Genomic DNA, 57,671 nt, shown 5'->3' with positions numbered 1-57,671 from the left:
ATGGCACCGAGCATCAGCATGGCCTGGCGACTATCAGTGGCCATGGCTCGTTCTTCCTCAACCTTGGCTTCATCCACCAGGGCCAGCACCGCCTGGGCACGCTCAACCATGGCGGCTTCGCTTTGCTGGCTCTGTCCGCGCACCTGTTGGTAGTTGGTGAAGGCCTGCTGATACAGGGTCAGTGCCTTCAAGGCGGTTTCGATGGCGCCTTTCTGATCCTCATCCAGCCAGACCATCAGGCTGCGCGCCACGGTTTGCAGGTCGTCGTTGACATAGGCCCACTCTTCCAGCGCTTCGGCCGAGCCATCGATGATGTACTGGCTTTCATGGCCACGCAGGTCGAGCATGCGCTTGCTCAGGCCCGAGGCGGTTTCCGCCAGGGTCAGCGGGTCGCTGCCGCGCAGCTTGTCACCTGCCAAGCGCAACTCACGCACGGCGTCGTACATGTCCAGCTCGATCACATCGAACTGATCACGTGCCTCACCGGCCGCTTCACGCATCTGCGTGCGCGCCGCACGGGCATTGTTCTGCTGCTCGACAAAGCTGTCGAACTGGCGGCGATAGTCAGCGATGGCTTGCTGCATGCTTTGCAGACGCACCTGATCGGCGCTGGACGCAGCGGCCAGCTGCAGGGCAACTGCGGAACTGACCCGGTCCAACTGCTCATTCACCTGGGCGGCTGCCTCACTGGTCTGCCGCAGAGCAAAATCACGCTCGGCGCGGCGCGCCTGCAGCACCTGGGCATCGATTACCGATAGGCCGCTGGTGCTGGCATGCCCGTCCAGCACGGCTTGCACCGCCAGAAAGCCACTGCCAGTGACGGCAACCGTGAGCAACAGCACCAGGCCGAAGCCACACATAAGCTTTTTACCGACAGACAGGTCGGCGAACAGGCGAGCGACAGAAGAGGACATAACAACGACTCCATTTTTATTATCGAGTGCTGCGAGGCGCGCGATGGCAATCCAGGCACGCACATGAACGACTGATGGCAGTTTAGCTCCGCTTTACTGCAACCCTTGCGCCAGAGGCCTTGCCTGGGTTCAGGCAACAGCGCCAAGGCCCGGACCAGAGGCGTTGATGGCGGATCAGGGCGATAACGCCAAAAGCCGAATGCTGCGGATAACCCGGTTTATCGGCAGGTTTCCGCTGATTCTTTATCGCGAATGGCGAGTTATCGCCAGAAAGTCCGCGCCAAGGATATGACGACCATAAGAAAGGCTATGAACCCATTACGTGTTGCGAAACTACAAATCGTAGATTGGCGTTGAGCGCAGCGAAGCCCAACAGGCAGCGGCATGTCTTGTTGGGCTTCGTCGCGTTGCTCCTCAACCCAACCTACCCGCATCGTAGGTGGATTCCGGACAGTGGTCTGCACCGCTACCCCGCGCATAGGCAACGTGCATTCAGACATCGCCAATAAAAAGGGCGCACGGCTTTGGCCCGTGCGCCCTTCTCTACTGTAGCTCAGCTTGGCTGAATTAACGCCCGGCGAGCGCCGGTACGACCCGTGGCCTGAGCACTTCACCGAGCACTGCGAGCAGGCCAATGGCGCCGGCAATCCAGTACCACTGAGCAACCGGATCAAACATCAACCAACCCAGGGCGTGCAGGAACACCACCATGATCAGCACCGGGCTGACGTAGCGCACCATAAACAGCCAGAGGGCATAGCCCAGCGGCGGCAGGTTCAGCTCATCACGCATGATCTCGCTGCGCAGCGCATAACCGGCCAGCAGCACCATAAAGATCCCACCCAGCGGCATCATCCAGCGTGAAGTCAGGTAATCCAGCCAGTCGAAGAAGTTCTTGCCCAGTGGCGTCCAGCCGGCCAGCAGGTTGAACGAGAGCATCGCCAATAGGCTGATCAGCAACAACACGCTGCCCGCCAGAGCGGCAGACTTGATGCGGCTGATGCCGTGCTTTTCATTCAGGTAGGCCACCGTGGCTTCGATCATGGAAATGGCCGACGTCAGCGCGGCAATCGACACCATGGCAAAGAACAGCACGCCAAATGCAGTGCCGAACGGCATCTGCTGGAAGGCCAGCGGCAGGCTCATAAAGATCAGCCCTGGCCCGGCGCCCGGGTTCATGCCATTGGCGAAGATGATCGGGAAGATCGCCAGCCCCGCCAGCAGCGCCACACAGGTGTCGCAGATGGCCACCATAAAGGTGGTGCGGGCAATCGACTGGCCGTCTGGAATGTAGGAGCCATAGGTGAGAATCGCCCCGGAGGCCAGGCTCAGGGTGAAGAATGCATGACCCAGTGCGGCCAGCAACGCTTCGCCGGTGATTTTCGAGGCATCGAAGCTGAACAGGAAATCGAAGCCGGCGCTGAAACCGCCACTGGTAAAGGCGTAACCCACCAGGATCAGCAGCATCACGGCCAAGCCCGGCATCATCCAGCGCACGGCATTCTCGATGCCCTTCTGCACGCCCTTGGCGACGATCCACAGGGTCAGCAGCGCCACCAGTACGCTCCAGCCGCCGAGCTGCCAGGGATTGGCGTTATGCGCTTCGAATACCCCGCCGAGCGCCTCGACACTGGTGGCAGCCAGGGAGCCATCGAGCATTTTCACCGTGTAGGCAAAGGCCCAGCCGGCCACTACCACGTAGAAACACAGGATCATAAAACCGGCCAGCATGGCCATACCGCCGACCGTCTTCCACAGCGGGTTGCCGCCGTTTTCCTTGACCACCCGACCGATCGCATCGATGGGGCTGCCACGGCCACGGCGGCCAATGGCGATCTCGGTCATCATCACCGGAATACCGATGGCCAGGATGCAGGCCAGGTACATCAGTACAAACGCACCACCGCCGTATTCGCCGGTGATATAGGGGAATTTCCAGATATTGCCCAGGCCCACAGCGGAGCCGGTTGCAGCAAGGATAAAGCCCCAGCGCGAGAGCCAGAGGTTCTTGGGTTTTTCACGGGTCATGCGTCACCTGTTTGTTTTTATCTGTGACGAAATAGAACCCGCAGCGCTTGTGGCGCGGCGGAGTGGCAAGGCATCCAGAGTTTGAAGGCAGCCGATCTGGCCACCAGGCACGCTCTGCAAAACCGGATTCGCCAGACCCTAGCGGCGGCGAAGCCGGCAGGATCACTGGGCGTCGGGTTGCACCTCCGGCGCCGCCTGCTTAAAGGCATCCAGAGATTCACAACGCGCCGCCATGGCGAGGATGCGCGGGTACGCATCAAGGTCACAGTTAAAACGGCGCGCATTATACAGCTGTGGAACCAGACAGGCTTCCAGATATCCGGGGCGCTCGCCGAGCGACAGGCGGTCATTGAACACCACCAGCCCAGCCTCGACTGCAGCCAGACCCTTGTGCAGCCAATGGCGGTACCAAGCATCCTTGGCTGTCTCACCAACCCCCAGTTCACCGCTCAGGTACTGCAGCACCCGCAGGTTGTTCAGCGGGTGCAGGTCGCAGGCGATATGCAACGCCAGAGCACGCACCTGAGCGCGCTGCGCCGGATCGCTGGGCAGCAGCGCAGGCGTCGGAAACACCTCATCGAGGTATTCGAGAATCGCCAGCGACTGGGCAATGCGCACCCCGCCGTTGCCCTTATCCACCAGCAAGGGCAGCAGCTCTTGCGGATTTAGCGCCTGATACTCGGCGCTGTGCTGCTGACCGCCGTCCTTGACCAGGTGCACCGGTACTTGCTGGTACGCCAGGCCCTTGAGGTTCAGCGCAATCCGCACTCGGTAGGCAGCACTGGAGCGCCAGTAGCCGTAGAGCGTCAACTCAGTGTTCATAGCGCTCCACCGCCTGATCGATAGCGCCGAACATGCTATGGCCGGCGGCGTCGAACATCTCGATGCGCACGCGGTCACCAAACTTGAGGAACGGGGTTTTCGCCTCGCCGCTCTCGATGATTTCCAGCATGCGCTTTTCCGCCAGGCAGGAAGAACCCGCGCTGCGGTCGTAGTTCGACACGGTGCCGGAACCGATGATGGTGCCGCAGCCCAGCGGGCGGGTCTTGGCGGCGTGGGCGACCAGGGTCGGGAAGTTGAAGGTCATGTCCACCCCGGCATCCGGCTGGCCGAACAACGCGCCGTTGATATGCGAGACCAGCGGCCGATGCACCTTGCCACCCTCCCAGCTATCGCCCAGCTCATCCGGGGTGATCGCCACGGGCGAGAAGCTCGACGACGGCTTGCTCTGATAGAAGCCGAAGCCCTTGGCCAGCTCGCCAGGAATCAGGTTACGCAGCGATACATCGTTGACCAACATCAGCAGCTGGATATGCCCGGCAGCCTCGGCAGCGCTGGCGCCCATCGGCACGTCATCGGTGATCACCGCAATTTCAGCTTCCAGATCGATACCCCAGGCCTCGTCGGCCATCTGGATCGGGCTGTGCGGCGGGATAAAGCAGTCGGCGCCGCCCTGATACATCAGCGGGTCATGCCAGAAGCTTTCCGGAATCTCAGCGCCGCGCGCCTTGCGCACCAACTCCACATGGTTGACGTAGGCACTGCCATCGGCCCAGTGATAGGCGCGCGGCAACGGGCTGTGACAAGCCGCCTGATCGAAGGCAAACGCACCCTCTTCCAGGCCATCATTGAGGCGCTGATACACCGCCTCCAGCTTGGGCTTGGCCACCGCCCAGTTATCCAGCGCGGCCTGCAGGGTGACGGCAATTGCCGGGACTTCAGTCGCGCGGCTGAGGTCGCGCGATACCACGACGAGTACACCATCGCGGCCTTGATTGAGTGATGCGAGTTTCATGGTTCAACCTTCAATGTATGTGTAGGAGCGGGCCATGCCCGCGATGCCTGATACCGCATATACGCGGGCATGGCCCGCTCCTAGGTTGCTCAACCGTCTTTCCCCGGCGCACGCCAGGAGTTCACATATTCGGGAACGTCTACACCGGCGGCGGCTTCGCCGACCTCCAGGGCGCGGCGGGTGTCGATCATCACCGCCACTTCATCGATAAAGGTCGCCGGATCGGTCTGGGCCTTTTTTAGCGCCTTGGGATGCGGGCCGTGGGGGAAGCCGCAGGGGTGCAGGGTGACCATGCCCTGCTCGATATTGTCGCGGCTGAAGAAGTTGCCACGGTGGTAGAACAGCACTTCGTCGTAGTCGTCGTTGTTGTGATAGAACGGCACCTTGAGCGCGCCGGGGTCGCTTTCCACCGGGCGCGGAGTAAAGGTGCAGATGACAAAACCATTGGCGACAAAGGTGGTGTGCGCCGACGGCGGCAGGTGATAGCGGTGGCTCATCAGCGGGCGGATATCGCGCCAGTTGAGCCGTACCACGGTGTTGTCGCCATGCCAGCCAACCACATCCAGCGGGTTGTACGGGTAGGTCACGGTGCTGATCTGGCCACGGCGCTTGATGCGGATCTGCCAGGTGTTTTCGTCCTGCTGCGCCTTGAAGGCCTCATCGATACGTGGATGATCGAGCACCGCCGGGTCGAAGATCGCCTGCGGGCCAACCAGGCCTTTGTCCGGCAGCTGATAGGCGCCGTCGGTGCTTTCAATCAGTAGCATAAAGGTCGGTTCGCTGGCCTCGATACGCCAGGCGGTGCCGCGCGGAATCAGCAAGTAATCGCCGTCGCGGTAGGTCAAATGACCGAAATCGCAGTAGAAGTGCCCTGCTCCCTCATGGATAAACAGCAGGTCATCGCCATCGGCGTTGCGCACCAGATGGCCCATGGCGCCATGGGTTTTCCATACGCGCAGCTTCACATCGCTGTTATGCAGCGTCAGTGGCGCGGCCAGCGGGCAATCACGCTCACTGGAAATATCGTTGAAGTTGAACGCATGCGGACGCAGCGGCCCCTGCCAGTCGATCCAGCCAGTGGGTGGATGCTTATGGTGCAGGTGCGCGGTGGGACCGAAGAAGCCTTCGCGGCCCATCTCACGCTCATAGGTGCCTTCGGGAAAGTCGCAGTGCGCCTGACGCGAACACTCGCCTTCGCGCAGGGGAAAACTGATCCAGTTACGGCTCATGGCCGGTGTCTCCTCAACTCGACAGCTGTGGCGTAGGGTGGGTTAGGCGCCAACACGGTGAAGCAGAATTGCCCCTGGTACCGGTGCGCCGTAACCCACCATTGCGGTGCCGGATTAATCAGCCTTGATCACGCCGCGCTTGATCTGGTCTTCCTCGATGGACTCGAACAGCGCCTTGAAGTTGCCCTCGCCAAAGCCCTGATTGCCCTTGCGCTGGATGATCTCGAAGAAGATCGGGCCAATCACAGTATTGGTGAAAATCTGCAGCAGGATGCCGTCATCGCCCGAGGTACCGACGCCCGGAGCTCCGTCGATCAGGATGCTCAGATCACGCAGCACATCGGTCGGCTCGCCATGCCCGGCAACGCGGGTGTCGACCTTGTCGTAATAAGTGCCGGGGGTGACCATGAACTGCACGCCATTGGCGCGCAGCTGGCGCACGGTGGCGTAGATGTCTTCGCTGCTCAGGGCGATGTGCTGGATGCCTTCGCCCTGGTATTCACGGATAAATTCCTCGATCTGCGACTTGTCGTCGGCCGATTCGTTGATCGGGATACGGATCTTGCCGCACGGCGCGGTCATGGCGCGCGACAACAGGCCGGTGAGCTTGCCTTCGATATCGAAGTAGCGGATCTCGCGGAAATTGGCGATGCGCTCGTAAAAGCCCGACCACACATCCATCTGCCCGCGTTTGACGTTGTGGGTCAGGTGGTCCAGCTCTTTCAGGCCAACCGCGTTGTCGTTCGGCGTGCGCCCTTCGATGTACTCGAAGTCGACGTCATAGATGCTCTTGTCGCCGTAGCGGTCCACCAGATACAGCAGCGAGCCACCGATACCCTCAACGCAGGGGATATTCAGCTCGCCGAAGTTGGCGTGGCTGCCCACCAGCTTGGCGCCCTGGGATTCGACATAAGCAGCAGCCTGAGCCGCGTTCTGCACGCGGAAGGCCATAGCGCAGGCGCTCGGGCCGTGCTTCAAACCGAACTCGCGCACATGCCCGGTGGGACTGCCATTGAGCACGAAATTGATGTCGTGCTGCTGGAACAGCCAGACCTCTTTCGAGCGGTGCTTGGCGGTTTCGGTAAAGCCCATGGCAGTGAACAGCTCACGCAGCTGCTGGATGCCTTCCGGGGTCGGCGCGGTGTACTCGACGAACTCGAAGCCGTCGGTGCCGATAGGGTTGTGCTGTTCGATCTTGTTCACGGCGTTCATTGCGCCTCCTCGTTGTTGTTTTGGTCAGCCGCTGCCTCAGCGGGATTGACCTCATAACAACCGAGCGCAGCCCTGCTCACAAGCCGGCCCAGAGCGCCCTGCCCCAGGCTTGGCCATGGCTTTCGGCAAGTTTTTAATACAGCTAGAGAAACAGCGGGAATGCTGACCGAAAGCACCCGCCCTGCGTAACGAAAGATTTACAAAGCGGTCGATTTAGCTGCCAGGTGCAAGACCGCATTGCCCCAGGCCTGATTGAAATCCACAACAAATTGCGGGCATGGCCCGCTCCTACGGCTCGTGCTGTCCCGCAGGAGCGGCGGGGACGCCTAGTTCATGCCCGCGAGAAAGTGTTGCTTTCGCCAGGAGCCGTAGGGTGGATGACGCTTTTTTCATCCACCGCAAGACTGCGCTGGTGGATGGGTGAAGCGTCATCCACCCTACTTTTGCCACAGAAGATCTCAGTGCTGCAGATGGCCGTAGAGCTTGGCGTAGAGCCCACCGTCGGCGATCAGCTGCTGATGGCCGCCGTCTTCAGCAATGCTGCCGCCATCGAATACCAGCACCCGGTCGGCCTGTTTCACCGCGCTCAGGCGGTGGGCGATGATCAGTGTGGTGCGGCCGCGCAGGAACTGGTTGAGTGCCTGGTGCAGGGCGTATTCGGTTGCGGCGTCCAGGGCCGAGGTGGCTTCATCCAGAATCACCACTTTCGGCTCAGCCAGCACCATCCGAGCAATTGCCAGACGCTGACGCTGACCGCCCGACAGGCGTACGCCGGAGCGGCCGACGATGCTGTCCAGCCCCTGCGGCAAGCCGCGAATGGTGTCGGCCAGCTGAGCGATTTCCAGGGCACGCCAGCAGAACTCGTCCGTGCGCTCACGGCCCATACATAGGTTGGCGCGTACCGTGTCGTTAAACAGTGCGGGATGTTGCAACACCACGGCGACATTCTCGCGCACCGCTTCCAGACCAATCTCTTCCTGGCTACTGCCACCAAAGCTGATGGTTCCGGCCTGCGGCGTATACAGCCCAAGCAGCAGCTGTACCAGGGTGCTCTTGCCGCCGCCGCTGGCGCCGACGATGGCGACCTTCTCGCCTGGCGCGATGCTCAGGTTGAGTTGATTCAGCACTGGCTCATCGTTATAGGCAAAGGTCAAACCACTGACTTCGATGCCCACGGTGTCGCGGCCTTTGAACGGATCGACGCGACCGGGGTATTGCGGCTCATCCTTGCGCGCCAGTAGCTCGTTGATCCGCGTCAGCGCACCGCCTGCGGCGTAAAAGGCGTATTGCAGACTGAGCAGCTGCTCGACCGGGCCGATCATAAACCAGAGGTAGCTGAACACTGCGAGCATCTGGCCGATCGACAGGTCGGAGAACAGCACGGTAAGCATGGCCGCAGCGCGAAACACGTCGATGCCGAACTGGAACAGCAGGCCGCTGGCGCGATTGGAAGCGTCAGTCTTCCACTGCGAGGCGACGGCGTAGTCGCGCACTTCCTTAGCGCGGCCACCGAGGCGACCGAGGAAGAAGCCCTGACGGTTGCCGGCGCGAATTTCCTGAATCGCTTCGAGGGTTTCGGTCAACGCCTGGGTAAAGCGCGAGGTGCTGTCGTTTTCCAGCTTCTTCAGGTGCTTGACCCGCTTGCCCAGCTGCACCGTGGCGTAGATCACCAGCGGGTTGAACAACAGGATCAGCAGCGCCAGCTGCCAGTGCATCCAGATCAGAATCGCCGAGGTGCCGGCCAGGGTCAGCACCGCCACCAGAAAGCGGCTGAGGGTTTCGCCAACAAATTTATCCAGCGTGTCCAGATCGGTGACCAGATGGGTGGTCACCGTGCCGCCGCCGAGGCTTTCGTACTCGCCGAGGGAAATGCGCTTGAGCCGTTCAATCAAACGAATACGGATGCGGTAGACGATGTCCTTCGACAGCCGGGCAAACAGCCGCGCCTGCAGCACATTGAAGATCAGTGCGCCACCGCGCAGAAAAAACGTCAGCACCAGCATCAGGCCGATATAGCCAGCGGCGGTTTCCCAATGGGCCGGCAGGAAGTTGTCCATTACCTTGAGCGCGGCGTCACCGTCGTTGAGCAGTACTTCATCGACCAGCAGCGGCAGTAACAGCGGGATCGGCACGCTGCACAGGGTGGCAAATACCGCCACCAGGTTAGCCAGGATCAGGGCTTTTTTGTGGTGAAGGGCCAGCCGACGAACTTCCGCCCAACTCAAACGATCAGGCATGGGCAACCCGCTCCAGCCAGCGCGCAAGTAAGGGCTGCAGCACATCTAAAGGTTGATAGCCGTTAGTCAACAGCGCCACTTGGCCGTTGCGCTCTGCCAGCAGAGTGGGAAAGCCGGCAATACCTAAATCCTGGGTCCAGCTGAAATCGGCGGCGGTGGCGGCGCGTTGCACGGCGCTGTCGAAGGCTTCGGCAAACACGATGCGCGGTATCCCCGCGCGCTCGGCCAACTCCACCAGCACACTGGCGCGGGTGACATCCACCCCTTCGGTATAGAACGCGCGCTGGATCAACTGAGTCAGCGGCCAGACCAGCTCGGGGGCCAGGCTGCGCGCCGTGACCAATGCGCGGCAGGCCGGCTCGGTGTCGTAGACCAAGCCTTCTGGCAAACCGGCATTGAAGTTGAACAGTTGACCAGTGCTGGCATTGACCGCCTGCCAGTAACCCAGGTAACGCACCCGCGCCGCGGCATCGATAGCCACGCCATCACGGCGCAAGCCGCCCAGCACGAGCTGCAGGCCGACGCCTGCCGCAGCGGCCTGCTCAGCGAGGGACTCCAGCACCGGGGCAAAGCCCCAGCACCATGAACACATCGGGTCCATCACATAGAGCAGGCGTGCTTGCATGCTTAAGCCTCGCGGTTTTGTCGGGGGTTGTAGCCCAGCGGGTGTGGCTGATTACGTTCTTTGGCCAGCTCAATCTGCCGCTGACGCTCGCGGGCACCGGCGCGGGTTTTCTCCGGCAGCGAGTCCCAGCAATGCGGGCAACTGACGCCTGGGGTATAGAGTTCGGACTGACGATCTTCCACCGACACCGGCGTGCGACAGGCGTGGCACTGGTCGTAATCGCCTTCGCTGAGGTCGTGACGCACGGTCACCCGATTATCGAAGACAAAGCAGTCGCCCTGCCATTTAGTCTGTTCCTGCGGCACCTCTTCGAGGTACTTGAGAATGCCGCCCTTGAGGTGGAAAACCTCCTCAAACCCTTCACCGAGCATATAGCTGGAGGCCTTCTCGCAGCGGATACCGCCGGTGCAGAACATTGCGACTTTTTTGTGCTTGGCCGGGTCGAAGTGCGCCTTGATGTACTCGGGAAACTCGCGGAACGACTTGGTTTTCGGGTCGACCGCGCCCTCGAAGGTGCCGATCGCCACTTCATAATCGTTGCGCGTATCGATCAGCAGCACTTCCGGGTCCGAGATCAGCGCATTCCAGTCCTTGGGCTCAACATAGGTGCCGACCTTCTGGTTCGGATCAACACCCGGCACGCCCAGGGTGACGATTTCCTTCTTCAGCTTGACCTTGGTGCGATAGAACGGCTGCTCATCGCAGTAGGACTCTTTATGGTCGATATCGGCCAGGCGCGCATCCAGGGCAAACCAGGCGAGCAGCCCGTCGACTCCAGCACGACTGCCAGACACGGTGCCGTTGATGCCCTCTTCAGCAATCAGCAACGTGCCCTTGATGCCGTTATCCAGCATGGCTTGCAGCAGAGGTTCGCGCAGCTCATGGAAGTCGGGCAGGGAAACGAATTTATACAGCGCGGCGACAACGATCTTGTCAGTCATGTGCACGTCCTTCAGTAGTCGCCCACGTAAAGGGCGGACCGGGATATAAAAGTGGCCGGCTGCGAGTTGATAGGCTGACCACCTGCAAACAAAACCGCCGGCGCTAGGCCGGCGGGGTGCGCAGTTTACTGCCCTTGAGAAGCGCCGTGTAGAGGCGAATTGCCTCAGAACCTGTTTACGATCTGCTGCGCGTCGGCCCTGATGCGTTAAAAGCAGGGCTCTAGCTCGCGAGATCGTAAGCAGGTTCTCAGTGGCCGCCCTTGCAGGTCGGCGACGCCGGCGCCACACCCTGCTGCGACCACTCATCGGAGGTATACGTGTGCAGCGCCAGGGCATGGATCTGCCCCATCAGTTCACCTACGCAGGCATAGACTTTCTGGTGACGTTTGACCGCATTCAGGCCAGCAAACTGCTCGCTGACGATCACTGCCTTGTAATGGGTTTCCAGGCCACGGCTGTGCATATGGCTTTCATCCAGCACCTCAAGGTGCTGGGGTTGCAGGCTCGCCAGAGCGGCTTGCAGTAAATCGATTTTCGGCATTGATACTGTCACTCAGGGCTTTTTCGGAGTCAGCTTGGTGGTCATTTCCGCCAGCAGCTGGTTGACCTTGGGTACGGCGGCTTCCAGCTTGCCCTGGGTCAGTTGTGCAGACTGCGCGGTCAGCGTCGGCATCTTTTCCAGGACTTTCTTGCCCAGCGGCGATTCATAGAAACGGATCAGGTCTTTCATTTCCTGCTCAGTGAAGTTACTGGTGTAGAGCTTGACCATATCCGGTTTTAGCCTGTCCCAGCCCACGGCCTGCTCAAGGGCTACATTGGCCTGGGCCTGATAGGTTTCCAGAACGGCCTTCTCGCTCTGCGGCGCATTGCTTTCGGCAAAACGCTGGGCAAACATCTGCTGCACCTGGGCATACACCGGTACAGCCAGCTTGTCGGCGCGGGCCAGCAGCAGGAAGCGCTCAGCGTCGGCGGCGTGGCTCTTGGCATCGGCGAGCACCTGAGCACTACCGCACGTCAGTATTAAGGCAGCGCAAAAGGCAGGTAAACGTGACATGTACTACTCCTGAGGGAGGGAATGAGTGTTGTTGGACTCAATTGTCGGCATTTTGTGCCCAAGCACCGCTCACACTCAAGTAAGTGAGCACGTCGATCAATTCACACTACAACTGTGCACTGGCGCACCGCCTGCTTAAAGGCCAAAATGCCAGCACTTGCCGAGCAGGCCAAGGCCTGTGCATGCTCGGCCAGATAAACCATCTCTGCTTCAGCGTGCCGACGCTCACAAGGCGAGGCACCAGCACACACATGGACGTGTCGATGAACAGTTTCACTCACCCAGAGCCTCTTGCCGCCATCGCGCTGTGCGACAGCCACGGCCTGCTTAACCCGCAAGCCATCGGCTGGTCGCCCAGACCCATGGTTGATTGCGCAATACCCGGGCACTTCGGCCGGCGCAAACGCTGGAACCATTGGTGCATCACCACCCCGCAGTGGATGCTCTCGTTCACCCAGGCCGACCTCGACTACCTGGGTTATGCCGCCGCCTACTTCCTTGATCTGCAAAGCGGACAAGCCGTTGCCTACAGCCAGTACCGCCTATTCGGTCGCGGCTGCGACCTGCCAGATCAGCCGCAGGCCAGTCACGAATTCAACCACCCTCGCCTGCAACTGCGCGTGGCGGAACACACCGGGCGCACGCGAATCACTATCAATGCACCCGATATCGGCGGCCAGGCGCTGCAGGTTGCCCTGGATATTCAGCGCCCTGCTCACTTGGATTCGGTCAATCTGGTCGCCCCACTTGGCCCGCATAGCTTTCACGCTACCAGCCGTCAGCTGGGCCTGCCCTGCAGTGGCAGCGTGCAACTGGGTAAGCAGCATTTCAGCTGCGTCACCGGGCAAAGCTTTGCTTCGCTGGATTTCGGCCGTGGCGTCTGGCCGCTCAACAGCCACTGGACCCGCGCCGCCTTTGCTGCGCCGGGCGGTATCGCCGGCAACTTCGGCGCGGGATGGACGGACCACAGCGGCCTATCCGAGAACACCCTGTGGTTCGGCGGCGAACTGCAGCACCTGGATACCCTCATCGCCATCACCCAGGCGCCGCACAACCCACTGGCGCCGTGGCAACTGCGCAGCACGGATGATGCCGTACAGCTGACCTTCACCCCACGCCAGCGCCACCAGGCCTACCGTCGGCTAGGGCCGTTCTATGCAGATACGCAGCAGTGGTTCGGGCATTTCGAGGGTGTTCTGCGCGGCCCGGAAGGTGAGCGCGTGCCGGTCAACAACGCCCTTGGCTGGCTGGGTGAAACCCACGCCCGCTGGTAATAAGCCATCGATGTTGAACCTCTGCTGATGCATAGCGACCTAAGCTGAGATACGCCAGGCTGGCAATCGCTGGCCTGGCAATCCGCTTACTGCACGCGCAACCATCAGGAGAGCCGCCATGAGCCGCACTGAAACCGATAGCCTGGGCCCGATTGAAGTACCTGATGAAGCGTACTGGGGCGCGCAGACCCAACGCTCACTGATCAATTTCGCCATTGGCCAGGAACGTATGCCCCTGGCTGTGGTGCATGCCCTGGCGCTGATCAAGAAGGCTGCCGCGCGGGTCAACCAGCGCATTGGCGAATTACCGGCCGACCTGGCCCGACTGATCGAGCAAGCGGCCAACGAGGTATTGGCCGGGCAGCACGATGAACAATTCCCCCTGGTGGTCTGGCAGACCGGCAGCGGCACGCAGACCAATATGAACGTCAATGAAGTGATCGCCGGGCGCGCCAATGAACTGGCCGGCAGCGGCCGTGGCGGCAAGACGCCAGTGCACCCCAACGACCACGTCAACCGCGCGCAAAGCTCCAACGACAGCTTCCCCACGGCCATGCATATCGCCGCCGTGCAAGCCGTACAACAGCAGCTGCTGCCCGCCGTGCGCGAGCTGCGCGACGGTTTGCAGGAGCAGGCCGAGCGCCATGCGCGCCTAGTCAAGACCGGCCGCACCCATATGATGGACGCCACGCCAATGACGTTCGGCCAAGAACTCTCGGCCTTTGTCGCGCAGCTGGGTTACGCCGAGCGGGCCATCCAGGCTGCCCTGCCAGCAGTCTGCGAACTGGCCCAGGGCGGCACGGCAGTCGGTACCGGCTTAAACTCGCCGCAGGGTTTTGCCGACGCCATGGCCGCTGAACTGGCCGCACTGAGTGGTCTGCCGCTGGTCAGCGCGCCGAACAAGTTTGCCGCCCTGTCCGGCCACGAGCCGCTGGTTGCGTTATCGGGCGCCTTGAAAACCCTCGCAGTGGCCCTTATGAAGATTGCCAACGACCTGCGTTTATTGGGCTCCGGTCCCCGCGCAGGTTTTGCCGAAGTGCGTTTGCCGGCCAATGAGCCTGGCAGCTCGATCATGCCGGGCAAGGTCAACCCCACCCAATGCGAGGCGCTGTCGATGCTGGCCTGCCAGGTTCTCGGTAACGACACCACAATTGCCTTTGCCGCAAGCCAGGGCCATCTGCAGCTCAACGTGTTCAAGCCGGTGATCATCCACAACCTGCTGCAATCGGTACGCTTGCTCGCTGATGGCTGCCATAACTTCCAGCAGCACTGCGTCGCTGGCCTGCAACCGGACGCGGCGAAAATGGCCGAACACCTGGAGCGCGGCCTGATGCTGGTGACCGCACTCAACCCACATATCGGCTACGACAAGGCCGCACAGATCGCCAAGCAGGCCTACCAGGATGGCACCACCCTGCGTGAAGCAGCACTGCAGCTGGGCTACCTGAGCACTGAACAATTCGACGCCTGGGTGCGTCCCGAAAACATGCTGGAGGCAGGTCAACATGAGTGAAGCGGCAAAGAGCGGCGCAACACCACTGGAAGGGGACGGCAAACGCATCCTGATGATTCTCGGCACACCGAAAAACAGCAGCTTCTGCCATGCCCTCGGCGAAGCCTATGCCCAGGGCGCACGCAGCAAGGGCCACGTGGTACGCCAGCTGAAACTGGGTGAGATGAGCTACGACCCGGTGCTGCGCGATGGCTACGAGCAAAGCCAGACCCTGGAACCGGACCTGCTCGAAGCGCAGCGGCAGATCCACTGGGCCGAGCATCTGGTATTTGTCTACCCGGTCTGGTGGGGTGGCATTCCCGCGCTGCTCAAAGGCTTTTTTGACCGCACCTTTCTGCCCGGTTTTGCCTTCAAGTATCGCAACCGCTCGCAACTCTGGGACAAGCTGCTAACTGGGCGCACCGCCGATCTGCTGGTGACCATGGATACGCCGCCCTGGTACTTTCGCTGGATCTACGGCGCGCCTGGGCATCGGCAGATGACCCGTACCATCCTCGGTTTCAGCGGCATCAAAACCCGCCGCCTGGCCGAATTCGCACCGGTACGCCCCTCTTCCGAGGAACAGCGCCAGAGCTGGCTACGCCGCGCCGAAGCACTGGGCGTGCGTGCTTAAACCTTCTTAAGCCAGTGCAGCCAAGCGCGCCTTGCGGGCGCGCCAACCGGCCAGTAGCGAAGGCCCCAACGCAGTCAGCGCAGACCCCAATACCACCAGCACCGCGCCACCATAGGCCAACCAGTTGATCTGCTCCGGCTGTACATGGTCAGGCCACCAACTGGCGGCCAGCGCCACAGAGCCGAAGGTTACTAACGGGGTAATCGCCAACGCGGCGCTGACCCGCGAAGCCTCCCAATGCGCCAGCGCCTCGGCAAACGCGCCATAAGCCACCAGCGTGTTCAGGCAACAGGCAAACAGCAGCCAACCCTGCAGCGGGCTCAGCTCCAGCGCTTGCAGCGGATGCGCCCAAGGCGTCAGCAACAATGCGCAGGCCAGGTAGATCACCATCATCACCTGCAGCGAATTCCATACCGTCAGCAGCTGTTTCTGCGCCAACCCATAGAACGCCCAAACAAACGCAGCCAGCAGCACGATCAACACCCCTGTGGTGTAGGCCGTCAGCGAGGTCAGCAGCTCATCCAAGCGTTGGTTGAAGAACAAGGCAAAGCCGATCAGCAGCACCAATAAGCCCAGCCCCTGGCCAAGACTGAAACGTTCACGGAAGACAAACAGGCTGCTGATCAACAGCAGAATCGGCGCCACCTGAATCACCAGTTGCGTCGTGCCGGGGCTGAGCAAATTGAGACCCACCAGATACAGCACATAGTTGGCGGTCAACCCGGCTATCGCCAGCAGCAACAGCCAGGCGCCCTTCTTGCCCAGCGGACGAAACGTCGGCAAGCGCTGGCTGGCAGCCAGGTAGGCGAACAAGATGGAGCCGGAAACCAGCAGACGAAACCAGGTCACCGTAACCGGGTCCATCACCTGCAGCACTTCCTTGAGCTTGATCGGCAGCACGCCCCACAGCACCGCAGTCAACAGCGCGAGAAACAGACCATAGAGCCAGCGACCGGAGGAAATATGCATAAACGCCTCGAAACCCGTGCCGCAACCGTTGCCCGATGCAGGTTGAAGCGACAACGCAGCATTCTAGGCCGCAGCTGCAAACCGGCACAGCCACAGCCAGGCACAGCTATTTACGGCAACTGTACTGATGGCCGCACAGCATCAAGTCAGCCTTATGGCGTCAAAAAATATGAAAAGCGGAAAAACCGCACCGAATTTCGGCAAAAACGACCATTTGTCGTTAAATTCTGCAGCCAGAAAAACGCCGTTTAGACTGACCTCAGCAGCTCATTTTGCGGGAGGTTCATTTATGTTCGGCCAACGTAACATCGACCATAACCCCGGCACCCACTACCGCAGCGAGCGCGTAAGTGCGGTCAACGGCCAGTTCTTCTTCTCCACCCGCGAGGGCACCCTGGAAGGTCCCTACTTCAACCGAACGGATGCCGAACGCGAGATCGCCTTCTATATCCGCCGAATGATCCAGGCCAACGAGATCATCGAGAGCCGCGCGTTCTGAATCACCAAACCCCAGCCAATAAAAAGGCTATGTACCCGTTATCTGTTGAGTCATCCCGAGCAGCGATACGGTGCATGAAACGCGGTAAAGCGTAGGGTGGGTTACGCGGCGCCCGAATTGCGTGGTGCCGCCCATCACGAGCCTCAGCGCCACTAACCCACCCTACAAAAGCAGCCTGCAACACAATATTTGGTACAGAGCCAATAAAAAACCGCGATTACTTTCTTTGCAGCGCCCAACTATGTACTAAAGCTACCAACAGCCCTCGTCCAGAGGGCTTTATTTTGATTTTTTATATTGCTATTGGCCGTCCTAAATATACGTTTCATACCTTGCGTAATTGCAAGGACTTGACCACCCATTTGCATCACCACTGACCAATCAATCCATTCGTCATGAGCACGCATACCTGACGTGCGCGCGCCGAACTGACGACTGGCAACTGTTGACCCGAGGTGGCCGTATGCTAATGGCAGGAAGCGGCCAGATGAGGTCACTAGTTGAGTTGTCTAAAAAGCCCAGGCCGACTCAGTCACTTTCAGACCCAGCGCGATCTTCCCAAAAATTTGATTTACCTTGAGGTCGCGCTCTTCGATCCATGGCTAGGCGTCAATGCGCGGATAGCAGCTCATCGAGAACCCCTAAGTTGAAGTGTCTTTGCTGGGTCACCGCGAAAAACTGCTCTGCAATCTCTGGGATTTGTGCGTAAAGCTGTAGCACGCCAGCCTGTAATTCATCCTGCACCACCACTGCTGGTAAGAGCGCCACGTCACCGGAGTCACGCGCCAGGAGTCGAAGCATGGCCATATCGTCGACCTCGGCGCAGATGGTTGGGCTTAAACCATGACTGTCGCAAAACAACTCGAACTGGCTACGTATATCGCTACTGCGGCCCGGCACGATGAGGCGCACTTGCTGCAGATCGCGTTTCAGGTCGAAAGGTAGCGGCGCTCTACGGGGCGGACCGACCAGGCACACTGATTGGCGATCCAATAGCTGGCAACGCCAAGAGCGCTGGGCATCTGAACTGACCGGCGTATTGCTTAAAACTATGTCCAGCTTGTGCAGCGCCAGGCGTTCCAATAACTCCCCCAGGCTGCCCGATTCCAACGTGATGTGCACATCACGGCGGCCTAGAAACGGCCGCAGTAGGTTCTCTTGAAAGTTACGTGAAAGAGTGGCAACCGCACCGATGCGAAGCTTCTGGTTAGCCTGCTGAGTGCCCTGCAGGGTCATTTGCAGTTCGTTGCCAAGGGCGAAAATGCTCTCGGCGTAATCCAGTGCTAGCCGGCCAGCCTCAGTCAGTAACAGGTTACGGCCTGAGCGAATGAATAGTGCGTAACCAAGCTGCTCTTCCAGGGCGCGAATCTGTGTAGAGAGAGCCGACTGAGCGACATGCAATGATTGTGCGGCGCGGGTCAGGTTGCCTTCCTTGGCGACGGCCCAGAAGTAATGCAGGTGATGAAAATTCAGTCGGCGCATTGATTGTTCTTTATTAAAGATAGATAGGTTCTATTCAATCTATTTTAATTAAAAAATCAACTACTAGAAACTGAACCTGCCGATCATCTGCGGAGGTTCTCTGATGTCACTCTTGCTCCCCCAATTGAGCACCCTGCTGCCCTGGATTTACCTGCTGGCCATGCTACCTGTGGCTTTGAACCCATCGACCTCGCCAATTGGACGACTCTGGTGGCCAGCACGACTGGCCGGTTACGCAGGCTTTTCCGTGCTTCTGGCTGCTCTTTTACAAGGGGCGCTGGACGAACCTGACAGCGACCGCCTGGGGCTAGCCATGGCCACGCTAATCAGCCTTTTGGCGCTGGTCATCATCGATTTTTCGCAGCGCTACCTAGACGGTGAGCCTGGACAGAAACGCTATATCCTGGCGCTCCTAGGCACCCTGGCGGCGGTAGCAGTGGTAGTCACCAGCGGCGATTTGTATGTGCTGGTCGCTGCTTGGATCGTGTCCAGCCTGTGCTTGCATCAACTGCTGACCTTTTACCGTGACCGCCCCATGGCCCACGTTGTGGCCCACAAGAAATTTCTTGCCAGCCGCTTGGCTGACCTCTGCCTGATTGTGGCGACCGTGCTGTTGGTACACGCCGGCGGTGATAGCGCTATTGCAGTGATGCTCGATGAAGTCGCTCGGCGTCTGCAGGCAAGCGGTACTTTGGGCTGGGACCTACAACTGGCAACTGTGCTGCTGGTGCTGACGGTGATTCTCAAATCCGCCCAGCTGCCGGTTCACGGCTGGTTGATTCAGGTGATGGAAGCACCGACACCCGTTTCGGCTCTACTGCATGCCGGCCTGGTCAACCTGGGCGGCTTTGTCCTGCTTCGTTTCGCCCCCTTGCTATCCGCTGCACCTGCGGCGCAAACCCTGTTGGTAGTCGTGGGCGGGGGGACGGTTGTGCTTGCCGGTCTTGTGATGATGACCCGTATCAGCATCAAGGTACGTTTGGCCTGGTCAACCTGCGCACAGATGGGGTTGATGCTTGTGGAGTGCGGTTTGGGGCTCTACGAATTAGCCCTAGTGCACCTGTTGGCTCACTCCCTGTACAAGGCTTATGCCTTTCTCGGGGCTGGCGATACCGTTGCCCAAGTGCGTAGGCAGACCCTGCATAAAGACGCTGCACCCGCCAGCCTTAGGCTTGCCCTGTGGGCACTGGTTATGGTTATGGCCTGGTTGGTACTGCTGCATGGCATCTGGAGTCTGCTGCTGCCAATGCATTCGCTACCCGCGATGGCCTTGGTTATTTTGGCTATTGGTCTTGCGCCTTGGTGTATGCGCCTCAGTGGCGCTCTGCACAGCCTGGGCATGCTTACGCTCTTGCTTGGCTGCTACTTGCTCTGGCACATGGCTGCCGCGCACGTGCTGGGCTCTAGCCCTACGACGAGTGATTTTCAGCAGTATCTTGGACTATTCGCGTTGCTTCTGTTTCTCAGCCTTTACGCGCTGCAAGCCTTGATTATTACCCAACCTGAAGGCGCACTCGCCCGGCGACTCTACCCCCTGGCTTTTGCCGGCTTTTATCTGGATGAACACTTTACCCGCCTGACTTTCCGCCTGTGGCCGTTAACTCGGTCGCAGTCCGCCATGCCTGCAACTGGAGAACGCCTATGACCGCGCTCGAACACATCGCCAGCATTAATAAGGTTGCTCTGCATAAAATCGCTCGGCAGGCCTGCGAGCGTATTGCACCGACTTGGCCACTAGATCGCATGATTGCTGTTAACCCACTCTGGGAGCGACGTGACCAACCTTGGGCGGCAGTAGCCGAACAACTCTGGCGCCGCGCGGGCACACGCTTGACCCTCACTGCGGCCGACTATCGCACTGCCTGGCAAACCGGACAGATCAATCAACACCACCTAGATCTGGCTCTGGCTGAAACGTCGCATCCATGGACACCGCCACAATTGCTGCAGCTACTTGACCAACCGGCCGTTACTGCCCAGGGCCTGCCGCTATTGGAAGACATGGCTAAGGCTGAAATGAAAGTACCTGGCTGGCCTGCATTGATTACCCAGCAAATCGGCCAAAGCTGCGCCGCTTGGTTCGACGAAAATCAGTCCGACTGGCGTCCAGCGAAGCAGGTCAGCCTCTACCAAGCCTGGCGTGAGTCAATGTTGCAGAACCGTGGCTTAAGCGTGCTCAGCGCTTGCCGCTCGCTGGGTGAGCGGATCGCTGAGTTACCCCTGGAACCGCATGCTGCTCTCGAATCGGCGGTTCAGCGTTTGGGCCTTGCCGAGCACGAACTAAGCGAGTGGTTTGATTGCCTGCTGCTACGCAGCCTCGGCTGGGCGTCTTGGTGCGCGTATCAGCGTTGGCAAGCGAGGCTAGAAGGCGGTGATGATCCGGTGCTGCAGGAACTGCTGGCCATTCGCGCAGCTTGGGAATGGCTGGTTGATGACCGCCAGCGAGATGCTGACAGCTGTTGGAGTGCGTGGCGCGTAGCTTGGCAAACCGCTCGCGAACAGGTCCCCACATCACAGTGGCAGGCTCTGCAACTGTGGCAGCGGGCCGAGGAGCTGGCCTGGCAGGAGCAGCTGCAAGGCATGCTGCAACAACCGGTCAAACCTAAGGCCGTGGCTACGCCGATCGCACGGGTGTATTTCTGTATTGACGTGCGCTCAGAGGTGCTTCGTCGCGCCCTTGAAGAGGCTTGTCCGCAGGTCCAGACCGGTGGTTTTGCTGGATTCTTTGGTCTACCGATCGCCTACACCCCTTTGGGCACGCAAGCCACGCGGCCGCAACTTCCGGGATTGCTGGCTGCGCAGTTAACCGTAACTGACAGCAGCGGCGATGCCGCCCGCGACCGGGCCCTGGCCAGCCAGCGCAATCTACGCTTGGAACGTGCCGGCCGCTGGCAGCTGTTTGAGCGCTTGCCAGCCTCGACATTTACGTTGGTTGAAGCCTTGGGGCTGGGTTATGCCGGCGCACTACTGGGGCGCGTCGGCGGTCTCCTGTCCCGTCCATCCGCGCCTGATCGCAACGCTTTTCGGCCAAGCGAGTGGCTACAGTTAAAGCCGACGTTACCCGTGATCACACTTGAGCAGCGGACGAGTATGGCGGCGCGTATCTTGCGCGCTATGAGCCTCACTCATGACTTCCCGCCGCTGCTAGTACTGCTGGGGCATGGCAGCCAAAGTACTAATAACCCGCAAGCCGCTGGCTTGGATTGTGGTGCCTGTTGCGGCCAGAGCGGCGAGGTCAACGCCCGCGTGCTGGCCGACGTGTTAAATGATACTGAGGTGCGTAAAGCCCTAATCAACGAGGGCATTGATCTGCCAGTAGACTGCCGGGTACTGGCAGGCCTGCATAATACCACCACCGATGAGATCCAGGTGTTTGCCAGCGAGTCGCTGCCTCAGCGTTTGCAGCAATCTTGGCGGACACTGCGCCAAGCCCTCGACGACGCCGGTGAACGCGCCCGACGCGAGCGTGCCGCTCTTTTAGGGCTGGCGAACGTGAGCGAAAAGCCGGGAAAACTGCTGAGCATCTTGCGCCGGCGTGGCAAAGACTGGGCGCAGACTCGACCAGAGTGGGGCCTGGCCGGCAACGCCGCGTTTATAGCAGCGCCGCGCCTAAGGACCTGCGGGCAGAACTTGCAGGGCCGCGCTTTCTTGCACGACTACGACTGGCAGCAGGACACCAGCGGTGAAGTGCTGGAGTTGATCATGACCGCCCCCATGGTGGTCGCTAACTGGATCAATCTGCAGTACCTGACCTCCACCACCGACAACCTGCGTTTTGGCAGCGGTAACAAGGTGCTGCACAACGTGGTCGGCGGTCGTATCGGCGTGTTCGAAGGCAACGGAGGCGATTTGCGCATCGGCCTGGCGCACCAGTCGCTGCATGACGGTAAGAACTGGATTCATCGGCCACTGCGGCTGACAGTGGTGATTGAAGCGCCGCAGAGCATGATTGATAAGGTTATCGCCGAGCATGCTGCAGTCAGCGACCTGGTGATGCATGGCTGGCTTTATCTGCTGCGCATTGACAGCAATTGCCGCGACATATTGGAACGTCGCACGACTGAAGGATGGCAGCCGCTACCACGTTGAGGAATTAACACCGCGCCACCTTGGCGCGGTCTTTTTAGAAGTAGCCTTCGACTTTTTTCTTCTCCATTGAGCCGTCTTGGTCATGATCAATGATCCGGCCTTGACGCTCAGAGGTCCGTGTTATCAGCATTTCTTGAATAATCTGCGGCAGATCAGTCGCGGTGGACTCCACTGCGCCGGTCAACGGATAACAACCCAGGGTGCGGAAGCGTACCCAGCGAGTCTCGATGCTGGCGCGCTGTTCAGTGGATAAGTGCGGCAGGATGCGTTCATCGTCAATACAGATCAGCGTGCCGTGCAGCTCCACCACAGGCCGTGGAGCTGCACGGTAGAGGTCGACGATCTCGATGTTCTCCAGATAGATGTACTGCCAAATATCCAGCTCGGTCCAGTTCGATAAGGGGAAGACGCGCAGGCTCTCCCCTGGTCCGATCTGGGTGTTGTACAGCTGCCAAAGTTCCGGGCGCTGTTGCTTGGGTTCCCAGCGATGATTGGCATCGCGGAATGAACATACGCGTTCCTTGGCTCGCGATTTCTCTTCGTCACGCCGCGCACCGCCAAAGCAAGCATCAAACCCATACTGATCCAGCGCCTGTTTGAGCGCTTCAGTTTTCATCACATCGGTGTATTTGGCCGAACCGACCGAGTAAGGCGTAATGCCTAAGCGCTCACCATCTGGGTTGACGTGTACGCGCATGTCCAGGCTCAAACGTTTGGCCAGGTTGTCGCGAAACTGCGCCATCTCAGCAAACTCCCAGCCGGTATCCACGTGTAGAAGCGGGAACGGCAACGTACCCGGATAAAACGCCTTACGTGCCAGGTGCAGCAATACGGTGGAATCTTTGCCGATTGAGTAGAACAGGCAAGGGTTACGCGTCACGGCAACTACTTCACGCAGGATGTAGATGGCTTCAGCTTCCAGCTCTCGCAGGTGACCAAGGCCCATTGAGGATTGGTTATAGATTGTCATGGGTTGCAGAATTCGCAGTTTATCGCAGGGGCTTTTGTGGTGACGGGACGGCGTTCGATGTGCGCGCATGCAGGACATTCCCATGTGTGAGCGCTTGCCAGCGGAGTGCTGATTCCGCAGTCCATACATACGAGCCCTGGCTCACTGCGTACCACCGCGAATCCCATTGCTGCGCACTCGGGGCAACGACTAGAGAGTCGTTTGGCTAACTCAACCCCAGCTTCGCGGATAACGGCCTGACGCATTGGGTTTAAATGGGCCCGCATGTCAGTTTCTAGCCAGATTCGTTTGGGGCTAGACAGTAGCCAGTGCAATTGATCGATTAGCCAGTCGCGATCCCGTATTCCTTTACGGAACCAGGCATCACCGGGCTTGCCAAGGATCAGCGCGTGTTCCGGAAATAGCGCTTTATCCATGAATTTGACTGCTGCATCGATATCCTCGATTTCGCAATGCGAATAGTTGGTAGCTCCTGAGCCCGCTAGGGCGAAAACGGCATATTGGCGCTCGTTATCCCATAGACAGAGCAGCTCATAATCCCAAGGCATCCAGCCAATGTGGGGGTCTTTAGCAAAACTACCTTCACTGCCGAGGCCAAAGCGTAAGCCAGCCAATTCGGCAGCGAGCTTGGCCTTTGCCAGTACGGTGTCCTTCGCAGTACCCGTTCTGCTCACTTCTCGACTGAAGGTCCCAAAATGATCTGTGTCATAAATCGCCAGCGGCTCCAGCGCAAAGCCCAGTGCGTCTAAAGGTTCGCTGACCAGGCGCGTTTTATCGTGGCATGTGAGAAATGAGACTCGATTTCTTGCCGGTAACAGTGAATGAACACCGTTATAAGGTGTGGCAGCTGACATGGCTTGAGCTTCCTAGGTTGGCAGTAACCTGGATTTTCGTCAGTCTTTGCTATAATCGATAATAGATTATTAACCAATAAACTATTGCTGATTAACAATGGATAATCCACGCTTTCATACCCGCCAGACCACTTTTCGCCAACTCGAAACATTTCTCGAAGTGGCCGAACGACTCAATGTCACAGAGGCAGCCAGGGCTTTGCACTTGGCACAACCATCGGTATCCACACAGATTGCCAAGCTGGAAAAAGCGCTGGGCATGAAGCTGTTTGAGCAATTGGGCAAACGTCTGTATTTGACCGATGCGGGTAGTGAAGTGCAGTCAGGGGCGCAGGAGATCTTCGATGCGCTTAATCGATTAGAGATGAGCTTGGCTAAGTTAAACGGGCTAACGGTTGGTCGGCTACGGCTCGGCGCTGTAACCACGGCAAAGTATCTTGTACCGCGCCTACTTGGCCCTTTTTGCAGCCAATATCCACAGGTTGAGGTGCAGCTCAACATAGCCAATCGCTCGGAGGTTATCCGTCGGCTCGAAAATAATCGTGATGATCTTTATGTGTTCAGTCAGCCGCCGAAAAACTTAGACCTTGTCTCCATCCCGCTTGCTGAAAACCCATTGGTCGTGATCGCGCCAGCAGGTCACCGATTTACCGGTAAGCGCATATCGTGGGAGCAAATAGCTGCAGAACCGTTCTTGAGCCGAGAGCCTGGGTCTGGCACTCGTCTAGCCATCGAACAGCATTTTGCCCAGTTTGGCTGGAGCCTAAAGCCGCAGATGACCATCGAGAGTAACGAGGCCATCAAAGAGTCAGTCGCCGCTGCGCTGGGTATCGCGATCCTTTCGCGGCACACGCTGATTCACACTGCACCAGGCAATTTGGTGGAGTTGGATGTAGTCGGCTTTCCCATACCCAACCGCTGGTACTTGGTGAGTTGGCGCACTAAAAACCCGTCTCCTGTAGCCCAGGCGTTTGCCACTTTTGTTGACGATAAAGGCGAGCTGGCAGTACCCGAGTTACCGCAATAGGGCAACTCAGGCTATCGAATGACAGGCTCGCGTCATACGGTCATGCACAGCGGCCCAGGCTTCTTGGTGCGGTGGCAGCTGGATATAGATGCGCTGTAGACCCAGGGCATCGAGTTGGTAAAGTGCCGCGTAAAAGCCGGCTGCGTACTGCTCGGGATCACTGCCTAGATTAATCCCTGGGCCTTGGCTAGCGTGAGCATGACCGCACCAGATCCAGCCATTTGCGTGGCTATCTAGCGCGTCAACAGGGGGCTGGGTAAAACTCTGTGCCGGGGTTGTGGGCGCGTAGTGACGCAGGTGTTGGCCCGGAGCGCGCAAGCCGCCAGCGCTCTCTTCAAGTTGCTCTCCGAGTATTTGCTGCAAGTGCATGCAGCTAATCATGCCGCGGCGCAGCAACCGCGGCCTGTCACCCGGTAATAGACTGACAATGCTCGACTCAAGGCCAACCTGGCAGGGACCACCGTCCAATACGGTCAGCTCGCTGTCATGAAACTGCTTAGCCACATGTTCGGCGCTGGTCGGGCTGATTGACATATAGCGGTTGGCCGAAGGAGCCACCAGGCCGCTACCAAAAGAGCGCAGTAGCTGTTGTGCCATTGGGTGCGCCGGTACGCGAATGGCCACGCTGTTCTGCCCGGCTGTAACACAACGCAACACCTCATCGCGAGCTGGTAATACCAGCGTTAAGGGGCCAGGCCAGAAGGCTGCCATCAGGCGTTGAGTTTGCGGAGTAATTTCTGCTGCCCACTGGCTTGCCTGTTCAGCATCGTGAATATGGACGATCAAAGGGTTCGTACTGGGCCGTCCTTTTAAGGCGAAGACTCTGTTAACCGCGCTTTCCTGCAGTGCGTCAGCAGCTAGACCGTAAACCGTTTCGGTAGGCATGGCGATCAAATGACCGTCGCGTAGGTACTGAGCGCAAAGCGCGATGTCTTTAGTTATTGATGGCATGGTTTGGAAATTGGTCGATGTGTTGAGTGTTGCGCATCCGCCGAAGGCATTTGGCCGGCACGTTGGGCTTTCCGAGATGCTAATCGCCTGAAAAAGAAAACTCCCTGCGGCTTGCGCCAACGGGGAGTGGTACACCTAATGGTACATGTACTGAAAAGCAAATTAACCTGAAGGCCTTCACTCACAGAGTTTTAGTGCAATTTGTGCTGTAACGAGATTAGTCACGGTTTTTATTGCCTGACATTTATCGCGACGCTGATCAGCGCACCGCTTCAAACAGCCCGGTTGCGCCCATACCGCCGCCTACACACATGGTGACGATGCCGTAGCGCAGCTTGCGACGCTGCAGCTCACGCACCAGATGGCCGACCTGACGCGAGCCGGTCATGCCGAACGGGTGACCGATAGAGATTGAGCCGCCACTGACGTTGTACTTGGCGTTGTCGATTTCCAGACGGTCGCGCGCATACAGGCACTGCGAAGCAAACGCCTCGTTAAGCTCCCACAGGTCGATATCGGCAATGCTCAACCCCTTGGCCTTGAGCAGTTTGGGCACCGAGAACACCGGGCCAATGCCCATCTCGTCCGGTTCACAGCCAGCAGCAACAAAACCGCGGAAAAACGCCAGCGGTTTGAGGCCCAGTTCGATGGCTTTTTCCAGGCTCATCACCAGGGTCATGGAAGCGCCGTCGGACAGCTGCGAGGCATTGCCTGCGGTGACCGAACCGTCATCAGCAAACACTGGTTTGAGCGCGGCCAGGCTTTCCAGGGTGGTGTCGGCACGGTTGCAGTCGTCGTGGGCGACGATGCCGTCGACGATGCTCTTCTCGCCCGTGGCTTTGTCTTCGACTTGATACTTGACGTGCATCGGCACGATTTCATCGTCGAACAGGCCTTCGGCCTGAGCCCGTGCAGTGCGCTGCTGGCTCTGCAGGGCGTAGGCATCCTGGGCTTCGCGGCTGACGTTGTAACGGCGGGCGACGATCTCGGCGGTCTGGCCCATCGGGTAATAGATGCCCGGCACCTCTTTTTGCAGCAGCGGGTTGAACAGGTTCTGCGTGTTCATGCTCTTCAGGGTCATGGTGATCGACTCAACACCACCGGCCACAATCACATCACTGCAGCCGGACGCCACCTGGTTGGCGGCAATCGCAATGGCCTGCAGACCCGAGGAGCAGAAACGGTTGAGGGTCATGCCGGCCACGTTGGTGCCCAGGCCAGACAACACTGCGACGTTGCGGCCGATGTTCATGCCCTGAGCGCCTTCATTGGAGCCGGCGCCGACGATGCAATCATCCACCAGCGCCGGGTCGATGCCGCTACGCGCCAGCAATGCATTGACGCAATGAGCCGCCATGTCGTCTGGACGGGTCAGATTGAACTTGCCACGGAAGGACTTGGCCAAGCCAGTCCGTACGCTGTCAACGATCACCACTTCACGCATGCCGCACCTCATTGTTCTTGGGTTGAATTGGCAATGAGAATAAAACCGGACAATCTCACTCGGCGATGATCATTCATCAGTCGTATGCGCGACCATCCTGTAGCTCATGGAACTGGCCACTCAGTGCTTATCGAATGCAGCCTCAAGCGCCTCATTGATAGTGCGCAACACCTTGATGCGAGCAAAGCGTTTGTCATTGGCCTCAACCAGCGTCCAAGGTGCGATTTCCGTGCTGGTCCGGTCGACCATATCGCCCACCGCATCGCGGTACAACGGCCACTTGTCGCGGTTGCGCCAGTCTTCTTCGGTAATCTTGAAGCGTTTAAAGGGGATCTGTTCACGGGCCTGGAAGCGCTCCAACTGGGTCTGCTGATCGATCGACAGCCAGAACTTCACCAGCACCACACCGGCTTCGCTAAGCTGCTCTTCGAAGTCATTGATCTCGCCATAGGCGCGCAGCCAGTCGCCGGTGCTGCAAAAGCCCTCGACCCGTTCCACCAGCACCCGGCCATACCAGGAACGATCAAACACGGTGAACTTGCCGCGTGGCGGAATATGCCGCCAGAAGCGCCACAGGTAAGGCTGCGCGCGCTCTTCCTCAGTCGGCGCAGCAACCGGGACGATGCGGTACTGACGTGGATCGAGCGCACCAATCACCCGGCGAATCGCCCCGCCCTTGCCTGCCGCATCGTTGCCTTCAAACACCGCGATCAGCGAATGGCGACGCATGCGCTTGTCGCGCATCAAGCTAGAGAGTCGCGCCTGCTCACTGATCAGTTGCTCAGAGTACGTGTCCTTGCCCAAGGCCTGGCTCATGTCCAGGCTATCGAGCAGACCACGTTCATCCAGGCTGGAGGTCAGCGGCGCAGCATGCGGGTGAGAGAGGGGCCGAGTCGTGGCCTTCAATGCCGCTTGAAGGCCATCAAGCAGGATGCGCCCGACAGTCAGGCTGCGGTAATACTCATCTACCCCCTCAACCACATACCAGGGCGCGTAATCGCGACTGGTGCGCCGCAAGATACGCTCACCGACGCGCACGAACTTGTCGTAGGTTTTTGATTGCTGCCAGTCCAGCGGGCTGATCCGCCAGCTGTGCAGCGGGTCATCCTTCAGCGCCTTAAGCCGCGCCTTCATATGCGGCTTGGATAGGTGAAACCAGAATTTGAAGATCAGCGTGCCTTCATCGCAGAGCATGCGTTCCAGCCCCAAGGTGGTGTCGATGGCCTGATCGAGCACGGCATTCTTGATCCGCCCATGTACCCGGCCCTGCAACATCTGGCTGTACCAGTTACCGAAGAAGATGCCGATGCGCCCCTTGGGCGGCAGTTGCCGCCAATAGCGCCAGGCCGGCGGGCGCGCCAGTTCTTCATCGGTCTGCTGGTCGAAGGTGTTGACCTGAATCAGCCGCGCATCCATCCACTCGTTGAGCAGTTTGACCGTCTCGCCCTTGCCTGCCCCTTCGATGCCATCGATGAGGATAAGCACGGCAAAACGCCCTTGCTGCTGCAATTCGTACTGCGCCTCCAACAGCGCCTCGCGCAACGCTGGAGCCTCGGCCTCAAAGGTTTCTTTATCGATGCTGCGGCCGATCTCGGCGGATTCGAACATGGCCCACTCCCTGACAATATCGTGTGAGCCTAGCGGATAGGCCGTGACCTTGACCACGCTATTGCGCTATTCGCTTAACGCCGGGTGATCAGCCCTTGCTTGGCCACGCGCGTCAACTGGCGCACGGTTTCATCCAGCTGCGCGGCCGTTGGCGCCTGGATCACTGCCATATCGAAGTGGTTGCTGGCAAAGCGCGCCAGGGATTCGCCATCGTGAACAAAGTTGATCAGAAAGGTACGCGGGCCCGGCCAACGCTTGGGCCAGCCGTCGAGGTAGCGCAGCAGGGTCGGCTGGTGACTGCCGCCCAGGAGGATTTTCGGATTGTGCAGGGTCAGCCCAGAGGTGATCGGGGCCAGGCGAATAAGCGGTTGGGGACAGTGCATCGATATGTCTCCGCCTCATTGAGTCCGCTGGGCAGCGGTGAGAGGCGACACCGAACCAGCGCTTTAGCGGAATTTCAAAGCCTCCGAAGAGTGCTTCTCAGGGCGCTGCAATCAGCAGGTAACCCGGCGCCCCGCAAGTAGCTGTTTAAATCGGCGCATGGGTCGGCATCCTAGAGAAGCCCGCGCAGCACTGTCAAGGTGGGCAACCACGCCCCTACCCAACCACCCCAACCTTTGGTTGGTGGCCGCACTCATCAGCCTGCCAACCGGGCCTTTTGCCGCCTGCGCGCAGACCTCAGCTCTGTCATCTGGGGCCTGAATCCAGGCCCGCGCCGTTTCACCCCGTAACAAACCCGCAGCACTGCGCCTGCACCGGGTTGCACACAACGTCGATGTAGCGCCCGTGGCAGAGGGCTACACGGCTATTTGCCGCTACTGGCATGGTTTCTGCCAATACCCCTGGGCTGATGTACACGCCACGGGATGGGCGTTTTGGCTGCATGGACTGCCTTGAACTGCCCGATCAACCCTAGCGAGAGCCCCAATGAACAACAATAAAACCCTGCTCGCCCTCTGCCTGGGCGCCGGCTTGCTGGCCTCCGGCAACACCCATGCCTTCTGGTTCGGCTCCTCCGGCTACACCCAGACCAAATACCCGGTCGTGCTGGCCCACGGCATGCTCGGTTTCGACAGCATCCTCGGGGTCGACTACTGGTACGGCATCCCTGCCGCGCTACGCCGTGACGGCGCCAGCGTATACGTCACCGAAGTCAGCCAGCTGAATACCTCGGAAGCCCGCGGCGAAGAACTGCTGGCCCAGGTGGAAGACATTATCGCCATCAGTGGCAAGCCCAAGGTCAACCTGATCGGCCACAGCCACGGTGGCCCAACCATCCGCTATGTCGCCGCCGTCAAACCAAGCCTGATTGCCTCAGCCACCAGCGTCGGTGCGCCGCACAAAGGCTCGGCCACGGCCGACTTTATCCGCCAGGTACCACCAGGTTCGGCCGGGGAAACCTTGCTGGCCGGCATCGTCAACGGCCTCGGCACGCTGATCAACTTCCTCTCCGGCAGCTCCAGCACCAGCCCGCAAAATGCGCTGGGTTCGCTGGAATCGCTCAACAGCCAGGGCGCGGCGCGTTTCAACGCCAAGTTCCCGCAGGGTATTCCCACCAGCGCTTGCGGTGAAGGCGCCTACAGCGTGAATGGCGTGCGCTACTACTCCTGGAGTGGCACCAGCCCGGTGACCAATATCATCGACCCGAGCGACCTGCTACTGGGCGCCACCGCGCTGACCTTCAAGGGCGAAGCCAACGATGGCCTGGTCGGTCGCTGCAGCTCGCGCATGGGCAAGGTGATCCGCGATGACTATCGGATGAACCACCTCGACGAGGTCAACCAGACCCTGGGGCTGACCAGCCTGTTCGAGACCGACCCGGTCACGGTCTATCGCCAGCACGCCAACCGCCTGAAAAACGACGGACTGTAACAGCTTAGCCAGGGGCTGCCCTGCAGCCCCTGGCGTTTCTGCCCGCCTCGCCTGACCGTCTGTCCACCTGAAGAGTGCCTGTGAAAAAACTTCTGCTGCTGTCCCCACTGTTGTTCGCCGTCTGCCTGGCTCTCGCACTGTACCTGCAACCCGTGGATATTCCCGCGCAGCTCAGCGGTGATACGCCACGCCCCCTCCAACGCACTGACGCGCCACCGACCACACAAGCCCAGCACAGCAGGCAGACTACAGCCGATCCATTAAAAACCTTGCCCGCCTCATTCGGCGGCACCACGGTGGATGGCGTATTTCGCCTGGATGCCAATGGCAACCTGCTGATCAGCGAAGACATCCGGCGGATCTTCGATTATTTTCTTGCCGCCATGGGTGAAGAACCGCTGCGCGCCAGCGTTGAACGGCTGCGCGCCTATATCGCCGCGCAATTGCCAGCCCAGGCACGCGAGCAGGCCCTGGCGCTGCTCAACCAGTACCTCGACTACAAACGCGAGCTGGTGCTGCTCGAACGCGAGCTGCCGCAGATGGCCAACCTGGATGCCTTGCGTCAACGGGAGGCCGCCGTGCAGGCGCTGCGCGCGCGAATCTTCGATAGCCAAACGCAGCAGGCGTTCTTTGCCCGCGAAGAGGCTTACAACCAGTTCACCCTGCAGCGCCTGGCGATTCTGCATAACAGCCAGCTGGACGATGCCGGCAAAGCCGCCGCCGTTGACCAACTGCGCAACAGCCTGCCTGCCGAGATGCAGGACACCGTGCTGCCGCAACTGCAGAACGAGCTACGCCAGCAAACCGCGCAACTGCAAGCCGCCGGCGCCAAACCGGAACAGATCCGCCAGCTGCGCCAGCAACTGGTTGGCGCCGAAGCCACCCAGCGCCTCGAAGTGCTCGACCAGCAACGGCAAACCTGGAAGAAACGCATCGCCCAGTACAGCACTGAAAAAGCCGCCATCGAAAACAACCCCGGCATGAGCGCCAGCGACAAACGTGCCGCCATTGCCCAGCTTGCGGCGGAGAACTTTGATGAGCGCGAACAACTGCGCCTGGAAGCCGCCGAGCAGCTGGCGACAAAGGAAAAACCAGAATCCTGAAACGCAAAAAGCCCACCGAAGTGGGCTTTTTGCGGGCTGCTGCCGAGTCGTTTAACGCTTAACCGGCGATGCGCTTGTCCAACGACAGCTTGCCAGCCCCTTCAATCAGGATCGCTACGCTGATCGCCAGCAAGGCCAAGGCAAACTCATAACCGTTGTTGCTCATAAAGAAGCCATTGGCCAGGTGCACCGTGGCGATCGCCACCACCATGGTCAGCGCCAGCACCGCTGCTGCTGGACGCGCCAGCAGACCGATGATCAAGGCAATGCCACCAAAGAACTCGGCGCTACCGGCCATCAGTGCCAACAGATAGCCCGGCGCCAGGCCGATGCTTTCCATCCACTGGCCGACCCCTTCCAGGCCGTAACCGCCAAACCAGCCAAACAGCTTCTGCGCGCCGTGGGCGGCGAAGGTGATGCCGGCGATGATGCGCAGCACGGTAAGGCCGTAGCCCGCCTGGGTAGCAACAACAGATTTGATCAAAGCGTTCATGTGCAGCAGTCCTTGTAGTGGGGAGTTGATGGAGTGAAGATTAAACCAATTAGCCAATACTTAAAGCCGATAAATCCGCTAATTTCAATCGAATAATTAAATTAATCATTCTATCCAACTGACTTGCTAAGGCTCCAGCAGATAGCGCTCACGGTCATAAGCAAGGTAGTACTTATTCACGCTATTCACATAGCTGACCACGCCCATGCCCATCTGCTCCATCGCCACCCGCTCCACCTGGAAGAACCATTGATTGGGGTTCAGACCGCGCCTGCGTGCTTCTGCCCGCAGGCTTTGCACGCGTTGCGGGCCCATGTTGTAGCCGGCCAGGATAAAGGCCATGCGCTCACGCTCATTAAGCTGCGGGCTGTTGAAGTAGTTGCGGCGAATCATCGCCAGGTACTTGGCGCTGGCCTGCACATTGTTATCCAGCACGCCGATATTGCTCACGCCAACGCTGCGCGCCGCCGCCGGGGTGATCTGCATCAGCCCGGTAGCGCCACCGGCCCCTCGCGCCGCCGGGTTAAGGGTCGACTCCTTGAAGGCCAAGGCAGCCAGCGCCAGCCAGTCGAAGTCATGTTGCTCGGCATAGCGTTGCAACACCGGACGCACTTTCTCCAGGCGCTGACGCTCAGTGCGGCCCAGCGGGTAATGCACCTTATACAAACGCCGGTAGACGCGCTGGAACGCTACATCCTGATCCGCCGGGTCACGGTAACCCTTGAGAAAGCGGTCGATACTCGCGCCGAGCATTGGCGTGTCGCGGCGTACATACCAGCGCATAGCACCGCCGCTGCTCAATTGCAGGTGACGATCCAGGCGCAGCTTGGGCATCACCTTGGCCCAGCGCTCAGCAATCGGTTGCTCGACCGCAGTGACGCTGAAGATGCCGGCCTGAACCATTTCCAGCACATCCTCGACCGCCAGGCTCGGGTCGACCCACTCGACGATAATCGGCGAACGTTTGCTGTCGATCAGCCGCTGGTTGACCGCCCGCACAGCTTCCCCCGCCACGCTGCCCGCAGACAGGGCCAAGCTACGTCCGGAGAGCTGTTCGAGGTTCTGATACCTGCGGTTACCCTGCTTGGCGACGATGATCAGCGGCACATTGCTGCGGATGGCCGCGCTGGCGCTGAGTTTGCTGCCGCGCGGCATATTCAGCAGTTCACCGGGGGCGACCAGATCACCCTCGCCACGCTGCAAGGCGGCCAGCAGTTGATCCTTGGCGCGCGGAATGACCTTCAGCTTGAGCGTGCGGCCATCGCGCGCGTTGCGGTTGAGGTACTGCTCGAAGGCGCGCATGCGCTGGTATTCGACGCCAATGCTCTGGCCTTTGACCTCACCGGAACTGTTGCGGCTCTGGTTGACCAGCACGCGCAACTCACCGCTACTACGAATGCTCGCCAGGTCACGGGCGGCCTTGGGTTGCTCGACTTCCAACGGGCCAGCCACGCGCGCCACCGCTGTGCAGGACAGCAGCAATAGGCAGCAGGTGAGCAGCACTCGCAACATCAAGGCTCCAGGGCAGAATCGACCGATAGATCAGTGCAGCGGCGCGTCTGAATAGGCTGCGTACAAGGCAACTGACCCCTCGCGCGGGGCGCGGAGGTTGGCACAGCCCGGCCACGGACACCAGCCAGCAATCACATACAACATCATGTATAGGCTTTAACTAGCTGTATTTATTGGCTTTTAATCTATTAAAAAAGCTCTGTTATGCTGCCCAATCAATTCAGCAGGTAGCACCATGCAACTCATCGACATCGGCGTCAATCTGACTCACCCAAGCTTTGCCGAACAACGCGAAGCACTCCTTGCTCGCGCTTATGCGGCGGGCATCCAGCAAATGCTGCTGACCGGCACCAGCCTGGCGGAAAGTCAGCACGCCCTGGAGCTGTGCCGGCAGTTGGATGACAGCGCCGAGCATTTGTTCAGCACGGCCGGCATTCACCCCCACGACGCCAGCAGCTGGAACAGCGACAGCCATGCGCAACTCAAGGCGCTGCTGGCCGATCCCAGAGTGCGCGCGGTGGGCGAATGTGGACTGGACTTCAACCGTGACTTCTCACCCCGGCCGCAACAGGAGCAGGTGCTGGAGCAGCAGTTGGCCCTGGCGGTGGAACTGCAATTGCCGGTGTTTCTGCATGAACGCGATGCTGACGAACGCCTGCTGGCGATCCTGCGGCACTTCCGCGACCAGCTGCCGGCGGCCGTGGTGCACTGTTTTACCGGGGAAAAGCGCGCGCTGTTCAATTACCTGGATATGGACCTGCATATCGGCATCACCGGCTGGATCTGCGACGAGCGCCGTGGCAGCCATCTGCACCCGCTGGTCAAGGAAATCCCCCGTGGCCGTCTGATGCTGGAAAGCGACGCGCCCTTTCTGCTGCCGCGCAGCCTGCGGCCGAAACCGAAGAACGGCCGTAACGAGCCGGCCTTTCTCGTTGAGGTGCTGCGTGAAGTGGCGCTACACCGCAGTGAAACCGAGCAGGTACTGGCAGCCCATACCAGCGCTGCGGCTCAGGCCTTCTTCAACCTGCCTGCATTCAGTGGCGCGGCCAGCTAATTAGTCCAATCGCGCAGTGCGGTTGATAAGGATCAATAGATCCACTGTGAGGCTGAGCGACACTACTGGCACTTTGCCAAGCCTTCACCTCACACGAGACACCTGCATGGGCCATTGGATCAGCGACCTTTCCCTGAAGTACAAATTCTGGGCCGTAAATGCCGTGGCCTTCTTTACCACGCTGCTGCTGGTGCTCTATGCGCTGCACCTGGAACAACAGGTGCATCACGATGCCGCCAAGCAGGCTGTGCAGCAGCAGGCACGCTTATTAAGCCAATGGCCGCAGGAGCAGGCCTTGCCGAAGGTTGGTAATCTGCTGAGCGTTGCCAGCGGGCAGACGCCACGCTTGCCGGACAATCAGGGCAGCGCTCTGGCTAACGCACGTGGTTGGGTCGATTTAAACGGCAGCGATGGGCTGATCGGCGCCGAAGTCATCGTCCGCGAAGACGGCCAACGCCTGGCCATCACCGCTTCGGCACCGAGTCTAACCGAGGTTTTTTTCGACCGTGCACCCAGCTATGCCCTGGTCGTCGCGCTGTTGATGCTGCTCTTGCTGGCGGCCTCACAGTTGCTGATTCGCTTTCTGCTCAGCCACCTCAACACCCTCAAGGATGTGATGCTGCAGGTGGAAAAAAGCGGCGACCTCAGCGCCCGTGTGCCGCTGGACTGCAAAGATGAAGTGGGCCAGATGGCCAGCGCTTTCAATGCCATGCAGGCTGGCTACCAACGGGTGGTTGGTATCGTCGCCCAGTCGGCGGCGCAGTTGGATGAAGGCGCCGAACGCCTGGCCGGCAATATGCGTGATGTGCGCCAGGGCATGCTCGAACAGCAGAGCGAAACCGAACAGGCGGCCACCGCCATCAACGAAATGTCCGCCACCGTGCACCATATCGCCGAGCACACGGCTGATACCCGTGACCAATCAAAGAACGCTGAGCACCTGGCGCGCAGCGGCCAGCAGGCGGTCAACCGCGTGAGCCTGTCGATCTCCGGGCTGTCCAGCGGTGTGCAGCAGACCGCGCAGATGATCGAACAGCTGGCGGTCGACAGCCAGAAGATCGGCGGTGTGGTCAGTGAGATTCACGGCATTGCCGAACAGACCAATTTGCTCGCGCTAAACGCCGCCATCGAAGCTGCTCGCGCCGGCGAAATGGGCCGTGGCTTTGCCGTGGTCGCCGATGAAGTGCGCAACTTGGCTAAACGCGTGCAAGACTCCACCGACGTCATCACCCAGATGATCAACACCCTACAAAGCGGCACCCGCGATGCCGTGGACTTTATGCAGGACAGCTCGATCAAAGCCGATGAATGCGTCAAACAGGCCGGTGAAGCCGGCCAGGCGCTGGTGGCGATTACCGAATCCGTGGCGCTTATGCGGGAAAGCAATACGCAGATAGCGGTAGCGGCCGAGCAGCAGAGCCAGGTGGCCGAAGAGATGAACCGCGCGGTGATCCGCATCCGCGACGTGACCGAACAGACCGTCGGCCAGACTGGTCAATCAGCCGTCACCAGTGCCGACTTAGCCAGTCTCGCAGGTGAGCTGAACACGGCGATTCGCCAGCTCAAGCTATAAGAGCTGGCGCAGGACGCTTAACCGAACACAGCAACTGTCTGCCGGCTGATCGCCAACAGCTCACCCGCTGGCGACCACAGCGCCGCCGCAACATGGCCGTAACCATCACGGGCATGTTCGATCTGCGCGCGGTACAAGCACCAGTCCAGAGTACTCAGCTCGCTCATCGGCTGGACGAATTCGATGGTCCAGGTCAGTGAGCTGCCCGGCGCCGGCGCGCTCAGATGCGGCAACACCGCAGGTGGCCAGGCATCGACCAGCGCCAGCAGATGCGCCTCATTGGCTGGCTCGGCCACGCCTTGATCACGCAAGCGCACCCAGCCACCCATATCGCGTGACGGATTGTTGGTAAAAGGCATGCCGCCAAACGCCCAGCGCATGGCCAGGTAACGGGTAAATTCGGGGGTAACGTTGGGGATATACGGCATTTCCTGGCACTCCTCCACCGCCTTGGCCTGCGGCGCGGGATCGGCCTGCACGGCGATGCGCGACTCGCGCCCAGCGCCGAAGCTGCCCTGTACCAGGGTCACCACCTGGCCATTCTGTATTGCCCGGCCCAGCACCTGGCTAACGGCTTTTCCCTCGCGCAGCACTTCCACTTCGAAACTCACCGGAACATCAGGCGCGGCAGGGCCGACAAAGGTAATAGCCAGGGAGCGCGGCGGGCGCCCGCTCGGCACCTGAGCGCGCATGGCTTCATACACCAGTGCGGCGACCAAACCGCCAAAACTGGCGCGGCCCTGCCCCCACTGCGCGGGAATCACTACCGCCTGTGGATTGTCGCGCACCGCCTGGAGTAACTCGGAAAAGCCCATAACCACCTCGAACACTGAAGATGCGGGTGATCTTAGGGCAAAGGCGAGCATGGGTGACACGACATTTCGGCCAAACAAGCCGAAGGTATAACGACCTTTCAGCCAACTCAGCCGCTGGCGTGAGCAAAACCTGCGGTCAATGCCTGCAGGGCCAGATCGGCCTGCTGTTCGGCAGCCTGCAGCGCTGTGCGCCAAGCTGGCACGCACGGCTGCAAATCCGTCTCGGCTTCGGCGCGCAGCAGCCACTGCCAATGGTCGTGCCAATCGCCCAGCGCCGACTGCGCCTGTTTCAGCTGCATACGCATGCGCCCAGACAAGTCGGCAAGCTGCGGATAGGCCTCGGCAGCATAGCGCAGCCGCTTAACCAGCAAACGCAGGCGGTGGCGGTCATGGGCGGGATCAAGCAGCGCCTTGGCCAAGCGCTTGCGGTCTTTGCGCAAGCGCTGCCTGATCAGCTTGTGCAGGCCACGCAGCTGCCCGCTGCTGGCCGCCTGGCGCCACTGCTGCGGCCAGTCATCCAACGCGCTCAGCAGATCTACCAACGGCGTACTGTCCAATAGCTGCAGATAACCCTGCTGTAACAGTGGCTGGCGCGATTGTGCGGCGCTGTCGAGCCCTTGCTGCTGCAGATAGCCCAGCAGCACCTCAAGATCGCGTAGCGGGCCGGTCAAGCGACCCAACTCTGCCGCACGCTGCTGCAAGTCTTCACAGACTGCAACCGAGGACAGCGGCCGCAGCAGACTGCGCAATTGACGCAAGGCGATGCGCAGATCGTGCAAAGCCTCGTCGTCGGTGCTCACCCGCAGCCGTTCACGACAGGCAAACAAGCGCATCTGTATACGCAGTACGTGTCGCGGCACCTCATCAATCAAGCCTTGCATCGCCTCACTCCTGTGAAATCGCTCCCCAGCTTATGCGCTTATTGATTAGCCACAAGTGGCCAATGGTCGCTATGAGTCCAAACGGGTAAAACGCCAAGGCAACGCCCGCCGCAGCGCCTTCAAATGCTGACGCAACTGCAGGGCCGAAGGCGCCTGTCCGGCATAACGCTGCGCCTCGAAGGCCGCTGCAAAATCAGCAATCACCTGAGCCTGCGCGGGCAATAGCAGGCCTGCTCGCGCGGCATAGTCGCGCGGCCCTTCGCCGGGTTTGCGCGGCACGCCGTGGCGCGCCAGCAGCCCCTCGAAACGACGGAACAGCCGCTGCTGCACATCGCGCTCACGCTGCCAGGGTTTAAACAGCCAGAGTGACAGCAGACCGAGCAGCAGCGCCCCGCCGCCGACCAAGCCGATCACCAGCGACTGAGCATCTACCCGCCCCAGCCAGCGCTGGAGAAACTCCAGCTGCTGCTGACTCTGGTAGCCCAACACCCAGCGCTGCCAGCCGTAGTTGACGTTATCCCAGCCCAAGCGCAACTCATTCAGCCAGCTGAGATTGCGGTAGCGCAGCGGGGAAAAGAGTGAGTCCTCTAAAAAGCTCTGCTCATCTGCTAGCGCCTCCTCCAGGCCCATCTCTATTCGCTCAGGAGCCACCTGAAAAGTCGGGTCGACACTGACCCAACCTAGCCCCGCCTGCCAGTACTCAACCCAGGCATGGGCATCAAACTGACGCACCTGCACATAGTTGCCGGACGGGTTGTACTCGCCACCCTGGTAGCCGGCTACTACACGCGCGGGGATACCTGCAGCACGTAGGACATAGGTCATGGCCCCAGCGTAGTGGGCGCAGAAACCTCTGCGGGTCTCAAACAGGAAATCATCAATACTGTTCACCCCCAACCTTGGCGGACGCAGGGTGTAAACAAAGGGCTCACGGTTGAAATGGCTAAGCAGCGCCTGCACTAGTTGCTCGGGTTGCGGATGCTCGCGCTTGAGCTGCTCGGCCCAGGCGCGAGTGCGCGGTTCACCTCGTTGTGGTAACTGCAACGCACGGCGCTGGGTTTCCTGCGGCGGTTTTGACTCACGCAACGCCTGCGGCCAGGAGGTTACCTGATAGATCAACGAGTGATTTACCGGCTGCTGGCGCTGCAGACGGAAATCGCTCATCTGCCGGGTCTGTTCCAGTGGAGTTTCCGCCACATCCAGGGCAAACAGCCAGCGCTGCGCGCTGGGTTGCATAACGATGCTGTAACTCAGTGCTTCACCGCGTTTTTGCCACTCCACACTGGGAGTATGTTGAACGTAGGGTGATTGCGACCAACGCCTCCCATCGAAGTGATCCAAAGTTAGCGCACGCCAGTACAGCTCACTACGCGACGGTGTTTCACCAGTAAAGCTGGCGCGAAACGCCAAAGCGGAAGAGCGACTTAGATTGGCAATATCTGCTGGGGTCATGCTGTCTGAGAGGCCCGTGGTGGCCTTGTCATTGGACATGGGTAATGACCACAACGGGTCCAAACGCGGGAAGAATATAAACAGCAGCAACATCACCGGCAGCGCCTGCAGCAGCATCGTCCCGGCCAGGCGTGCGGTCGGCCAGGGTTGAGTGGCCAGATTGCTCTGTTGCAGACCGACCAGCGCGGCAAGCAAAGCGGTGACCGGCAGCAGGCTGTAGAAGGCCATCAGCATGCTGTCATCGAACAGGTAGGCGGTGACCACAACGAAAAAACCAAGAAAGATCAGCACCAGCGCATCACGTCGCGTACGCATCTCCAGCAACTTGAGCACAAACGCCGCAACCAGCAGCACCACCCCGGCATCCAGACCGATCAGGCTGCCACGGGAAAGAAATACCCCGAGCGCCGCCGCCAGCATCAAACCACCCTTGGCCCAGGCATTCGGGTAGCGCGCACGCATGCGGAAAATCTGGATGCGCCAGGCCGCACTGCCCAGCCACAGGCCGATGATCCACAGCGGTAAATGCGTCAGATGGGGAATGATCACCAGCACCTGCGCCACCAGCAGCCAGGTCAGGCTGATCCGCGGGATCACGGCAACACGGCTCATGGCGCACGCCCGAACAGCGCCAGAGCGCGCAAACAGGCATCGCGGTGCAGTTCGCCGCTATCGGCGCCCAGCACCTGGCCCGGCAGACTCAGGGCAAAGGGTTGCTGACGCTCGGACAGCTGCAGCACCCAGTGACAGAGCAGCGACAGGCGGGTTTCGACATCACCGGGCAGTGCGTCGAAATCCAAATACAGGTCACGCCCAGTGATCGAGGCAAAGTCCTTGACCAGCAAACCCTGGCCACGGGAATAGGCTTTCCAGTGCAGACGACGCTTGGAGTCGCCGGGCTGATACGTCTTCAGCCCCTGATAGTCATCCACACCCTGACCATGGGGCCGACTGCCCTCCTCGTCCTGATCCTCGCTGGTACCGGCGGACAGCGGCAGTTCACCGGGCAAGGGACGTGGATAAACCAGCACGCGCTGATCCAGATCGACCCAGCTCCAGGCCACCAGAATACCCAGCGGAAAACGGCTCTCGACGCGCAGGCGGCCGGGCCGTAGCCAGCCACGCTGCATCACCGGCAGGTTTAACTGGCACTCGCTCACGCCTTCAGCTGGCACATCCAGCGTCTGCAGTTCGGCCGGTGGCCAGCCCAGGCTGACAGCCTGATGGGGCCGCTGGCTGCTTTCCAGGCGCACGCGAAAACCAGCCGGTTCGCCAACAAATACTGCCGGCGCACTGCCGGCCTTGAGGATCAACCCGGCCAGGTTGCGGTAGGTGTGCAAAATGGCGACGACAAACACCGAGGCCAACAGAAAGGTCAGGCCATAGGCCAGGCTGTTCTGGTAATTGATCGCTGCCAGCAGCATCAACAGCAACGCCAGCGCAAAGGCCGCGCCGACCCGGCTGGGGATGATAAAGATTCGCCGCTGGTTCAGGCGCACACTGCTGGCTGGCGGAATACGCCGGGCCAGCCAGCGGTTCCAGCGCGGTCTGAGCTGGGCGATCAAAGCGCCGGCACCTCACGCAGCAACCACTGCACCAGGCTGCCGGCGCCATGCCCGGCGGGGTCGGCGCGCTCGCGCAGACGGTGGCCAACCACCGACGGCAGCACGGCCTGCACATCTTCCGGGATCACATAATCACGCCCGGCGAGGAAGGCCCAGGCCCGCGCCGCCGCCAGCAGCGCCAGACTGGCCCGTGGCGACAGGCCCCAGGCGAACTGCGGCTGGGTGCGGGTAGCATCGACCAGGCGCAACACATAGTCGATAAGGGCATCGCTGGCGCGTACTTTCGGTACTTCGGCCTGCAGCAGAGCCAGTTCTGCATGATCCAGCAGCGCTGGCAGAGTGGGCAGCAAAGAGCGCCGCGAGTCGCCCAGCAGCAAGGCTTTTTCTGCGGCCTTGCCGGGGTAGCCGAGCGACAGGCGCATCAGAAAGCGGTCCAGCTGCGACTCAGGCAAGGCAAAGGTGCCGCCCTGGCTCACGGGGTTCTGCGTGGCAATCACAAAGAAAGGCTCAGGCAATGGCCGGGTAGCACCTTCGATGGTCACCTGGCCCTCTTCCATGGCTTCGAGCAGCGCACTCTGGCTTTTCGGCGTGGCGCGGTTGATCTCATCGGCCAGAACCAGCTCGGCGAAGATCGGCCCGGGATGGAAGATAAATTGCCCGGTATCCTTGTCGAACACCGAGGTGCCGAGGATGTCGCCGGGCAGCAGGTCAGAGGTGAACTGGATGCGCTGAAAACTCAGGCCCAGTACCTTGGCCAGGGCGTGGCTGAGAGTGGTTTTACCCATGCCAGGTAAGTCTTCGATCAGCAGGTGGCCCTGGGCCAACAAACACGTCAACGCCAACCGCACCTGCGGCTCCTTGCCCAGAAGCACGTGATTGACCGTCTGCAGCACAGTTTCCAGTTTGGCGCGCATGTATCACTCCTTTAAGACCGATTGGCGATGCTACTGCGCCGCGTTGCCACGGCATAGCGGCTGGAAACCTTTACTGACGAACTTGTGAGCCATTCAATTGATCCAAGCCAACACCCACCCTTGTTGTGGTGTTTAGGATAGGGGCTGTTCCCGCTTCGTTCGCGATATGACGAAACGGCAGCAACCCCCAATTGCCCGAACAGCGCTGGAGCACATCGAATGCAAGCGCCATCTGGCCATGACTGGCACGCCCTGCCGGCGCAACAAAGCCTGCAGCACCTCAACAGCAGCGCCCAGGGCCTGGACAGTGCCGACGCCGCCCAGCGGCTCAGCGAGCACGGCCCCAACCTACTGCCGCAACAACAGACCAGCGGGCCGCTAAAGCGCTTTGCCCTGCAGTTTCACAACCTGTTGATTTACGTCCTGCTCGGCGCCTGCCTGCTCACCCTGCTGCTGGGCGAATGGCTCGACAGTGCGGTGATCTTTGCCGTGGTGCTGATCAATGCCCTGGTCGGTTTTGTCCAGGAAGGCAAAGCCCAGCACGCCATGCTGGCGATTCAGCAGATGCTCAGCCTGGAAAGCCGGGTGCGCCGCAACGGCCAGGTACACAGCATTGCCGCCGAACAACTGGTGCCCGGCGACTGGGTGCTGTTGGAGGCCGGCGACCGCGTGCCCGCCGACCTGCGCCTGCTGGAAACCCGCGATCTGCGCATTGATGAGGCCGCGCTGACCGGTGAATCCCTGCCCGTGGATAAACACCCTAATGCCGTTGATGCCGCTACCAGCCTCGCCGACCGCCGCTGCATGGCCTACTCCGGCACCCTGGTGAATGCCGGCAGCGCATCAGGCGTGGTGGTGGCCACGGCCAAGCAGACCGAACTGGGCAAGATCAGCCATATGCTGGAAAACGTGGTCAGCCTGCAAACCCCATTGCTGGTCGACATGGCCAAATTTGCCCGCCACCTGACCCTGGGTATTCTGGTTCTGGCGCTGCTGACCTTTGTCTTTGGCGTGCTGCTGCGGGGCTACAGCGCCGAGGACATGCTGCTAGCCGCAGTCAGCCTGGCGGTGGCGGCCATTCCGGAAGGCCTGCCGGCGGTGCTGACGATCATCCTCGCCCTCGGCGTGCAGCGCATGGCCAAACGCCGGGCGATCATTCGCCATCTGCCAGCGGTGGAAAGCCTCGGCGCGGTCACGGTGATCTGCTCAGACAAAACCGGCACCCTGACGCGCAACGAGATGACCGTGCAGCAGGTGTTTACCGCCGCCCACCATTACAGCGTCGATGGCGTCGGTTATGCACCGCAAGGCAGCATTCACTGCGATGACGGCCAGCTGTGCCAACTGGACGCCGCCGATGACCTACGCGAGCTGGCCCGTGCCGGCCTGCTGGCCAATAACGCCAGCCTGCGCAGCGACGAGAACGGCTGGAGCATTAGCGGCGACCCCACCGAAGCCGCCCTGCTGACCCTGGCCGGTAAGATCGGTCTGGAGTTGCAGCACGAAGCGCGCAACCTGCCGCAGGTCGATGCCATCCCCTTCAGCTCAGAACAACGCTGCACCGCCAGCCTGCACCATGACCATGCCCGCCATGGCCTGATCTATATGATCGGCGCGCCAGAACGTGTGCTCGAAGCCTGCAACCGCCAATGGCGTGACGGCCATCCCGAACCGCTCGACCCACGCCACTGGCATCAAGCCCTGGACAGCGGCGCCAGCCAGGGGCTGCGCATGCTCGGCCTGGCCATTCGGCCGCTCGGCGAACCGCAGCAGAGCCTCGACTATCAGGACCTGGACGGCGATTACGTGCTGCTAGGCCTGGTTGGCATGCTCGACCCACCCCGCGAAGAAGCCATTGCCGCCATCGCCGACTGCCACAGCGCCGGCATCGCGGTGAAGATGATCACCGGCGACCATGCCGGCACCGCCAGCGCCATTGCCCAGCGCCTCGGCCTGGGCGATGGCAAACCGCTGACCGGCGCCGATCTCGACAGCCTCAGCGACAGTCAGCTGGATCAGTTGCTACCCACCACCAGCGTATTCGCCCGCACCAGCCCGGCGCACAAACTGCGCCTGGTTGAACGCCTGCAAGCCTGCGGCGCGCGGGTGGCCATGACCGGCGACGGGGTCAACGACGCGCCGGCCCTGAAACGTGCGGATATCGGCATCGCCATGGGTATCAAGGGTACCGAGGCGGCCAAGGAAGCCGCGCAAATGGTCCTGGCCGACGACAACTTCGCCACCATCGCCCATGCAGTCGAGGAAGGTCGCACGGTCTATGACAACCTGAAGAAGACCATCCTGTTTATCCTGCCCACCAATGGCGGCGAAGCGATGATCCTGCTGGCGGCCATCGCCCTGGGCCTGACCTTGCCCATAACTCCTTTGCAGATTCTCTGGATTAATATGATCACCGCCGTGACCCTGGCGCTGGCCCTGGCGTTTGAGCCGGCAGAAGCCGACCTGATGCGCCGCCCGCCACGCGATCCCAAGGTCAATCTGCTCAGCCGGCACCTGCTCTGGCGCGTGCTGTTTATTGGCACGCTGATGACCCTGGCCAGTCTGGGCCTGTTCCTCTACACCCAGATGCTCGGTTGGAGCCTTGAAAGCAGCCGCACCCTGGCGGTCAACGCCGTGGTTGCCTGCGAAATCGGCTACCTGTTCAGCAGCCGGCACCTCGCAGGGCCGGCGAACTTTGGCCTGCGCGACAACCCGATGATCTGGAGCATGGTCGGCCTGCTGCTCAGCCTGCAACTGCTGCTCACCTACTGGCCGGCCATGCAACAGGTCTTCGCCACCGCCGCCCTGCCGGCATTCGCCTGGGGCTGGTGCCTGCTGGTAGCGCTGGGGGTATGCGCCTGTGTTGAAGCGGAGAAGTGGCTGTTGCGCCGACTGCAACGCGCTTAAGGGCGTTGTAGTTCAAAGCGCTGCAGCGTGCGGGTATAACCACTGCCGCCGAGACGACCAATCAGGTCGAGCTGACTGCTGTCGATACGGCCCTGCTCATTGAGCACCGCATCGTCGATATGCGCCAACAGCACTTCGGCGAAGATCAGATGGCAATTGGGCTTATCTGCCGGGTAGGCCTGAATCTGCGCCACCCGGCACTCAAAGGCCACCGCCGCACCGGCCACCCGAGGCGGTGCGACTCGCTGCGAAGGCTGGCTGGCGATGCCGCACTGCTCGAACTCGCTGATGCCGTAGGGCAGCACCGCTGCACTGGCATTCATCGCCTCGGCCTGGGCAAAGGACACCAACTGAATCACCAGCTCGCCGCTGGCTTGCACATTCAGCAGGGTGTCCTTGAGGCCACCATCGGCGCGGTGATTGACGTTGACCATCAAGGTCGGTGGGTCATCGCTGATCACCTGAAAGAAGCTGAACGGCGCCAGGTTGTTAACACCCTCGACCGATTGGCTGGAGACCCAGGCAATCGGTCGTGGGGTGATGGTCGAGGCCAGCCAGCGGTAGCGTTCGAGCGGTTCGAGTGCGCTGAAATCCAGTTGCATTAGCGGCCTGCTCGCGACTCACGGATATAGAAACGGGCCCGTTCGGACTTCGCCGTACAGCCCTTGTAACCCTCGAACTGCTGCTGGGTTTTCGCCGCCGTCAGCAGCGACAACGCCTTGGAGTAACTCACCGTACCGGCAAAGCCCTCAGCCTTGGCCAGGTCCAGCTCGCGCCAGGCAGCGTCCAGCTGATTGGCGCAGCTGTTGCGATAAGCCGTTTTCCCCGCACAACCGCTTAGCACCAACAGCAGCATGGGCAACACGATCCACAGTTTCATCAGGTAACTCCTGCAAATAGACAGACGATTGACTCGGCAGCACAACGCATCGCCGTCAATGTTCGCGATGCATCAATACAGCCAGTAAGACGCGTAGAACAGAGAAAAGTGCCGACACTGCTGAAACCGCTCTAGCCAGCCACAGCGGGTAAACTCGAATGCGCTGGATACTAGCAAATCGCGCCTTGGCGGCGCGCGGCACGGCGCGTATGTTCGCGAGATAAATAGTGATGGGGGACGTCAGGATGAGTAAGCGCATTGCCCTGGTACTGGGCTCCGGTGGTGCGCGCGGTTATGCGCACATCGGCGTGATTGAAGAGTTGGAAGCCCGCGGTTATGAAATCGCCTGCATTGCCGGTTGTTCCATGGGCGCGGTGGTCGGCGGCATCTACGCCGCCGGCAAACTCAATGAATACCGCGAATGGACGCAGAGCCTGGATTATCTGGACGTACTGCGTCTGCTCGATGTGAGCTTTCGCTTAGGGGCGATTCGCGGTGAAAAGGTCTTCGGCAAGATTCGCGAAATAGTCGGCGAAATCAATATTGAAGAGCTACCGATCCCCTTCACCGCCGTGGCCACCGACCTGACCAACCAGCAAGAAATCTGGTTCCAGGAAGGCTGTCTGCACCAGGCCATGCGCGCCTCGGCGGCGATTCCCAGCCTGTTTACCCCAGTGGTGCAAGGCAAGCGCATGCTGGTCGATGGCGGCCTGCTTAACCCTTTGCCCATCGTCCCGGTGGTGTCTGCGCACTGCGACCTGATTATCGCGGTCAACCTCAACTCGGCCCATCAGCAGCACTACGAGCTGCCGATTATCGAACGCGCGCCGGCGCTCAAGGGCCGTTTCGACCTGCTGATGAGTTCACTCGGCTCGCGCCTGCCCTCGTTCAAACGCAAACCTGGGGAAGACGACGAACTGCTTCTGCTGGAAGACCAGAGCCATGCAGTCCAGCCTGAAGCCATCAACCCCTGGCAGCAGAACGCTCGCGGCAGCCTGGACAAACCCGCCGCGCCGAAATCGGCCAGCGGCTCGCGAGTCGCCGACCTCAGCGGCCCCGCCTCGCTGCTGGAGCTGATCAACCAGAGCTTCGAAGTGATGCAAACCTCTCTGGCCCAGTACAAGATCGCCGGCTACCCGCCGGATATCCTGATCAACGTGCCCAAGCGGGTGTGCCGTTTCTTCGAGTTCTACAAGGCGCCGGAGCTGATCATGCTCGGCCGGCAGATCGCCAGCGATACCCTGGATAAGTACGAGCGTGGCGACCGCTAGGCTTCACGCAAGCGATAGCCAACGCCGGCTTCGGTGACGATAAAACGCGGCGCGGTGGGGTCGTCGCCGAGTTTCTGCCGTAAGTGACCGACCACCACGCGCAGATAGTGGCTGTCCTCGCCGTGGGTTGGGCCCCAGATGTCTTTGAGCAGTTGCTGCTGGGTCACCACTCGGCCGATGTGTTTGGCCAGTTGCGCCAGCACCGCATATTCCTTACGGGTCAGGCTGACTTCAACACCATCGAGGCTGACTCGGCGGTAGGCGAAATCCACCTGCAGCGGGCCGCTGCTGACCGCCGCGCTGGCCTGCTCCACACCGCCGGCCAGGCGCAGCAACACGCGCACGCGGGCGAGGAATTCCTGAATACCGAACGGTTTGGTCACGTAGTCATTCGCGCCGCCATCCAGCGCCAGGACCTTTTCGCCCTCGCTGGCGCGCACCGAGAGCACCAGTACCGGCACCTGCGACCAGGCGCGCAGCTCGCGCAGCACCTGCTGGCCGTCCATATCCGGCAGGCCGAGGTCGAGCACCACCAGATCCGGCTTGCCCAAGGCGGCCTGGGCCAGACCTTCCTGCCCCGTAGCGCCTTCCAGCACCTTGTAGCCCTGGGCCGTAAGGCTGATGCGCAGAAACTTGCGAATCTGCGCTTCATCGTCGATGACCAGAATGGTCGCGGAGTTTTGGCTCATCGGCTATCCATCACTGTTCGTCTTCCATCTGTGGCTGCGTGTGCAACGGCAGGTGCAGGGTCAGGCTTGCACCCAGGCCATCCAGCCCTTCGCCCACCGTCACTCGGCCACCATGTGCGCCGAGCATCCCCTGGCAGATCGCCAGGCCCAGACCAGTGCCCTGGCCACCGCGATCACCACGGGCGGCGGTGTAGAACATATCGAAAATCTTCGTGCGCTCGTGTTCGGGAATACCCGGCCCCTGGTCACTGACAATAAAGCGCAGCTCTGCGGCATCCGCCTCGATGGCCACCCGTAAACGGCCCTGGGGCGGGGAAAAGCGCGCGGCATTCTCCAGCACATTGACCAACGCCTGCTCAATCAACGCGGCATGCACATAGAGTAGCGGCAACTCTTGCGGCACCTGTATTTCCAGCTGCAACGCGGACAATACCGGGCGCAGCCGCTGGGTCGCACTGGCGACAACATCCGCCGGCGCCACCCAATCCCGCTCCAACTTCAAACCGCCGTGGCCCAGGCGGGTCATGTCCAGCAGGTTCTGGATATAGCGATCGAGGCGTTCTGCCTCATCGCGGGTGCCTTCCAGCAGCTCGCGGCGATCCGCCAGGGGAATCTGCTCGCCAAGCGCCAGCAGGCTGTCGATTGAGCCGCGCATGGCGGTCAGCGGTGTGCGCAGGTCATGGGAGACCGAGGCCAGCAGCGCGCTGCGCAGCTCCTCGGTTTGCCCATGCAGGCGCGCGGCCTCCAGATCCTCGGCCAGCTGCGCGCGTTCCAGGGCCTGGGCCAAGGGTTGGCCCAGCGCCGTGAGCAGACGCCGTCGTTCGGCAGGTAAGCTCCTGCCGTCCTTGGGGCTGATACCGAGCAGCAACAACGGCCCTTCTTCGCCGGATAGCGGCAACCACCACCAGCGCCCGTCCGGCAAGGTGCCGGTACCCAACCCAGCCGGCTGATCGTGCTGCCAGGACCAATCCGCCGCCGCGCGTTCCAGATCAGTGAGCAGGCGCTGCGCCCCCGCCTCCACCTTCCACAGCGCATCCGGGCTACGCGACAGCAAGCTGACCTCGACGTCCTGCCACAGGCCCAGCTGCTGCATGGCCGCAGCCAGCACCGCCTGACGGTCAGTGGCCGCTGTCAGTTTGCGCGACAGTTCCAGCAGTGCGCTGGTTTCCCGCTGCGTCTCACGCAGGGCCTGCAGTTGCTGGCGCTGGCGGCTGGCCAGATTGCCGGTCAGCCCGGCCATCAGCAGAAAGAACAACAGGGTCAGCACATCCTGCTGACGGTCGATGGTCAGGGTCAGAGTCGGCGGGATAAACAGAAAGTTGTATGCCAGAAACGAAAGCCCGGCGCACGCCATGGCCGGGCCCAGGCTGCTACGCACCGCCACCACCAATACCGCTGCCAGCAGGATCAACGAAATATTCGGCAGTTCCAGCACGCGGGATAAGCCCAGCGCCACGGCTGAGGCCAGCAGCGTAGCTATCAGCGCCAGAAGGTAGTCACGCCAGACCACCGGCTGGCGCCGCCGCGACAGCGCTGGGGCATGACTCGCCTCAGTATCCAGCACGCTGATTTCCAGGCCCTGCCCGTGCTGCAGCAGACGCTCTGCCAGGCCCCGGCCAAGGCGCCAGATACGCCGCAGCCGTTGCCGGCTGCGGCCAACCAGAATCAGGCTGGCGCGCCGTTCGCGGGCATGCTCGATCAGGGTTTTCGCCACCTCGCCGCCGCGCAGGCTGACCACCTCGCCGCCCAGACGTTCGGCCAATTGCTGCGCGCCTTGCAGGTAGCTCAAGCGGGTTTCGTCACGCTCACCGCCGGTGTCCACATACACGACCGACCAGGGCAGATGACGGCGCTCGGCCACCCGGCAGGCATGCCGTACCAGGCGCTCGGCCTGGGCATCGCCGTCGATGCCGACCAGCAGGCGGCCACGCAGCGCAGGCGCTTGCTGGCCCTGCTGGCGGTAGCGCCGGCTGAGGTCCGCATCGACCCGCGCCGCAGCAGTCTGCATCGCCAGTTCGCGCAACGCCGTGAGGTTGGTCTGACTGAAAAACGCATCGATGGCGGCGCGCGCCTGTTCCGGCACGTACACCTTGCCCTCACGCAGACGCTCCAGCAGCTCGCGCGGCGGCAGGTCGATCAGCAGAATCTCGTCGGCTTCCTGCAGCACCCAGTCCGGCAAGGTTTCGCGCACCTGCACGCCGGTGATATCACGCACCTGATCATTCAGCGCTTCGAGGTGCTGGACGTTGACCGTGGTGTACACATCGATGCCGGCATCTAGCAGCTCCTGCACATCCTGCCAGCGCTTGCTGTGGCGGCTGCCGGGGGCATTGCTGTGGGCCAGCTCATCGACCAACAGCAGCTTTGGCGGCTTGGCCAGAATGCCGTCAAGGTCCATCTCGCTCAGCGCCACGCCACGGTATTCCAGACGCTGCTGCGGTTGTTGTGGCAAGCCGGTAAGCATCGCCTCGGTTTCCGCGCGGCCATGGGTTTCCACCACGCCCACGCGCAGGTCGACGCCCTGGCGCAACTGCGCCTGCGCCGCCTGCAACATGGCGTAGGTCTTGCCCACGCCAGGTGCCGCACCGAGAAAGACCTTTAACCGGCCACGCCCTTCTCGCGGCATCTCATCGAGCAGGGCATCGGCGCGTACAGCATCACTCATGCAGGTTACTCAGCTTTGGCGGGAGGCGAATTGTCGGCCAGCGCCAGGTTAAGCGCCAGCACGTTGACCACTGCCGGGCCAACCAGTGGCCTTTCCACATGCTGTTCAATCAGCCGTTGCAGGCTGACTGGGGCAATGCCACGGGCCGCAGCAATACGTGCCACCTGATAACGGGCGGCCTCGGGTGACAGATGCGGGTCGAGACCGCTGCCGGAGGTGGTCACCAGTTGCATGGGCACTGCGCCCTGGCCTTCAGCCTGCAAGCGCTGAGCATCTGCAGCGATACGCTCGGCCAACGCCGGGTTGCTCGGTGCCAGGTTGCTCGCACCGCTGGCTACGGTGGCGTAATCACCGGCCGATAGGCGCGGCTGAAACCACTGCGCGCCCTCGAAAGGTTGTGCCAGTAACGCACTGCCGAGCACCTCACCTTGTTGATTACGTAACAGGCTGCCACCCGCCTGCGCCGGGAACGCCAGCTGTGCCACACCGGTAACGGTCAGCGGATAGACCACGCCGGTGACCAGGGTCATAAACGCCAGCACGCTAATGGCTGGGCGGAGTTGTTTGAGCATGATAAATCTCCAGATTTGGTGTAGCCCGGATGTAATCCGGGGACGGGATCTCCCGGATTGCATCCGGGCTACGGATTACGGGTGCTTAAACGAGGCCGACGGCCACCAACAGCAGGTCAATCAGCTTGATCCCGACAAAGGGCGCCAGCAGGCCGCCCAGGCCGTAGATCAACAGGTTGCGCCGTAGCAGGCTGGCGGCATCGGCGGCTTTTACCCGCACCCCGCGCAGGGCCAGCGGAATCAGCGCGACGATGATCAGCGCGTTAAACACAATCGCCGAGAGAATCGCGCTCTGCGGGCTGTGCAGCTGCATCAGGTTGAGCGCGCCAAGCTGCGGGTAGATGCCGGCAAACAGCGCCGGAAGAATGGCGAAGTACTTGGCCACATCGTTGGCCACCGAGAAGGTGGTCAGCGCGCCACGGGTCACCAGCAGCTCTTTGCCTACCTGCACCACGTCGAGCAACTTGGTCGGATCACTGTCCAAGTCGACCAGATTCGCCGCCTCTCGCGCCGCCTGGGTGCCGTCGTTCATCGCCAGGCCCACATCGGCCTGGGCCAGCGCCGGGGCGTCGTTGGCACCGTCACCGCACATGGCGACCATCTTGCCTTCGGCCTGCTCACTGCGGATGCGTTGCAGCTTCTTCTCTGGCGTGGCTTCGGCGATCACATCATCCACGCCCGCTTCAGCGGCGATGGCGGCGGCGGTCAGCGGGTTGTCGCCGGTCACCATCACGGTGCGGATGCCCATGGCGCGCAGCTCGGCAAAGCGTTCACGGATACCCGGTTTGACCACGTCCTTGAGGTGAATGGCGCCGAGCAACTGACCGTCACCGGCTACCAGCAAGGGAGTACCGCCGCTCTGGGCGATCTTTTCGATTTCACGGGCCAATACCGGCGGCACGTCGCTGCGCTGGATACCCAGATACAGCAGCACCGCATCCACTGCACCCTTGCGGTAACTGTGGCCGTTGTAGTCGGCGCCGGAGAGGCGCGTCTCGGCACTGAAGGCAATCGATTTGATCGCACTGCGCTCAGGCTCAACCATGCTATTCAGCGCACGCAGGTATTCGACAATCGACTTGCCTTCGGCAGTGTCATCCGCCAGCGAAGCCAACAATGCGGCATCGCTGAGCAGCTTGCCGGAGACCCCTGGCGCCTTGTACAGCGCGCTGCACCGGCGGTTACCGAAGGTGATGGTGCCGGTTTTGTCGAGCAGCAGCACATGCACATCCCCCGCTGCTTCCACCGCGCGGCCGGACTTGGCGATCACATTCAGGCGCACCAGGCGATCCATGCCGGCGATGCCGATGGCCGAGAGCAAGCCGCCGATGGTGGTCGGAATCAACGTCACCAGCAGCGCCACCAAGTACACCAGCGGCAGATCGCCGCCAGAGTAACGAGCGAAGGGCTGCAGCGTCGCCACCACCAGCAGGAAGATCAAAGTCAGGCCGATCAGCAGAATATCCAGCGCCACTTCGTTGGGCGTCTTCTGCCGCTTGGCGCCTTCGACCAGGGCGATCATCCGGTCCAGGGTCGACTCGCCGGGGTTGGCAGTGATCTGTACCAGCAGCCAGTCGGAGACCACCCGGGTGTTGCCGGTAACGGCCGAACGGTCGCCACCGGACTCGCGGATTACCGGCGCGGATTCGCCGGTAATCGCCGCTTCGTTGACTGCGGCGATGCCTTCGACGACTTCGCCATCACCAGGGATCAGCTCGCCGGCCTCGACCCGCACGATATCGCCCCGGCGCAGGCTGCTGGCTGCCACGGTCTCGAACTGCTGACCCTTCTTACGCCGCGCATTCAGCCCCTGACTGCCGGCTTTGAGGCTGTCAGCGCGAGCTTTGCCACGGCCTTCAGCCAGCGCTTCGGCGAAGTTGGCAAACAGCACGGTAAACCACAGCCACAGGGCAATCTGCACGGCCAGGCCAGTGGAGACCTGAGGGTTGGGGATAAAGCACAGCACGGTGGTCACCACCGCTGTGAGTTCAACCACCAGCATCACCGGCGAGCGCAGCAGCTGGCGCGGATCAAGCTTGACGAAAGCCTGGCGCAGCGCCGGCTTCCACAAGGCGGCGAGCGAGGTTTTCGGGTGTTGCTGGGCGCTGTTCAGCGCAGGTTCAGTACGGGCATTCATCATGGTTCTCCCTTAGAAGCCCTGGAATAGAGTCAGGTGCTCGGCAATCGGGCCCAGGGCCAGTGCCGGCAGGAAGGTCAGACCGCCGATCAGTACAACGGTCAGGGTCAGCAGGGTGACAAACAGCGGGCCGTGAGTCGGGAAGCTGTTGCTGCCCACCGGCGAGCGTTTCTTCGCCGCCAGGCTGCCAGCAATCGCCAGAATCGGCAGGATGTAACCGAAGCGCCCAAGCAGCATGGCCAGGCCAATCATCAGGTTGTGGTACGGGGTGCCCGCGCCAAAGCCGGCAAAAGCTGAACCGTTGTTGCCGGTGCCCGAGGTGTAGGCATAGAGAACCTGGCTAAGGCCATGCGCACCTGGGTTGGTGATGGATTCAGCAGGTCCTGGCAGAGTGGCCGCAAGGGCGCCCAGAACCAGCACACCAAGCGGCATCACCAGCAAGGTGGCCACCAGCAGGCGTACTTCGCGCGCCTCAAGCTTCTTGCCGAGGTATTCCGGGGTGCGGCCGATCATCAAGCCGGCAAGGAACACCGCGATCAGCACAAACAACAGCATGCCGTAGAGGCCAGCACCGACACCGCCGAAGATCACCTCGCCAAGCATCATGTTGAACAGCGGAATCATCCCGCCCAGTGCACTGAAGCTGTCGTGCATCGCATTGACCGAGCCGTTGGAGGCGGCCGTGGTGGTCACAGCCCACAGCGCCGAGGCCGTGGTGCCGAAGCGGCTTTCCTTACCTTCCAGCGAACCGCTTTGCTCAATCGGCAAGCCAGCCAGCGCCGGGTTCGGCTGATGCTCGGCATACAGGGTGCCGCCCAGACCAATGCTGAACAGAATCAGCATGCAGGCCAGCAGCGCGCGGCTCTGGCGCAGGTCTTTGACGTAATGGCCAAAGGTGAACAGCAGCGCAGCGGGAATCAGGATGATCGAGGCCACCTCGAACAGGTTGCTCCAGGCCGTGGGGTTCTCGAACGGATGCGCCGAGTTGACGCCGAAGAAACCGCCGCCGTTGGTGCCTAGCTGCTTGATGGCAATCTGGCTGGCTGCAGGACCCAGCGGCACAACCTGATCGGTGCCGCCGATGGTGTGCGCAGTGACGTATTCGAGGAAGGTTTGTGGCACGCCCTGCCACACCAGAAACAGCGCCAGAACCAGGCAGAACGGCAGCAGGCCGTAGAGCGTGGCGCGGGTCAGGTCGACCCAGAAGTTGCCGACGCTATTGCTCGAACGCCGGGCGATGCCGCGGCAAAACACCACCAGCACGGCCAGACCGACTGCCGGGCTGACGAAGTTCTGCACGCCCAGGCCAACCATCTGGCTGAAGTAGCTCATCTGCGCTTCGCCGCTATACGCCTGCCAATTGGTATTGGTGACAAAGCTCACGGCGGTGTTGAACGCCAGCGTCCACTCCAACCCGGGCAATTGCTGCGGGTTGAGCGGCAAACTGCCTTGCAGCATCAGAATGGCGAACAGCGTCAGCAGGCTGATCAGGGTGAAGGCCAACAACGCCAGGCTGTAGGTTTTCCAGTCCTGCTCGCGGTTGCTATCGACCCCGGCAAGCCGGTAGCACAGCCGCTCGACCGGCTGCAGCACAGGGCTGAGCCAGGTTTTTTCGCCTTCCATCACGCGGTACAGGTAACGCCCGATAAAGGGCGCCGGCAGCAGAACCAGGACGAAGAACGCCAGGATCAACGTGAAATCGTAACTGTGCATATGCACCCCTACGCCTGATCAGCGCGCAGCAGCGCAACCAACAAATAGATGAAAAGTCCCAAGGCCAGGCCTAGGGACACCCCGTCGAGAATGCTCATGTGTTTGCTCCTTGTTACGGTGGCTACCGCGTAGGGCAAATTGTCGGCAACCAGGGCGTAAAGGAACGAGTGCGGGCGATGCCTCAAGGCATAAAGAAAGCGTAAAGATCGCCGGATGCGGGCCAACAAAAAGGCTTTGTACCCATTGCGTGTTGCGAGGCGATAAGGCGTAGGTTAGCGCTGAGCGCAGCGAAGCCCAACAAATCACAACATGCCTCGTTGGGCTTCGCCACGCTGCTCCTCAACTCAACTGTTCTTTAGCACAAAAAAATGCCACTTCCCTGGCAACGCAGAAGCGGCATTTTTCTTATATGAGCAGCATTACGCTCAAAAGCAGCCTTTTCAGTCCAGCAACTGAGCTAGTCAGCCAAACGCCAGGTGGTCGCACCCTTGCCATCTTCCAGCACCACGCCCATGGCGGTGAGCTGGTCGCGGATACGGTCGGACTCGCCCCAGTTCTTCTCAGCGCGAGCCTGCAGACGTGCGGCGATCAAGGCTTCAACCTCGGCAGCATCAACCTTGCCGGCGGCACCGGCCTGCAGGAAAGCCTCGGGCTCCAGCTGCAGCACACCCAGCACTCCAGCCAGTTCCTTCAAGCGCGCTGCCAAGCCGGCTGCGGCCTGCACATCGTTTTCACGCAGGCGATTGATCTCGCGGGCCAGCTCGAACAACACGGCGCAGGCTTCCGGCGAGTTGAAGTCGTCATCCATGGCCGTGGCGAAGCGCTCGACAAAGGCTTCACCGCCTGATGGTGCAGTATCGGGCAGGCCCTTGAGCGCGTTGTAGAAACGCTCCAGCGCACCCTTGGCTTCGCGCAGGCTGTCTTCGGAGTAGTTGATCGGGCTGCGGTAATGGCTGGACACCAGCAGGTAGCGCACCACTTCCGGGTGATACTTCTCCAGCACTTCACGGATGGTGAAGAAGTTGCCCAGGGATTTGGACATCTTCTCGCCATCCACGCGCACCGCCCCGGCGTGCATCCAGGCGTTGGCGTAAAGCTTGCCAGTGGCCGCCTCGCTCTGTGCGATCTCGTTTTCGTGGTGCGGGAACACCAGATCAGGACCGCCGCCATGGATATCGAAGGTCTCGCCCAGGCAGCAGGTGGACATTACCGAGCACTCGATATGCCAGCCTGGACGGCCCGCGCCCCAGGGCGATTCCCAGCTCGGCTCGCCCGGTTTGACGCCCTTCCACAGCACGAAATCCAGAGGGTCCTGCTTGGCTTCGTCCACTTCAATGCGTGCGCCGATCTTCAGGTCTTCAATCTTCTTGCGCGACAACTTGCCGTAACCGACAAACTTGCCAACGCGGTAGTACACGTCACCATTGCCAGGTGCATAGGCAAAGCCCTTGTCGATCAGGGTCTGGATCATCTGATGCATACCGGCGATATGCCCGGTGGCACGTGGCTCCTGATCCGGACGCAGGACATTCAGGCGCGCCTCGTCTTCGTGCATGGCCGCGATCATGCGCTCGACCAGCGCCTCAAACGGCTCGCCGTTGTCATTGGCGCGTTTGATGATCTTGTCGTCGATGTCGGTGATATTGCGCACGTAGGTCACCTCATAGCCGCGATGACGCAGCCAGCGAGTCACCACATCGAACGCCACCATCACCCGCGCATGACCGATATGACAGAAGTCGTAAACCGTCATGCCGCACACATACATGCGCACCTGGTTACCCACCAGCGGTTTGAAAACATCTTTGCTTTTGGTCAGCGTGTTGTAGATCGAGAGCATCGGGGTTCCTTGGAAAACCACGGGCCAGCGCACTGGCCCGGTCTATGGCACGTTCGGCTTGATTAAGCCCAGGAATCGCGCAGCGTTACGGTACGGTTGAAGACGGGCGCACCCGGCTTGCTGTCCTTGATGTCGGCGCAGAAGTAGCCTTCGCGCTCGAACTGGAAGCGTTCTTCTGGCGCGGCTTCGGCCAGGGATGGCTCGGCGCGACAGCCCTTGAGCACCACCAGCGAATCCGGGTTGATGTTATCGAGGAAGCTGCCGCCCTCTTCGTCTTTCTCCGGGTTGGCAGAGCGGAACAGGCGGTCGTACAGGCGCACTTCGCACTCAACGCTTTCAGCCGCTGGCACCCAGTGGATCACGCCCTTGACCTTGCGGCCTTCGGGGTTCTTGCCCAGGGTGTTTTCGTCGTAGCTGCAACGCAGCTCGACGATT

47 protein-coding genes and 2 pseudogenes are annotated in these 57,671 nt (G+C 60.8%); 14 read left to right on the top strand and 35 right to left on the bottom strand.

What is annotated here, in order from left to right:
* Nucleotides 1–1,481: 1,481 nt before the first annotated feature.
* From Q8M42_RS09505 to Q8M42_RS09460, 10 genes are all read right to left on the bottom strand, one after another.
* A complete protein-coding gene (locus Q8M42_RS09505) occupies nt 1,482–2,942 on the bottom strand; it encodes a sodium-dependent transporter (RefSeq protein ID WP_304863648.1) in 1,461 nt (486 codons plus the stop codon).
* Between the two features lie 162 nt (nt 2,943–3,104).
* On the bottom strand, nt 3,105–3,764 hold the full coding sequence (gene maiA / locus Q8M42_RS09500) for a maleylacetoacetate isomerase (RefSeq protein ID WP_304863650.1): 660 nt from the start codon (nt 3,762–3,764) through the stop codon (nt 3,105–3,107).
* Nucleotides 3,754–4,737, bottom strand: a complete 984-nt coding sequence (locus tag Q8M42_RS09495; RefSeq protein ID WP_304863652.1) for a fumarylacetoacetate hydrolase family protein — start codon at nt 4,735–4,737, stop codon at nt 3,754–3,756. Before Q8M42_RS09495 ends, maiA begins: the two co-directional genes overlap by 11 nt.
* A gap of 89 nt (nt 4,738–4,826) precedes the next feature.
* Nucleotides 4,827–5,966, bottom strand: coding sequence for a homogentisate 1,2-dioxygenase (locus Q8M42_RS09490; RefSeq protein ID WP_304863654.1), 1,140 nt, complete (start codon nt 5,964–5,966; stop codon nt 4,827–4,829).
* 114 nt (nt 5,967–6,080) lie between these two features.
* Nucleotides 6,081–7,178 (bottom strand): 4-hydroxyphenylpyruvate dioxygenase, encoded by a 1,098-nt coding sequence (hppD, locus tag Q8M42_RS09485; protein ID WP_304863656.1) that lies wholly within the window; start codon nt 7,176–7,178, stop codon nt 6,081–6,083.
* 458 nt (nt 7,179–7,636) lie between these two features.
* Nucleotides 7,637–9,415, bottom strand: coding sequence for an ABC transporter ATP-binding protein (locus Q8M42_RS09480; protein ID WP_304863657.1), 1,779 nt, complete (start codon nt 9,413–9,415; stop codon nt 7,637–7,639).
* On the bottom strand, nt 9,408–10,040 hold the full coding sequence (locus tag Q8M42_RS09475; RefSeq protein WP_304863660.1) for a DsbA family protein: 633 nt from the start codon (nt 10,038–10,040) through the stop codon (nt 9,408–9,410). The genes Q8M42_RS09480 and Q8M42_RS09475 overlap by 8 nt, the downstream gene beginning before the upstream one ends.
* A gap of 2 nt (nt 10,041–10,042) precedes the next feature.
* Entirely contained in the window at nt 10,043–10,981 is a 939-nt protein-coding gene (locus Q8M42_RS09470; protein ID WP_304863662.1) for a rhodanese-related sulfurtransferase, read from the bottom strand.
* A gap of 247 nt (nt 10,982–11,228) precedes the next feature.
* Complete coding sequence (locus tag Q8M42_RS09465; RefSeq protein WP_304863665.1) at nt 11,229–11,522, bottom strand: BolA family transcriptional regulator; 294 nt, start codon at nt 11,520–11,522, stop codon at nt 11,229–11,231.
* A 12-nt stretch (nt 11,523–11,534) separates the two neighbouring features.
* A complete protein-coding gene (locus tag Q8M42_RS09460) occupies nt 11,535–12,035 on the bottom strand; it encodes a DUF2059 domain-containing protein (RefSeq protein WP_304863667.1) in 501 nt (166 codons plus the stop codon).
* A gap of 263 nt (nt 12,036–12,298) precedes the next feature.
* On the opposite strand from Q8M42_RS09460, the gene Q8M42_RS09455 reads away from it, so the two are divergent.
* The 3 genes from Q8M42_RS09455 to Q8M42_RS09445 all read left to right on the top strand — a co-directional run bounded on the left by Q8M42_RS09455 (nt 12,299) and on the right by Q8M42_RS09445 (nt 15,435).
* A complete protein-coding gene (locus tag Q8M42_RS09455; RefSeq protein ID WP_304863669.1) occupies nt 12,299–13,309 on the top strand; it encodes a DUF2804 domain-containing protein in 1,011 nt (336 codons plus the stop codon).
* A gap of 118 nt (nt 13,310–13,427) precedes the next feature.
* The gene (locus tag Q8M42_RS09450) at nt 13,428–14,822 is read left to right on the top strand and encodes a class II fumarate hydratase (RefSeq protein WP_304863671.1); all 1,395 of its coding nucleotides are present in this window, start codon (nt 13,428–13,430) and stop codon (nt 14,820–14,822) included.
* A complete protein-coding gene (locus Q8M42_RS09445; protein ID WP_304863674.1) occupies nt 14,815–15,435 on the top strand; it encodes an NAD(P)H-dependent oxidoreductase in 621 nt (206 codons plus the stop codon). Before Q8M42_RS09450 ends, Q8M42_RS09445 begins: the two co-directional genes overlap by 8 nt.
* Nucleotides 15,436–15,441: 6 nt before the next feature.
* On the opposite strand, the gene Q8M42_RS09440 is transcribed toward Q8M42_RS09445, so the two are convergent.
* Nucleotides 15,442–16,404 carry a DMT family transporter gene (locus Q8M42_RS09440; protein WP_304863676.1) on the bottom strand — a complete coding sequence of 321 codons (963 nt, stop codon included), beginning with the start codon at nt 16,402–16,404 and terminating at the stop codon, nt 15,442–15,444.
* 289 nt (nt 16,405–16,693) lie between these two features.
* Between Q8M42_RS09440 and Q8M42_RS09435 the strand changes: the two genes are divergently transcribed.
* Nucleotides 16,694–16,903 carry a DUF6316 family protein gene (locus Q8M42_RS09435; RefSeq protein WP_275962846.1) on the top strand — a complete coding sequence of 70 codons (210 nt, stop codon included), beginning with the start codon at nt 16,694–16,696 and terminating at the stop codon, nt 16,901–16,903.
* 609 nt (nt 16,904–17,512) lie between these two features.
* On the opposite strand, the gene Q8M42_RS09430 is transcribed toward Q8M42_RS09435, so the two are convergent.
* Complete coding sequence (locus Q8M42_RS09430; RefSeq protein WP_304863679.1) at nt 17,513–18,385, bottom strand: LysR family transcriptional regulator; 873 nt, start codon at nt 18,383–18,385, stop codon at nt 17,513–17,515.
* A 103-nt stretch (nt 18,386–18,488) separates the two neighbouring features.
* Here Q8M42_RS09430 and Q8M42_RS09425 point away from each other — a divergent pair, with 103 nt between their 5' ends.
* Entirely contained in the window at nt 18,489–20,030 is a 1,542-nt protein-coding gene (locus Q8M42_RS09425; protein ID WP_304863681.1) for an NADH-quinone oxidoreductase subunit L, read from the top strand.
* Nucleotides 20,027–22,474 carry a YbcC family protein gene (locus Q8M42_RS09420; RefSeq protein ID WP_304863684.1) on the top strand — a complete coding sequence of 816 codons (2,448 nt, stop codon included), beginning with the start codon at nt 20,027–20,029 and terminating at the stop codon, nt 22,472–22,474. Before Q8M42_RS09425 ends, Q8M42_RS09420 begins: the two co-directional genes overlap by 4 nt.
* A 34-nt stretch (nt 22,475–22,508) precedes the next feature.
* On the opposite strand, the gene cysD is transcribed toward Q8M42_RS09420, so the two are convergent.
* Both cysD and Q8M42_RS09410 read right to left on the bottom strand, forming a co-directional pair.
* Complete coding sequence (gene cysD / locus Q8M42_RS09415; RefSeq protein ID WP_304863751.1) at nt 22,509–23,444, bottom strand: sulfate adenylyltransferase subunit CysD; 936 nt, start codon at nt 23,442–23,444, stop codon at nt 22,509–22,511.
* The gene (locus Q8M42_RS09410) at nt 23,441–24,298 is read right to left on the bottom strand and encodes a DUF6671 family protein (protein WP_304863686.1); all 858 of its coding nucleotides are present in this window, start codon (nt 24,296–24,298) and stop codon (nt 23,441–23,443) included. The genes cysD and Q8M42_RS09410 overlap by 4 nt, the downstream gene beginning before the upstream one ends.
* Before the next feature lie 97 nt (nt 24,299–24,395).
* Between Q8M42_RS09410 and Q8M42_RS09405 the strand changes: the two genes are divergently transcribed.
* Nucleotides 24,396–25,325 carry a LysR family transcriptional regulator gene (locus Q8M42_RS09405; RefSeq protein WP_304863689.1) on the top strand — a complete coding sequence of 310 codons (930 nt, stop codon included), beginning with the start codon at nt 24,396–24,398 and terminating at the stop codon, nt 25,323–25,325.
* Nucleotides 25,326–25,331: 6 nt separating this feature from the next.
* On the opposite strand, the gene Q8M42_RS09400 is transcribed toward Q8M42_RS09405, so the two are convergent.
* From Q8M42_RS09400 to Q8M42_RS09385, 4 genes are all read right to left on the bottom strand, one after another.
* Entirely contained in the window at nt 25,332–26,396 is a 1,065-nt protein-coding gene (locus Q8M42_RS09400) for an L-threonylcarbamoyladenylate synthase (protein ID WP_305284024.1), read from the bottom strand.
* Nucleotides 26,397–26,535: 139 nt separating this feature from the next.
* Nucleotides 26,536–27,720 (bottom strand): thiolase family protein, encoded by a 1,185-nt coding sequence (locus tag Q8M42_RS09395; RefSeq protein WP_304863693.1) that lies wholly within the window; start codon nt 27,718–27,720, stop codon nt 26,536–26,538.
* A gap of 120 nt (nt 27,721–27,840) precedes the next feature.
* Nucleotides 27,841–29,328 (bottom strand): polyphosphate:AMP phosphotransferase, encoded by a 1,488-nt coding sequence (gene pap / locus Q8M42_RS09390; protein WP_304863694.1) that lies wholly within the window; start codon nt 29,326–29,328, stop codon nt 27,841–27,843.
* Between the two features lie 74 nt (nt 29,329–29,402).
* On the bottom strand, nt 29,403–29,711 hold the full coding sequence (locus Q8M42_RS09385; protein WP_090253450.1) for a hypothetical protein: 309 nt from the start codon (nt 29,709–29,711) through the stop codon (nt 29,403–29,405).
* 544 nt (nt 29,712–30,255) lie between these two features.
* On the opposite strand from Q8M42_RS09385, the gene Q8M42_RS09380 reads away from it, so the two are divergent.
* Both Q8M42_RS09380 and Q8M42_RS09375 read left to right on the top strand, forming a co-directional pair.
* Nucleotides 30,256–31,200 carry a triacylglycerol lipase gene (locus Q8M42_RS09380; RefSeq protein ID WP_304863696.1) on the top strand — a complete coding sequence of 315 codons (945 nt, stop codon included), beginning with the start codon at nt 30,256–30,258 and terminating at the stop codon, nt 31,198–31,200.
* An 80-nt stretch (nt 31,201–31,280) separates the two neighbouring features.
* A complete protein-coding gene (locus Q8M42_RS09375) occupies nt 31,281–32,303 on the top strand; it encodes a lipase secretion chaperone (protein ID WP_304863697.1) in 1,023 nt (340 codons plus the stop codon).
* Nucleotides 32,304–32,361: 58 nt separating this feature from the next.
* Here Q8M42_RS09375 and Q8M42_RS09370 read toward each other — a convergent pair whose 3' ends face one another.
* Nucleotides 32,362–32,796, bottom strand: coding sequence for a DoxX family protein (locus tag Q8M42_RS09370; RefSeq protein WP_304863699.1), 435 nt, complete (start codon nt 32,794–32,796; stop codon nt 32,362–32,364).
* 126 nt (nt 32,797–32,922) lie between these two features.
* The gene (locus Q8M42_RS09365; RefSeq protein WP_304863701.1) at nt 32,923–34,308 is read right to left on the bottom strand and encodes a transglycosylase SLT domain-containing protein; all 1,386 of its coding nucleotides are present in this window, start codon (nt 34,306–34,308) and stop codon (nt 32,923–32,925) included.
* 235 nt (nt 34,309–34,543) lie between these two features.
* On the opposite strand from Q8M42_RS09365, the gene Q8M42_RS09360 reads away from it, so the two are divergent.
* From Q8M42_RS09360 to Q8M42_RS20970, 3 genes and pseudogenes are all read left to right on the top strand, one after another.
* Entirely contained in the window at nt 34,544–35,362 is an 819-nt protein-coding gene (locus Q8M42_RS09360; protein WP_304863703.1) for a TatD family hydrolase, read from the top strand.
* A 106-nt stretch (nt 35,363–35,468) separates the two neighbouring features.
* Nucleotides 35,469–36,065: pseudogene (locus Q8M42_RS20975) on the top strand (HAMP domain-containing protein); the annotation flags it as partial.
* A gap of 321 nt (nt 36,066–36,386) precedes the next feature.
* Nucleotides 36,387–36,935 (top strand): methyl-accepting chemotaxis protein, encoded by a 549-nt coding sequence (locus Q8M42_RS20970; protein WP_370870347.1) that lies wholly within the window; start codon nt 36,387–36,389, stop codon nt 36,933–36,935.
* A gap of 17 nt (nt 36,936–36,952) precedes the next feature.
* On the opposite strand, the gene Q8M42_RS09350 is transcribed toward Q8M42_RS20970, so the two are convergent.
* From Q8M42_RS09350 to Q8M42_RS09330, 5 genes are all read right to left on the bottom strand, one after another.
* Complete coding sequence (locus Q8M42_RS09350; protein WP_304863754.1) at nt 36,953–37,750, bottom strand: acyl-CoA thioesterase II; 798 nt, start codon at nt 37,748–37,750, stop codon at nt 36,953–36,955.
* 107 nt (nt 37,751–37,857) lie between these two features.
* Nucleotides 37,858–38,631 carry a CHAD domain-containing protein gene (locus Q8M42_RS09345; RefSeq protein ID WP_304863708.1) on the bottom strand — a complete coding sequence of 258 codons (774 nt, stop codon included), beginning with the start codon at nt 38,629–38,631 and terminating at the stop codon, nt 37,858–37,860.
* A 69-nt stretch (nt 38,632–38,700) separates the two neighbouring features.
* Complete coding sequence (locus tag Q8M42_RS09340) at nt 38,701–40,695, bottom strand: DUF3488 and transglutaminase-like domain-containing protein (protein ID WP_304863711.1); 1,995 nt, start codon at nt 40,693–40,695, stop codon at nt 38,701–38,703.
* Entirely contained in the window at nt 40,692–41,648 is a 957-nt protein-coding gene (locus tag Q8M42_RS09335) for a DUF58 domain-containing protein (RefSeq protein WP_304863713.1), read from the bottom strand. Before Q8M42_RS09335 ends, Q8M42_RS09340 begins: the two co-directional genes overlap by 4 nt.
* Nucleotides 41,645–42,562, bottom strand: a complete 918-nt coding sequence (locus Q8M42_RS09330; protein ID WP_304863715.1) for a MoxR family ATPase — start codon at nt 42,560–42,562, stop codon at nt 41,645–41,647. Before Q8M42_RS09330 ends, Q8M42_RS09335 begins: the two co-directional genes overlap by 4 nt.
* Nucleotides 42,563–42,781: 219 nt before the next feature.
* Here Q8M42_RS09330 and Q8M42_RS09325 point away from each other — a divergent pair, with 219 nt between their 5' ends.
* Nucleotides 42,782–45,469 (top strand): cation-transporting P-type ATPase, encoded by a 2,688-nt coding sequence (locus tag Q8M42_RS09325; protein ID WP_304863718.1) that lies wholly within the window; start codon nt 42,782–42,784, stop codon nt 45,467–45,469.
* Here the strand turns inward: Q8M42_RS09325 and Q8M42_RS09320 are convergent.
* On the bottom strand, nt 45,466–46,071 hold the full coding sequence (locus tag Q8M42_RS09320; protein WP_304863720.1) for a flavin reductase family protein: 606 nt from the start codon (nt 46,069–46,071) through the stop codon (nt 45,466–45,468). The genes Q8M42_RS09325 and Q8M42_RS09320 overlap by 4 nt on opposite strands.
* Nucleotides 46,071–46,349 carry a hypothetical protein gene (locus Q8M42_RS09315; protein ID WP_090386246.1) on the bottom strand — a complete coding sequence of 93 codons (279 nt, stop codon included), beginning with the start codon at nt 46,347–46,349 and terminating at the stop codon, nt 46,071–46,073. Before Q8M42_RS09315 ends, Q8M42_RS09320 begins: the two co-directional genes overlap by 1 nt.
* A gap of 245 nt (nt 46,350–46,594) precedes the next feature.
* Between Q8M42_RS09315 and Q8M42_RS09310 the strand changes: the two genes are divergently transcribed.
* Nucleotides 46,595–47,620, top strand: coding sequence for a patatin-like phospholipase family protein (locus Q8M42_RS09310; RefSeq protein WP_275962829.1), 1,026 nt, complete (start codon nt 46,595–46,597; stop codon nt 47,618–47,620).
* Here the strand turns inward: Q8M42_RS09310 and Q8M42_RS09305 are convergent.
* The 8 genes and pseudogenes from Q8M42_RS09305 to Q8M42_RS09270 all read right to left on the bottom strand — a co-directional run.
* A complete protein-coding gene (locus Q8M42_RS09305) occupies nt 47,617–48,309 on the bottom strand; it encodes a response regulator (RefSeq protein WP_304863726.1) in 693 nt (230 codons plus the stop codon). The two genes, Q8M42_RS09310 and Q8M42_RS09305, sit on opposite strands and share 4 nt — an antisense overlap.
* Before the next feature lie 10 nt (nt 48,310–48,319).
* Nucleotides 48,320–50,974 (bottom strand): sensor histidine kinase KdpD, encoded by a 2,655-nt coding sequence (locus Q8M42_RS09300; protein WP_304863728.1) that lies wholly within the window; start codon nt 50,972–50,974, stop codon nt 48,320–48,322.
* A gap of 5 nt (nt 50,975–50,979) precedes the next feature.
* Complete coding sequence (gene kdpC, locus Q8M42_RS09295) at nt 50,980–51,546, bottom strand: potassium-transporting ATPase subunit KdpC (protein WP_304863731.1); 567 nt, start codon at nt 51,544–51,546, stop codon at nt 50,980–50,982.
* 85 nt (nt 51,547–51,631) lie between these two features.
* The gene (gene kdpB / locus Q8M42_RS09290; RefSeq protein WP_304863733.1) at nt 51,632–53,683 is read right to left on the bottom strand and encodes a potassium-transporting ATPase subunit KdpB; all 2,052 of its coding nucleotides are present in this window, start codon (nt 53,681–53,683) and stop codon (nt 51,632–51,634) included.
* Between the two features lie 12 nt (nt 53,684–53,695).
* Nucleotides 53,696–55,396: a potassium-transporting ATPase subunit KdpA gene (gene kdpA, locus Q8M42_RS09285; RefSeq protein WP_304867770.1), complete on the bottom strand. Its 1,701-nt coding sequence runs from the start codon at nt 55,394–55,396 to the stop codon at nt 53,696–53,698.
* Between the two features lie 8 nt (nt 55,397–55,404).
* Nucleotides 55,405–55,494, bottom strand: a complete 90-nt coding sequence (gene kdpF / locus Q8M42_RS09280) for a K(+)-transporting ATPase subunit F (RefSeq protein ID WP_090253391.1) — start codon at nt 55,492–55,494, stop codon at nt 55,405–55,407.
* 359 nt (nt 55,495–55,853) lie between these two features.
* Nucleotides 55,854–57,236 carry a cysteine--tRNA ligase gene (cysS, locus tag Q8M42_RS09275; RefSeq protein WP_304867766.1) on the bottom strand — a complete coding sequence of 461 codons (1,383 nt, stop codon included), beginning with the start codon at nt 57,234–57,236 and terminating at the stop codon, nt 55,854–55,856.
* Between the two features lie 62 nt (nt 57,237–57,298).
* Nucleotides 57,299–57,671: pseudogene (locus Q8M42_RS09270) on the bottom strand (glutamine--tRNA ligase); the annotation flags it as partial.

This window comes from Pseudomonas sp., from assembly GCF_030684895.1.
GTDB lineage: Bacteria > Pseudomonadota > Gammaproteobacteria > Pseudomonadales > Pseudomonadaceae > Aquipseudomonas.
The sequence above is the reverse complement of the archived record's forward strand: the minus strand, read 5'-3'. Positions and strand labels throughout refer to the sequence as shown.

Coding starts and splice junctions, on each gene's coding strand:
- kdpC (WP_304863731.1), bottom strand. CDS start 51,546: ATGCTCAAACAACTCCGCCCAGCCATTAGCGTGCTGGCGTTTATGACC.
- kdpF (WP_090253391.1), bottom strand. CDS start 55,494: ATGAGCATTCTCGACGGGGTGTCCCTAGGCCTGGCCTTGGGACTTTTC.
- pap (WP_304863694.1), bottom strand. CDS start 29,328: ATGTTCGAATCCGCCGAGATCGGCCGCAGCATCGATAAAGAAACCTTT.
- Q8M42_RS09455 (WP_304863669.1), top strand. CDS start 12,299: ATGAACAGTTTCACTCACCCAGAGCCTCTTGCCGCCATCGCGCTGTGC.
- Q8M42_RS09480 (WP_304863657.1), bottom strand. CDS start 9,415: ATGCCTGATCGTTTGAGTTGGGCGGAAGTTCGTCGGCTGGCCCTTCAC.
- cysS (WP_304867766.1), bottom strand. CDS start 57,236: ATGCTCTCGATCTACAACACGCTGACCAAAAGCAAAGATGTTTTCAAA.
- Q8M42_RS09315 (WP_090386246.1), bottom strand. CDS start 46,349: ATGAAACTGTGGATCGTGTTGCCCATGCTGCTGTTGGTGCTAAGCGGT.
- Q8M42_RS09430 (WP_304863679.1), bottom strand. CDS start 18,385: ATGCGCCGACTGAATTTTCATCACCTGCATTACTTCTGGGCCGTCGCC.
- Q8M42_RS09345 (WP_304863708.1), bottom strand. CDS start 38,631: ATGCAAGGCTTGATTGATGAGGTGCCGCGACACGTACTGCGTATACAG.
- kdpB (WP_304863733.1), bottom strand. CDS start 53,683: ATGAATGCCCGTACTGAACCTGCGCTGAACAGCGCCCAGCAACACCCG.
- Q8M42_RS09425 (WP_304863681.1), top strand. CDS start 18,489: ATGTCACTCTTGCTCCCCCAATTGAGCACCCTGCTGCCCTGGATTTAC.
- Q8M42_RS09505 (WP_304863648.1), bottom strand. CDS start 2,942: ATGACCCGTGAAAAACCCAAGAACCTCTGGCTCTCGCGCTGGGGCTTT.
- Q8M42_RS09495 (WP_304863652.1), bottom strand. CDS start 4,737: ATGAAACTCGCATCACTCAATCAAGGCCGCGATGGTGTACTCGTCGTG.
- Q8M42_RS09465 (WP_304863665.1), bottom strand. CDS start 11,522: ATGCCGAAAATCGATTTACTGCAAGCCGCTCTGGCGAGCCTGCAACCC.
- Q8M42_RS09360 (WP_304863703.1), top strand. CDS start 34,544: ATGCAACTCATCGACATCGGCGTCAATCTGACTCACCCAAGCTTTGCC.
- Q8M42_RS09310 (WP_275962829.1), top strand. CDS start 46,595: ATGAGTAAGCGCATTGCCCTGGTACTGGGCTCCGGTGGTGCGCGCGGT.
- Q8M42_RS09420 (WP_304863684.1), top strand. CDS start 20,027: ATGACCGCGCTCGAACACATCGCCAGCATTAATAAGGTTGCTCTGCAT.
- kdpA (WP_304867770.1), bottom strand. CDS start 55,396: ATGCACAGTTACGATTTCACGTTGATCCTGGCGTTCTTCGTCCTGGTT.
- Q8M42_RS09370 (WP_304863699.1), bottom strand. CDS start 32,796: ATGAACGCTTTGATCAAATCTGTTGTTGCTACCCAGGCGGGCTACGGC.
- Q8M42_RS09385 (WP_090253450.1), bottom strand. CDS start 29,711: ATGCACTGTCCCCAACCGCTTATTCGCCTGGCCCCGATCACCTCTGGG.
- maiA (WP_304863650.1), bottom strand. CDS start 3,764: ATGAACACTGAGTTGACGCTCTACGGCTACTGGCGCTCCAGTGCTGCC.
- Q8M42_RS09320 (WP_304863720.1), bottom strand. CDS start 46,071: ATGCAACTGGATTTCAGCGCACTCGAACCGCTCGAACGCTACCGCTGG.
- Q8M42_RS09405 (WP_304863689.1), top strand. CDS start 24,396: ATGGATAATCCACGCTTTCATACCCGCCAGACCACTTTTCGCCAACTC.
- Q8M42_RS09325 (WP_304863718.1), top strand. CDS start 42,782: ATGCAAGCGCCATCTGGCCATGACTGGCACGCCCTGCCGGCGCAACAA.
- Q8M42_RS09440 (WP_304863676.1), bottom strand. CDS start 16,404: ATGCATATTTCCTCCGGTCGCTGGCTCTATGGTCTGTTTCTCGCGCTG.
- Q8M42_RS09460 (WP_304863667.1), bottom strand. CDS start 12,035: ATGTCACGTTTACCTGCCTTTTGCGCTGCCTTAATACTGACGTGCGGT.
- Q8M42_RS20970 (WP_370870347.1), top strand. CDS start 36,387: ATGATCGAACAGCTGGCGGTCGACAGCCAGAAGATCGGCGGTGTGGTC.
- Q8M42_RS09490 (WP_304863654.1), bottom strand. CDS start 5,966: ATGAGCCGTAACTGGATCAGTTTTCCCCTGCGCGAAGGCGAGTGTTCG.
- Q8M42_RS09475 (WP_304863660.1), bottom strand. CDS start 10,040: ATGCAAGCACGCCTGCTCTATGTGATGGACCCGATGTGTTCATGGTGC.
- Q8M42_RS09350 (WP_304863754.1), bottom strand. CDS start 37,750: ATGGGCTTTTCCGAGTTACTCCAGGCGGTGCGCGACAATCCACAGGCG.
- hppD (WP_304863656.1), bottom strand. CDS start 7,178: ATGAACGCCGTGAACAAGATCGAACAGCACAACCCTATCGGCACCGAC.
- Q8M42_RS09410 (WP_304863686.1), bottom strand. CDS start 24,298: ATGTCAGCTGCCACACCTTATAACGGTGTTCATTCACTGTTACCGGCA.
- Q8M42_RS09380 (WP_304863696.1), top strand. CDS start 30,256: ATGAACAACAATAAAACCCTGCTCGCCCTCTGCCTGGGCGCCGGCTTG.
- Q8M42_RS09330 (WP_304863715.1), bottom strand. CDS start 42,562: ATGCGCGCCAAACTGGAAACTGTGCTGCAGACGGTCAATCACGTGCTT.
- cysD (WP_304863751.1), bottom strand. CDS start 23,444: ATGACAATCTATAACCAATCCTCAATGGGCCTTGGTCACCTGCGAGAG.
- Q8M42_RS09470 (WP_304863662.1), bottom strand. CDS start 10,981: ATGACTGACAAGATCGTTGTCGCCGCGCTGTATAAATTCGTTTCCCTG.
- Q8M42_RS09305 (WP_304863726.1), bottom strand. CDS start 48,309: ATGAGCCAAAACTCCGCGACCATTCTGGTCATCGACGATGAAGCGCAG.
- Q8M42_RS09395 (WP_304863693.1), bottom strand. CDS start 27,720: ATGCGTGAAGTGGTGATCGTTGACAGCGTACGGACTGGCTTGGCCAAG.
- Q8M42_RS09300 (WP_304863728.1), bottom strand. CDS start 50,974: ATGAGTGATGCTGTACGCGCCGATGCCCTGCTCGATGAGATGCCGCGA.
- Q8M42_RS09435 (WP_275962846.1), top strand. CDS start 16,694: ATGTTCGGCCAACGTAACATCGACCATAACCCCGGCACCCACTACCGC.
- Q8M42_RS09450 (WP_304863671.1), top strand. CDS start 13,428: ATGAGCCGCACTGAAACCGATAGCCTGGGCCCGATTGAAGTACCTGAT.
- Q8M42_RS09445 (WP_304863674.1), top strand. CDS start 14,815: ATGAGTGAAGCGGCAAAGAGCGGCGCAACACCACTGGAAGGGGACGGC.
- Q8M42_RS09365 (WP_304863701.1), bottom strand. CDS start 34,308: ATGTTGCGAGTGCTGCTCACCTGCTGCCTATTGCTGCTGTCCTGCACA.
- Q8M42_RS09340 (WP_304863711.1), bottom strand. CDS start 40,695: ATGAGCCGTGTTGCCGTGATCCCGCGGATCAGCCTGACCTGGCTGCTG.